A 57,671-nucleotide genomic window follows, 5' to 3' on the forward strand; every position below is an offset into this window, starting at 1 on the left:
TTACCATTTCGATGGGATCGATATTGATTGGGAATTTCCGGGCAATATCGGTATTCCATGCACCGAAGGGCGAATCTGTGACAATCCAAATGATAAGAAAAATTTTGTTCTGTTAGTCCAAACGCTGCGCCAAACACTGGTGCAAGCGTCTTTAGAAGACGGCAAGCGCTACTACATTACGATCGCGTCTGCTGCATCGCCTAAATACATTCAAGGTCAAGTTGGTAATGAGAATTGGCTCACCGCCTTGGCGCGCAGTCTTGATTGGATCAACATCATGAACTACGACTATCGCAGTCCGTTCGATGCCACCAGCGGCTTGCATTCGGGCTTATACCGCGATAAACATGATCGTATTCCGAACGCCAAGGTCAGCAATGGCGACGCAATGGTTAGCATGACGCTGCGTTACGTTCCGGCTGATAAGTTGGTCTTGGGCTTGGCGTTTTATGGCTACGGCTGGGCTTCCTGCAAACCTGGGCCAAACAATGACGGCTTATTCCAGCCGTGTAAAGGCGGTGTGAATAACACCGGATCGAACTTTAATTTCAGTGATTTAACCGGACAAGGTTATTTGCACAAAGATGAGCAGGGATTGTTCACCATCGGCGGACTAGGTTTTACGCGCTATTGGAACGAAGCCGCCCAAGCGCCGTATTTATATAGCCCGACTTCGGGCACCTTTATTAGCTACGAGGACGAACAAGCGATTCACGCTAAGACCAACTACCTACTCAAAAAAGGCTTAAAAGGCGCGATGTTTTGGGAATTAAACGCGGATAAAAATCAAACCTTGGGCAAAGTCGTGGCGAAAGATTTGTTGGGCCGGTAAAGTCAATTGCTAGCCCAGCGATAAATTTAGTCTTCGCTGTCGCTCAAGGTATAGCCAATATTTCGAACAGTGCGTACCAAGCGCAGCTTGGCATTGCCATCGATCTTTTTTCTTAGATTGCTAATGTGGACTTCTAAAAAATTGGTTTTGGGATCGAAATAATATTCCCACACATTCTCAAGCAGAATTTGCCGTGTCAGCACTTGTTTTTGGTTTAGCAGCATGAATTCCAACAACGTAAATTCACGTGGTTTGAGCACCAATTTTTTGCCAGCGCGCGTCACTTTTCTGCTCATGCGATCCAATTTTAAATCCGCAATCGACAACTCGTTGGTTCCAACCTTGGCTTCCGCTGCGCTCGGTTGCGAATAGAAGTTGAGTAAAGCTGCGGAATTTTGCTGCTCGATGACGTCATTCAAATGGAGTAACTCTTGAATTCCCATTTCAATCCTAGCGAAAATTTGGTGCACGTTGCTATCGGATTGGATTAATCGCTCAATTTTGCTGTAAATTTCCATGGAGGTCCTTTGAGCTTATCTCTCATTGGTGATCGTATTGCTGAGATCAATCGAATTGAATGAAGTAATGATTGGATTTTACACATAATTTCTACAGGACAATAAGATTTATGGGCAGAAACTTTATTGACCTAAATCCACATAAACCCGTATGATCCGCTAGCGGCTTAACAATTTTATAGACGCGCCCTCATGATTACCGGATAGAACCCAATGTCGTCAGAATCGGAAAAAATAATTTTTGCCAAGCTATCTTCCTTAGAAGCTGAATTTAAAGAGCTGCGGCAGGGCTATGTGGTGGTGACCAAGCGGTATAACGACATATTAGGTTCGCTCAAAGAACTCACCAATAACTCAATGACTGCGGCAAAAAATGCAGCCGATGCGGCCGAGTTCTCGGTGCAAGCTTGCCGCAAAGCCGCCGCAGCAGCGAAAGACGCTTCCCAGCACTCGTTTTCGATCGCAGCAGAACAAGCCGTTGAGGCCGCCACCGCCGCTGCCGCTTCCGCCTTAAATGCGGCTGCCGCCGCCGCAGCAGCAGCGGCCGCAGCAGCCTTGGCCGCGGCGCATTTAGCCGAAGAATCATCTGGTCAAGCCTCAGCCGAAGCAGCGGCTGCGACCGTACGCGCAACCGATGCCGCATCCGAGGCGGCGCGCTTGGCGCGGGAAGCCCGAATCTTCGCTGATGGCATCAAAATCGACAAGTTACCGTCATCAGAATCCTGATTTCAAAAAAACTCGCTATTGAAAAGTATTGCCAGAGCGCGAAGTAGCAAGCCACCTTTGCTTGTTGCTCGCGTTTTTGTGTTTAGCGCGAGAATTCACCGCTAAATAAATTACTCGCTTCGACCATTTCTCAATCCTCTGGCCGATAACTAGTCGGCCTGCAGTTCACTCCTCTCTTAGTAGTAAGTTCAAATTAAGCGCAATTGTCTCGGCCCACAAGTAATCCTTGGAATTGTTCCAAGCAAACGGAGCGGCAAGTTGTAATCGCCGTATTGATGCCTACTTGTTGACCTCCTCGACCAACCATCGGCTGTTATTAAAAAAATTTAATAAATTAAGTTTTGCTAAGGAGTTGTTTCTGGTTGCGATATTCGTCATCGCGCGGCCCGTTGGCCTATATCATTTGCAATCCGTTAGAGATGTGGGGTGAAGCGGTTTGCTGCAGGTAGCGATTTATTTCCGCCAATCTGATTAATTCGTTTGAAAACTATTCTGAAAGAAGTCGATGACGACAAACGAAATCCAATGGAAATGGGAATTATTGTGCGATGAATTCGATAACGCTAAACAAAATTACATCCAGCATTTTTCTCCCCTGATGGGCAATGTTAGGCTGGCACTGGAAACCGGCAACCTAACAATCAATGTCGCCGAAATCGATGCTGCGGAAGATGCGTGGAATCAGTGGGTTGACGTTCAACAAGAAATCAAACTGTTTATTGAATCGGCTAAATAGCGCGGGTTGTGCAGATTTTGCAGTTTGTGCCAAATCGGCGGGCTGACTCATCATTTCCATTCCCTCTCGCTTTGCCTTGCGACTAATTCAGTGATTGTTCTGCATGGCGGTGCGATCGAGCGCACTCCATTTGCCTTTGTTTTCTTCTCAAATCGCCACCGACGTTTTCTGCCTGCATCTAATTCGGCCGATCTCGAATTACCGTTTTTTTCAAATTCCATCAAACCTTCACACCCTCAACTCAGTTCCTCGGACTTTTATTCCTTAGGTTAAAAGTCGCATTTATTTCAAAATATCAACTTTTTGATTGTAAATTGCTGGATGTTAACTATCCTTAAGTGCCACTTGTTAGAGTAAAAGTGGACGACTAGCGATGGTTTCTTCGTCCGATTTGGCCAAACAGTAGCAGCGGCGATGTATTAGATTTTTCATTTAGACAGAACGAATTTGGAGCAAATTATGACGGAATGGGTGGAGAACGTATCAATTGCGAGGCGACTGGCCATTACTTTTATTATTACCTTGATACTTTCGATTACCGCCATTGGGGTAGGAATTTATCGGCTTAATAAAGTCGATGAATCCACCAAAACCATGATTTCGGGTTCGCTGACAACCGAGCGCTTGATTAGCGACTGGTATCGCAACGTGCATACTGGAATCCGCCGCGCTACCGCAATCGCCAAGAGTAACGATCCTTCGTTGCCAGTTTATTTTGCTGAAGAAGCCGCGGCATCGAGCAAGCAATCGGGCGAGTTGCAAAAGGCTGTGGAGCCGCGCCTTGAAACTGACGAAGAACGCGCTTTGTTTGCCGAAATAGGCGAATTACGTAAAGTCTATTTGTCGTCCCGCGATCAAATTGCCGCTCTAAAAAAACAAGGTAACAACGACGAAGCCAATCAGGTTCTAGATCAGAAATTTGCCCCAACTGCCAAAGTGTATTTGGAAAAAATGGAGAAGTTACTCGCGATTCAACGTAAAGAAATCGACGGCATTTCTAACGGCATCAGCGAAGTCAACTCCAGTAGCCGCACCTTAATGATTGTCTTGGCCGTGCTGTGTTTATTGCTAAGTGCAACATTTAGTTGGATGCTCTCGAAAACGATTACTAACCCGATTGATAAAGCGAACGATCTGGCCCATAACATTGCCAACGGCGACTTGACCGCTCACATTAGCTCTGGCGGACGCAACGAATTGGGGCAATTGCTGCGTAATCTGGACGCGATGCAGGGTAGCTTAATTCGACTTGTTACCCGCGTGCGTGATGGCTCGTCCAACGTGGCGATGGCAAGTGCTGAGATTTCCCAGGGCAATAATGATTTGTCCAGCCGAACCGAGCAGCAGGCCGCGACCATTGAGGAGACATCGTCCAACATGGAAGAACTCATTGCTAACGTCAATAAAAATTCCGAGTCCGCCAACGTGGCCAACAAGCTCGCGCAAGATGCGGCGAAGGTGGCTTTGGAAGGTGGTGAAGTGGTATCTCAAGTCGTGAGCACCATGCAGGGCATCCATACTTCGTCGAGCAAGATTTCTGAAATTATTAGCGTCATTGACGGTATTGCGTTCCAAACCAATATTTTGGCCTTGAATGCTGCGGTGGAAGCTGCCCGCGCAGGTGAGCAAGGCCGTGGCTTTGCCGTGGTCGCGTCGGAAGTGCGCTCGTTAGCGGGTCGCAGCGCGCAAGCCGCTAAAGAAATCAGTCAATTAATTAGCGACAGCGTTGAGCAAGTCGGCAAAGGCACGCGCTTGGTTGATAAAGCTGGTAGCACGATGACCAATGTCGTGGATTCGATCAATAAAGTGACCGAAATCATGGGAGAAATCAGCGCAGCCAGTGCCCAACAATCACTCGATGTCGCGCAAGTCGGCAAAGCGGTGGTGTATATGGACCAAGTCACGCAGCAGAACTCAGCCTTGGTAGAAGAAATGGCCGCTGCGGCAATGACCTTAAAAGATCAAGCTGATGAGCTTGTTGGAATTGTGGATGTGTTCAAAATCAATTCTTCCGATAACGCTATGATGCACGACGTTTTGCGTATTCGGTAATGTCTGAATTGGCGCTTTCACAGCGCGCAGGGCGAGATTTTCTTTGACCAGCATCGGCCACGACGCTAGTTAAGTGGGTGGTCGGGAGCACGCGAAAATACGGGAAATCGTATAATTTGCCTTCCGTTGAAAACTCTTCCACCCATTCGCCATTACCCAAACTAAGCTAATCAATATCTCAACGCCCGATGGCGTTTGCGATACTTTTATCGCGCATCCCGACACCGGCGCGCATCCGGCCGTTATCCTATTTATGGACGCTTTCGGTCCACGCGAATATCTGTACCAAATGGCGCAAAAGCTGGCTTCGCACGGCTATTACGTTTTGCTGCCAAATATGTTTTACCGTGTTAAATCGCCGCCAGTCATTGATATTCCATTCCCATTAAAGCCTGCCGACATGCCCGCTGCGGTTGATCAAATCATGGCGTTACTGAAAACGCTTACGCCTGAAATGGCGATGCGAGACGTTGATGCCTTCATTGATTTTTTGGCTGCGCAAGAAAATGTGCTCCAAGGGAAAATCGGCACAACCGGTTATTGCATGGGCGGCGCGCTTTCCTTGCGCACAGCCGCACGTCACCCTGAAAAAGTGGCCGCCGCCGCGAGCTTTCATGCGGGCAATTTAGCGAGCGAATCGCCCGACAGTCCGCATTTGTTGCTCAATAAGATCGCCGCGGAAATCTACATCGCCAGCGCCGATCACGATAAATCGATGCCGTCCGAACAGATTGATCGTCTTAACACCGCCTTGACCACCATCCACGCCAAGCACCAAGCCGAGTTGTACAAAGACGCAATCCATGGATTCACGATGGCGGATTTACCCGCATACAATGCGGCAGCGCTGGAGCGTCACTGGGAAAACTTATTGCCATTATTGGCGCGCAATTTAGCGCAGTAATCTGCGCTGGAGAATTCAAAATCAGGCTGGGATGATTTTCCAGCCTTTTTTTATAGCCCTCATCAGTAATACCAATTAAATACCTATTGACGCCATATTGATCTGACACTACAGTTGCACAGCTCCAATTTACTTACCTTGAGGTAATGCTGTGCCACCTGCCAATTCTCCCGTACAACGTATTCGCTCCATCGACGCCTTTCGCGGCTTGACGATTTTCATCATGATTTTTGTCAATGAATTAGCAGGCGTTAAAGGTATTCCGTACTGGATGGAACACATGCCAGCCAATGTTGATGGCATGACGTTTGTGGATGTGGTGTTTCCCGCCTTTTTGTTTATCGTTGGCATGTCCATCCCGTTTGCTATCGCTAATCGGATCGCCAAGGGCGACAATTTTTTTCAAGTGCAAAAACATATTTTGATGCGCACCTTGGGCATGCTGGTGTTGGGCGTTTTTATGGTGAATGCGGAAGAGGGCTATAACCAAGCGGCGATGCCGATGTCGATTTTTAGTTGGTCGTTGTTGTTTTATGGAGCGGCTTTTTTAGTCTGGCATGTGCGTTTGTTGAAGTCAGCGCAGGCGGATTTGGCGCTTCGTATCGCTGGCGTGCTTGTGCTGGCGTACCTCGCATTGATTTTTAGAGCCGGTGATGGAAGCGCCTATTTGACTCCGCAATGGTGGGGAATTTTAGGCTTGATTGGCTGGGCTTATTTGCTCGGTTCGGTGTGCTTTCAACTGACGAAAGGCGATGTGCGCCGATTGCTGGCGCTGTTGATTCTGTGCGTCGTTTATTACGGCTTAGCGCATTCGCATTGGGCGGTGGCTTATCCTTTGATTGCGCTAATCTGTCATTGCGATTTAACGGCGGCGCATGGTTCTATCGTGCTGTGCGGTGTTATTACTAGCCAATTATTTTTCGGCACGGCAGCGAATCGCCACAACGATTTTCAACAGCGTTGTTTGCGCGCCATTGCCTTTGCCAGCGCTTTAGCATCTGCCGCATGGGCCTTGCGCCCAGAATGGCCGATTTCAAAAATCGCTGCTAGCCCAAGTTGGTGTTTGTACAGTTCGGCAATTTGCGTGGTGATATTTATGCCGTTGAATTATTTAGTCGATGTTCAACAGCGCCAAGGCTGGATGCGTTTGTTTGAGCCAGCCGCGGCGAATCCTTTGCTGACCTATTTACTGCCTTTCATCGTGTATGCCGCGTTAGAGGCGCTGCACATTCCTATGGCCGATTGGATGCGGCAAGGCGCAACGGGCATGGCGTGGGCGTTGGGCTACGCGCTGCTGATATTGCTGTTAGTGCGCGGTTTAAATCGGTTGAATTTGCGGCTGCAACTGTGATCGGTTTTCTTCATTCCCCAAAGACCTCTGCAATTACATTGCGTAACCACTGATTGCCCTGATCTTGGTTGTAGCGCCGATGCCAAAACACGTTGGTTTGCAATGAATCTAATTTCAGCGGGTGTTTGTGGTGCACCAGCTTAAAGGGCAGGGCGGCGCTTTCGGCTAATTTCTGTGGCACGGTCACCATCAAATCACTATGACTAACGATGTAAGGCACGGCGGTAAAGTGCGGGATGCTGAATTTAACTTGTTCCAGAATACCGGCCTGATCGAGTTGCTGGTTGATTTTGTCGTAAGGACTTTCTTGCGAAGCGACCATCAATTGTCCTGAGCTAAGCATGTGTTTTAGCGTTAATTTTTTTGAAGCGCACGGATGATCGGCGCGCATCATTACCACATAATTTTGTTTGAATAGCCGCCTGTGATAGAGCGCTTCAGAGACTTCATTAAATGCGCCGATGGCGAGATCAATTTTTCCTAATCCTAGCTCCGCGGTTAAATCTAAGCCGCCGGTGCGCAAGGTGCTGATTTGAATATGCGGCGCTTGCTGCTGGCAATGTTGGATTAGCCTAGGCATGAAGTACAGTTCGGCCACGTCTGTTAGCGCAATGTTGAAATGCCTAACGCTGTTTGCCGGATTGAATTGCTCCTGCACGTTCATCGCTTCGGTCAGTCCGAGCAAAGCAAGGCGAATCGGTTCGGCCAAGCGGTCGGCAAACGGCGTGGCTTGCATGCCTTCTTTGGTGCGAACAAATAGCGCGTCGTTAAAGGTTTTACGCAATCGTGCCAAGGCATTGCTGACCGCTGGTTGCGATAGGTTTAATCGTTTAGCGACTGAGGAAATCTGCTTTTCTTGGAATATTTCATTAAACACGACTAATAGATTTAAATCGATTTCGCGTGGATCGAGCATAGTCGCCTCCTGTGTCGGGTGCCTGTGCGGTGACACCATTATTCATAAAATCAATGGTCAGTATTTTAGTATTTATATCGTAAAACTGTCCAGATTGTTTTACCCTAGCGCGATAGCTGTTTTTGAATCTCAACATAGTACGGAGACACGATCATGGAGTTGCGCTATCAAACAGGTTTTGGCAATGAATTTGCCACCGAAGCATTAGCTGGCGCGTTGCCAGTCGGACAAAATTCGCCGCAAAAAGTCGGCTATGGCCTATATGCCGAACAAATCTCCGGCACCGCCTTTACCGCGCCGCGCAGCCATAACCGCCGCACGTGGACCTATCGGATTCGCCCAGCGGCTGTACATTCCGAATTTAAGCAAATCGACAACGGTTTAATCGTTAGCGACTTTACCCAAATCCCCGCCACACCTAATCAATTGCGTTGGAATCCGCTACCGCTGCCCAGCGTTAAAACCGACTTCATCGCAGGTTGGGCCACAATGGCCGGAACTGGCTCGCCCGACGCGCAGACTGGTTGCGCGATTCACTTGTATGTCGCCAACGCGGATATGGAAGGGCGCTATTTCTATGACGCGGATGGCGAGTTATTAATCGTGCCGCAGCAAGGGCGCTTGTTGATTAAGACCGAATTAGGCCAGTTAAACGTTGAACCGCAAGAGATAGCCATTATTCCGCGTGGTATTCGCTTCCAAGTCATGCTGCCAGACGGCGTAGCGCGTGGCTATATTTGCGAAAACTTTGGCGGCGCGCTGCGCTTACCGGATCTCGGCGTTATCGGCTCCAACGGCTTAGCCAATCCGCGCGATTTTCAAGTGCCGGTTGCGACCTACGAAGACAAAGAAGGCGAGTTTGAATTATTGGCTAAATTTAGCGGTAATTTATGGCAAGCTGCCATCGGTCATTCGCCCTTGGACGTGGTGGCTTGGCACGGCAATTACGCGCCGTGTAAATACGATTTGCGCCGATTCAATACGATAGGCTCGATTAGCTACGATCATCCCGACCCGTCGATATTTTTGGTCTTGCAAGCGCAAAGCGATACGCCGGGCGTGGATACGATCGATTTTGTGATCTTCCCGCCGCGCTGGTTAGCAGCCGAAAACACGTTCCGCCCACCTTGGTTCCATCGCAATATCGCGGCCGAATTCATGGGCTTGATTCATGGCGCTTATGACGCGAAGGCAGAAGGCTTCGTGCCTGGCGGATCGAGTTTGCACAACTGCATGTCGGGTCACGGCCCAGATGAAGCCACGTTTGAAAAAGCGTCCGCCAGCGATACTTCCACGCCGCACAAAGTCGCTGATACCATGGCGTTTATGTTTGAAACGCGCACCATCCTGCGCCCAACCAGCTTTGCGATGCAAACGCCACAACGTCAAGCTAACTATGCCGATTGCTGGCAAGGTTTGGCAAAACACTTCACACCGGAACAACAATAATGAACACACTCAACGCCACCCATAACCCGCAACTCAAAAGCTGGATCGCCTCGGCCAATCTGGCCAATGCCGATTTCCCCATCCAAAACTTGCCGTTTGGCGTATTTGTCGCGCACGGTCAAACGCAAGCGCATGTCGGTGTTGCCATTGGTGACGCGATTCTCGATTTAGCGGTGGTGCATCAAGCTGGTTTGTTGAACTTAGGCGGCGACAATAACGCCGTTTTTAACTCAAGCAGTTTGAACGCATTTATCGAACTAGGAGCAGCGACTTGGAGCCAAGTGCGCGCCCAGATTAGTGCGTTGCTCAGTGCTGATAATCCGCTGCTGCGCGATAACCAATCTTTGCGCGACCAAGCAATCATTTTGCAAAGTGCGGCCAAGATGCTGTTGCCAGTTGCCATTGGCGGCTATACCGATTTCTATTCTTCCAAAGAACACGCTACCAACGTCGGTTGCATGTTCCGCGACCCGAAAAATGCCTTGCTGCCCAACTGGTTAGAAATCCCCATCGGCTACAACGGACGCGCCTCATCGGTCGTTGTGAGCGACACGCCAGTGCGTCGCCCCAATGGACAAATCAAAGCGCCAACCCAAGAGCGCCCTGAATTTACCGCCTGCAAAAAACTCGATATTGAATTAGAAACCGGCTTCATTATTGGACGCGGCAATGCCTTAGGTGAACCAATTGCCTGCGCCGATGCAGAGCAACATATTTTTGGCATGGTGTTGCTAAACGACTGGAGCGCGCGCGATATTCAAACCTGGGAATACGTCCCGCTGGGCCCATTCAATTCAAAAACTTTCGCCACCACTATTTCTCCGTGGGTCGTAACCTTAGAAGCATTAGCTCCTTTCAGAGTCGCCACCCCAACGCAAGAACCACAACCCTTAAGCTATTTACAGCACCAAGTCGGTGTAAATCACGGCGTCGATATCCATCTAGAAGTGCAATTAACACCCGAGCAAAGCCAGCAACCGAGCACAATTTGCCGCACCAATTTCAAACACATGTATTGGAGCATGGCGCAACAATTAACCCACCACACCGCATCCGGTTGCAACACTGCCGTGGGTGATTTAATGGGTTCTGGCACAATCAGCGGCCCAACCCCAGATTCGTTTGGCAGCTTGTTGGAATTAACCTGGAACGGTGCCAATCCCTTAACCTTAGCGGATGGCAGCACGCGCCAATTTATTCAAGACGGGGATGAGTTGACCTTAACCGGCTGGGCGCAGGGCGAGCATTACCGAGTCGGTTTTGGCGAATGCAGCGGAAAAATTTTACCGGCGCATCGTCTTAAATAAGTGTCGGAAATCCTCGGAACAAAAAATGCCGTTCAATCCAATGAGCGGCATTTTTTGTCTTCGTGTTTTGCACTGGGAATTGGCACTAAGGGGAGTTTGCGTGGGCGGCAAGACATCTTTATATTGAGTGAATCGAAATTCGCTACTTCGCAGAATATGTAGCGCTAAATCCTTGAAATGATATTCGTGGGAGAGCCAGCTTTGTGCCCTAAACGGTCAGATGCAATCCTCGGAAGCGGACATTCAAATCGAATAAGACCTGTAAAAATGCCCCTCATCCCGTAAATTCCTACTGACTTACGCAGGGGGGTATCTCAAATTCAATTGTTGGATTTTCCACCGACTTCTCTGCGAACGTCACGTACATACCGTCGACCTCGGAATGAGCAATAATTGCGATCCCGCTCTTGAATTTGTATTGAACCGAATTTTCATCTGGGTTTAATTCTAATTTGACTTTCGATTTGGAGATATTTAAACCAAGTGTGCTAAGAATGTCTCGGTCATCCCATCTTGGGGAAACCACTATTGGGTACAACTCACCTTTGCGTTTTCCATAAACCAACCTGCTAGCACAACCGTTATCGGCTAAATGGGAGGAATCATCGATACCCTTACGTGACACATATTCTGCTATTTGTCTAATACGTTGATCAGCCAATTCTATTTGGCATGACAAGCGCATATCACCGGCACCATTTCCTCCGGCGGCCAACGACCAAAAAAAATCACATTGCTTCAATTGATACTTTCGAAAAGTCGCGATCGAATCCAAGAACGCTTTGATCGATAGGTTTTTGTAATTCTCTTCCTCGTCCCATGCAAGCAATGATCCAACTGCGTGTTTCTCGGTTTCTTGAAGCTGATCATCGATTTTTGACTCAAGCTTTTCCAGGCACGATCTGCTCTCCGCGTGACCATACAACTTCTCGCATTCCGTCAACTCAAGGTTCTCTGCATGCAATGTTATCGATGCGAGGCAAATAAACGCGCAGCTCAGTATTTTTAAGTGTTGAGTCATAAGTATCGGGCTATCGATAACCGTAAATAAAAGTGTCGAAATTGTTTGTATGTATCGGCTACGCAGATTGATTATGCTGATGAGATCGTTCATCCCAAACAGGATAGACAGGCGGTGGTTCGTTGTGGGATTTTCGGTATGATTCGCGAAAATTTGTCATCATGCCGACCACGTCCTTTGTATCATAATCGACCCAGTAACCCCATAATCGTCCGTTAAATGCCCAACCACGATACCGGAGTAGCTCCATTTTTAGCTCAGTACGTTTTTTGTCTGAATAGCTCCAAACAATCTGTCTAGTGTAGGTGATTCGATTTTGATCTTTTATGATGTGAATATCCTCAACATCTCCCCAGCATGTAAATTTTTTGTAGGAGAATAATCTGTAAGTGAACCTTCCGGGTCCAAATCCAACCTAGCGAAGGTGCCCTTGATCATCCCAAAGATGGCCCCCATTATTCCGATCCAAGCGATAAATCTAATGTAAGCGGGGCTGTTCATCTGAAGTATGAAGTAACAACCAATTAATGCGGCAATGCAATGAATCCATAAGAAATCCAAGGTTGATTTCAAGGTCATTTTTTGGAGCGTCTCTTCATTAATCATTATTTTTTTTGTTCAATATTTCATCAAATTTGCAATCGAAAATTTCGAATCAGAGCTGTTTTTGTAAATTGATTCGACCGTCCGTAAAGTGCCGAACCCAGCCATTTCAATCCAAAACTTCGGCTAGCATTAACTGGCAAATAAGAAGCAATCAGACTTCCTAATGCGCACTTAACCCAAGAATAAACAGCAGGAATAACACCACCATCACCACAGCCACTAGCAGTAAATAGGCGGTGCGCCACAAGGTTTCCCAAGTGCTTAGTTCATAGGTTCCGCGTAATTGTCTAAACATGTGCACTGGCGGCAGGATGATGCATAGAATGCCCGCTAGTGGCCCTAATTCCAGGTCGGCCAGAATAAAAAATACGCCGAAAAATAGTGCCATAAACGATAGCGAATACAAGGTAAATACCGCATGGTCGAACATGCTGATTCCTCTGCGCCAAAAAAATACCAGCCATAAAAATGGCAGCGAAACCGGCACCAAAATTAAGGCGAATTTATAGGCGTAGCTTTTCATCTTGTACATAAATAGATCGGGATTGTCTTTTACGTGTTGGATGCTTTCTTTGATCCATTTGATTTGGTCGAATTGGATGTGGGCGCCGTTGAGATTTAGGACATTGTTCTCGGTGAGATTGCCGCTTGCATCGATGAGCGTTTCGAGTTGCTTTTGCGAGCTTTGCTCTTCTTGCAGTTGTTCGGTTAATGCGTCGGAATTCTTGCCAGCCTTTTGGGCTGCTGCAATATCGTTCTGTAACTGGGCAATTTGTTTTTTGGTTGCGTCTAATTCTTCTTTGACGCCTTTTTTAACTTCGAGGCCCACTTGTTCGGCAGTGACTTTGCCATTTTCGGTAACGTTGTGGTGATCGCTGCCAAACGACATCGCAAAAAACATAAAAAACACGCTGAACAAAAACAGCGCCAAAGGTGAAATAAAGCGCACCCGTTGGCCGTCGATGTAGCGCCGCGTTAATTCACCCGGAAAGGCAAACAACAGTGGAATCGTGCGCCAGCCTTTGGCGTCGAAATGCCACAGCCCGTGCGCCATTTCTTCAATCAGGTGCAATAAGGAGTGATGCACATGGGCCGATTGGCCGCATTCGGGGCAGAAGTTGCTAGTGATGGGCGTAGCGCAATTGCCGCAGCTGGTGTCGTGCTGTGGGCTTGAATGCTTGGGATGTTGGTTCGATGGCAGAAGGTTTCGCAGTGCGCTGGCGACAGTCATTAATTTTTCCCCTTGGAAAGTTTGCATGATTGTGCCGCAAGATTTATAGCGACTCAAGAAACAATTGAGGCGCCACGCGCAAACCAAGTGCTAATAAGCCACAAAGCATAAAAAAAGGTGACCCCAACTGGAATCACCTTTTTACTAGACCCGCAATAACTTAACGATGAAAATCGAGTGAGCTGCTCAATCCGCAGTGAACAAGACTTTTACCGATGAATCAACCGCGCTCTTTTCGATGTAGCCAATCGCGTTCAGATTCGAACCAACGAGCTTTTTTACCTCGGCGGAGCTGGCGACCTCTTTTGGAGGTGTACCTTTGCCCGAGAATACTAAGCGTGACCAAGCGGATTTCACTTGGGCTTCACTTTTGCCGGTGACTTTGTCGTAAAACGTGCCACGGATTGTGCTGCCTGAGGATTGATCTAACGGCAGGGCGGTTGCGCCGGAGGGAAACTTATCGGTTTTACCTAAAAAGATCCCTGAGATTTGATCGGCATTTAGATTAGCCACTTCACTTTTAACTCCAACCACTACCGCAACTTGGGCAAACGCGGAGTGAGTGCAAATCAGTGTGACGGCAACAAATACAAATTTGATGAGATTTTTCATGTTTTATGCTCCCATTAGAATACGAAATCAACTGCAAGACTGAATAAGTTAGTGTTTCCCACCGGTGGATGTCCGGTCACCTGATTCAAGGCACCATCGGATCCACTCGGAATAGTTAACTTTTGCACTTCAGCCTTGATGTCATAGTTCTTCCCTGCATCCCAACGCACGCCAAGTGCGCTAGTTTTCTCCGACGTATCACGTAGCAACCCATTGACGCCTGCGATTAAAACTGGGACGGTTCCTTGTACGACTGGTGGTAGCAAAGGTGAAACAGGCACTTGGGCTACCGAGGTAGCGCTCTTGATGTGGCGACCCGAAAAGCTCACATACGGGGTAAATTTATCGATGCGATAACCCAACGTGGTGTACCAAGCCGAGGCGTTAGAGACGTAAGTTGAACTGGTTCTGCGCTCTACCGCCTCCGCAGAAGCGACCCAATTACCGGAATCGAACGTGGCGCCAATGCCGGTAAAGCTCGCGAACTTACCATTAACCGACAACTGGTCGGCGATGCTGCCGAGTTGACTTAGGCCAGGTGCCGCAGAAAAAGCGTGCAGTCCACCGAGCAGAGTGTTAAACGGAATTAAGCCAGTACCATCGGTTCCTAAGTGCGATTTGTTTGAACCAATGCGTACCGTAAATGGCCCATTCTCTAGGGTTACGTTTATGCCGATAATGTTCTTCAATAGGACGATATTATCGTTTTCCCCGCTACCTCCAATCAATGTCGAGGCTTTGCCGCCCCAAACCTGACCGTTGATGGTGGTGTTACCAAATGAACCGGAATACAAAACGTCCGCGCCGTCGAACGAGCGCACTGGAACCAAACCGTAGACGTCCACTGGAGTACGCACTGTTAAATTGGTGTAGCCCACGTTACGGAAATCGCTAGTCATAAATAACGGTGCGCCGATACGACCTACGCGAACGTTAAAGGCATCGTTCACTTTTAATTTACCAAATGCCCATTCCATCGCAGGTGCATAGGAACCTTTGGCATTTTGTTTGGAGAATACTTGCAAAGTGGCCGAGAAATCGGAATTAAACTTGGCATCTACTTGCGCACCAGCTTTAGTATCTGGACCAAAATCGCTAGTCTTAGTCGCTCCGTGTCGTTGAAAGCCGGTAGTGTAGACACCATCGTCGGTATTGGTCTGAACAGCGCCCACCGTACCGAATCCTGACAATGTCAGGATGGATGGTTTTGCGTCTGGTGTTGGATCGTCAGCCAACGCGTTAGCTGACAAAGTTAAGGCCAAAAGGCCTGCGGTGCCATATGCACAATGTTTAAACATAGTTTTACCCCCACTGGTTTTATGTTTTTCGACAAATTAGAGCGTTTGCCCTATTAATTTACTTTAGGAAAGTAAAGCCGGGATTTCAAGGAGGAATGCGGGAATGTCGTATTTAGGCGGGACAACACGGGTAGGGGATGGGCAAATGTGAAGTGGGATTTTATTAATTGTTAGAAAAAGCAAAATGTTTAATTGCTACGGGCTAATTCCTCGAATTCCGTGAGAGCGACTGGGCGGCTAAACAAATATCCTTGGTAAGCGTGACAACCGGCATTGGATAAAAACTCGCGTTGCTCGACCGTTTCAACACCTTCAGCGATCACGTTTAAGCCAAGGCTTTTGCCTAAAGCGACAATTGTTTTGGCGATGGCCGCGCCGTTCGGGTCGCTGTGCACATCTTTGATAAACGACTGGTCAATTTTTAACTGATCCAGCGGCAAGCGCTTTAAGAACGAGAGCGACGAAAATCCAGTTCCGAAATCATCCAAGGAAAATCCCACGCCCAGTTCTTTGATCGACAGCATTTTGTGAATAATATCGTCCAAATTTTCAATCAACATGCTCTCGGTCAGTTCGAGTTTGAGCCGTTGAGGATTCGCGCCTGATTTGTGAATAATATTGACCACCGTTTCGATAAAATCGCTCTGCCTAAATTGCAACGCGCTGACGTTGACCGCCAACACCAATTTATTCATGCGCGGAATTTTTTCCCATGAGGCCAACAGTTTGCAGGCGGTTTCTAACACCCAATTTCCCAATGGCAGAATCAAGCCGGTTTCCTCTGCGAACGGAATAAATAGGGCAGGGGACATCATGCCTTGTACGGGGTGCTGCCAGCGCACTAAAACTTCCGCGCCAGTTAGTTTGTCGCGGCTATTAAATTGACCTTGGTAGTGCAAAACGAATTGGCCTTGATCAAGCGCTTGGCGAATATCGTCCTCTAAAGTGGCGTGTTGCTTCATGGCCGACTCAAGACTTGGATCAAAAAAGCGCACCGAATTACGGCCGGCCTTTTTCGATTTATACATCGCCAAATCAGCTTGCTTTAACAGTTGATCGCTTGAGCTTTCTTTGCCATTAAATAAGGTCACACCGATACTGGCTGAGCTGTGATGTGCGACTTCACCGAGCTGATAGGTTTGATTGAGCGACGTTAATAGCTTCAATGCCGCTGTTTTGGTTTTGCTCGCGGCGATGTCCGAATCGGTTCCTAAGTTGGATAACAGCACGATAAATTCATCACCACCAAAGCGCGCCACTGTATCGCCTTCGCGCAGATTCAACATCAAATTATCGGCCACTTGTTTGAGGATTAAATCGCCTTTTTGATGACCTAGTGTGTCGTTGATATTTTTAAAGTGATCGAGATCGATAAACAATAACGCGCCATAAACACCGCTGCGTGCTGACATGGCAATCACTTGGTTTAAGCGGTCTAACAGCAAGGTGCGGTTCGGTAATCCGGTGAGCTGATCAAAATACGCCAGTTCAAAAATTCGTTCTTCGCCTTTTTTGCGGCTGGTAATATCTTCACCGATGGCGATGTAATTAATGATGTTGCCGTTGCCTTGGCGGATAGGCGTGATGGTGGTTAGTTGGATGTATTCTTGGCCGTTTTTGGTGACATCAATCAGTTCGCCTTGCCACGTTTCACCTTGGACTAATTTGGCCCACATTTCTCTAAAAACATAAGCCGGTGTTTTTCCGGATTTTAAAATGCGCGGATTTTTGCCGATGACTTCGTCGCGGTGATAGCCGTTTTTCTTTAGGAAGGCGCTATTTACGTATTCGATTTCAGCGTCTAAATTGGTGATGATGATGCAACCGGGACTTTGCTCGACCGCTTGAAAGAGCTTAAAGCGTTCCGTTTCCATCGCGATTTTTTCGGTCAAATCACGTGCGAGTGCAATCATTCTGCCACCCGGTAATTGGCCGGTGGTAATTTCCACGCAAACGGTGCTGCGATCTTTTTTATGCAGCAACCATTCGCGCCGAGTAAAGCGCGAATACTGCGTGAGCGATAAATATTCTAATAATTCGCCCGGACGCTCTTCATAAATTAAATCGGTAAAACGCAAATGGTTCAATTCCTCTTGCGTATGTCCGGTGAGTTTAATGGCGTTGGGATTGGCATAAACGAAGTCGCCGTTGTGATTGCTAATCCAGATCGCATCGCCCGATTCGTCCAATACTGCTAATAAATCCAGCTCAGCGATTTTTTGCTCGGTAATGTCTTCACGCGCGATGATTAAACCGCTGACTTGGGCTTGCTCGTTTTTCCACGGATTGGCCAGCAAACGAATCCAGCGTTGACTGCCGCCTTCTTGTTGCCAAATTTTTTCTGAGCTTTGTAAATCGGCGCCCGATAGTGCTTGTTGCAAAATCTCGTGCACAAACTGGTTGCTGTCTTGGTCGTGCTCTTTGTAGGGCAGACCGTTCAGATCGGATAAGCCATGTCCGTTTTCCAGCAGCCATCGTTGGCTGTACGCGAGGTAATTCATTTGTTGATCGACCATAGCCAAGCCGATTGGCGCATCCTGCAATAGAGCTTGGTAATGCTGATGCTCGCGCGCTATTTTCTTTTCACGCAATTTGTCATTGCTAATTGATTCGAACAGGCCAACAAAATGATCCGGCTGGGGCGTGTAGATCGACATGCGAAACCATTCACCAAGTGTTGGCACGAACACTTCAATTTGTTCTGGTCGGCCACTGTTGGCCACACGCTGGTAAATCGCCAAACGTTCTAATTGTTTTTCGTCGGGCTTGATGAACTGACTCAGTTTTTTACCTGTGACGTTGGCCAGCCCAGTAATTTGCTCAAACGCGGGGTTGACTTTGAGGTAGATGAAATCGACCGCTTTGCCATTTTCATAGATTAACTGGCAATATTGAAAACCATTGAGCATGTGGTCAATGATTTGGTGGTAGGTCTCTTTGGTCTCGGTTTTTGCGGCCTCAACTTGCAAGCGTACGGTGCGTGATTTTTGGCCGATTCCATGCACCAAGCGCACTAATGCAGCAGCCATTGCCAATAAACCCAGTGTGGCGATGGCCACAAAGGTGAAGTTGGAGCCTAGCTGTAGGGAATCAGGAACTAGCATGTTTTCCTGGAATGTTGGACTTTAGTGAATAAAATGCACCAATGTGAAATTGGTCTGGTGACAATTCACTATAGTTTTATTGGGTGTTTATACAAGTTGTTCCTGCCCAAGCGTGGTTTGGCTATGCCGGTTGGGTGATTTCAAAACGGGATTTTCAATAAAAATAGTAAATTAATATCAATTGCTGATGATTTTTAATAATGTCAGCGGCCAATCGTGGGAAGAGGTTTATGTCCTTGCAGCATCACGGTATAATGCCGCTCTTCGTGCAACCCAGCAGTAACGGCACCTTCGTTGCTGCGTCACTACTCTCTCGCTATGTTGATTCTGCCAGGCTCTAACGCCCTGTCTTCTTTCCGTACTCAAGGTCTTTTGTCCCGCTTACAAGCACTCGATCCAGCTATTGACGCAGTGACCGGACGCTATACCCATTTCATCGATTCGAGCAGCCCCTTGTCGGCGGACGAGTTGACTCGCTTATCCGCCTTGCTAACTTACGGCGAAGCATTTGTGACCAATGCGCAGTTGGAGCAATCGGCTGATTTATTCGTCGTGATTCCACGTTTCGGCACGATTTCGCCCTGGGCGAGTAAAGCGACCGAAATCGCGCACAACTGCGGCATGACTCAAATCAAGCGTATTGAGCGCGGCATTAGCTACCGCGTACAACTCAAAAAAGGCGTAGTTGCCAGTGTCGTGTCCTCCATCACCGGACACCAAGCCGCCACACCAGAAACATTAATCGAGCAAATCGCCGACTTGTTGCACGACCGCATGACCGAAATCGTGCTGCGCGACGAAAATGCGGCCGGTGGCCTGTTCCAGGAATTAACCGCGCAACCCTTAGCCTTTGTCGATATTTTGGCGGGCGGTGCAGAGGCGTTAAATAAAGCCAATTCAGAATTAGGCTTAGCGTTGTCGGAAGATGAAATCGCCTATTTGTTTAAAGCGTTCACCGACGCCAAGCGCAATCCAACCGACGTGGAATTGATGATGTTCGCGCAAGCCAATAGCGAACATTGCCGCCATAAAATCTTCAATGCCGATTGGATTATCGACGGTCAACAGCAAGACACGTCGCTGTTCTCGATGATTAAAAATACCCACAAATTGGCTCCACGCGGAACCATTGTGGCGTATAGCGACAACTCATCGATTATCGAAGGCGCAACCGTGTCACGCTTTTATGCACGCGGCGCGGCGCAGGGCAATGAATACAAGGCCAGTGATGAATTAACGCACACCTTGATGAAGGTTGAAACGCATAATCACCCAACGGCAATTTCACCATTCCCAGGCGCATCCACGGGCGCTGGCGGTGAAATCCGCGACGAAGGCGCAACGGGTCGTGGTGCCAAACCAAAAGCAGGTTTAACTGGTTTCACCGTATCCAACTTACGTTTGCCGGGTCACATTCAATCGTGGGAAAACGATGCTGACGTAACCAGTAAAAAATCGGACGCAGCCGCGCAGTATTACGGCAAACCAGATCGCATCGCAAGCCCATTGCAAATCATGTTGGATGGTCCTATCGGTGGCGCATCGTTTAACAACGAATTCGGTCGTCCAATTTTGGGTGGTTATTTCCGTACTTATGAGCAAAATGTCGCAGGGCAGGTTGCTGGCTACCACAAGCCAATCATGATCGCTGGCGGTATGGGCAGCATTTCGGATTTGCACACCTCCAAACACGCTTTGCCGGTTGGTAGCCTACTGATTCAATTAGGCGGACCTGGCATGCGCATTGGTATGGGCGGCAGCGCAGCATCCTCGATGGCGACTGGCGCGAATACGGCAGATTTGGATTTTGATTCAGTCCAACGCGGCAACCCAGAAATGGAGCGTCGCGCGCAAGAAGTCATTAATGCGTGTTGGGCGATGGGACCAGACAATATTATTTTGTCTATCCATGATGTGGGCGCGGGTGGTTTGTCGAATGCCTTCCCAGAAATCACCAATGACGCCAAGCGCGGTGCGATTTTCGATTTACGTCAAATTCCGCTGGAAGAATCCGGCATGGCGCCGAAGGAAATCTGGAGTAACGAATCGCAAGAGCGTTATGTATTAGCGATTGCGCCAGAAAATCTGCCGCTGTTCCAATATTACTGCGAGCGTGAGCGCTGCCTGTTTGCGGTGGTCGGCACAGCCACCGAAGAGCGTCAATTAAAAGTGATTGATCCGCTGCACAACAATGCGCCGGTCGATATGCCGATGGATGTGTTACTCGGCAAACCGCCAAAAATGCTGCGCGACGTCAACACGGTTGCGAACAATTTCCCCGCAATCGACTTAACCGGTGTGGCTTTAGCTGACGTGGCGCACAAAGTGTTGAGCTTGCCAACGGTGGGCGATAAATCGTTCTTGATCACCATTGGTGACCGCAGCGTGGGCGCAATGTCGGTGCGCGATCAGATGGTCGGCCCTTGGCAAGTGCCGGTTGCCGATTGTGCGGTAACAGCGATGAGCTTTGAAGGTAATTTGGGTGAAGCCATGGCAATGGGTGAGCGTACCCCGTTAGCCGTGGTGAACGCCGCGGCATCCGGTCGCATGGCTGTTGGTGAAACGATTACCAATATGGCGGCCGCTGCCATCAACGATATTTCTGACATTAAATTGTCGGCCAACTGGATGGCCGCTTGCGGTCAACCGGGCCAAGACGCGGCGCTATTCGCCACCGTTAAAGCCGTTGGTTTGGAATTGTGCCCAGCGTTGGGATTATCGATTCCGGTCGGTAAAGATTCTTTGTCGATGCGCACGACTTGGAGCGATGAAGGCCAAGCAAAATCGGTCACGTCGCCAGTATCGTTAATCGTTTCTGGCTTCGCACCAGTTACCGATATTCGCGCCAGCTTAACGCCGCAACTCAAAAATAATGCAGGCGACACGGTGTTGATCTTGATCGATTTAGGTCGTGGCAAACACCGCTTGGCAGCCTCGGCTTGCGCGCAAGTGTTGCAGCAATTGGGTAACGATGTGCCGGATGTGGATAGCGCGGAAGATTTAAAAGGCCTGTTTAACGCGATTCAGCAATTGAACCGCGACAAGCAGATTTTGGCTTATCACGATCGCTCCGATGGCGGCTTGTTCACCACCTTGTGCGAAATGGCTTTTGCTAGCCGCATGGGCTTGGATATCAATGTCGATATTTTGGCGCTCGATGCAGGCGATGCAGCCGATAGCGGCGATGCTAAAAACTGGGCCGCACAAATTGCCGAACGACGCAACGAGCGTACGATTCGCGCTTTGTTCAATGAAGAATTAGGCGCAGTCATCCAGGTGCGCGCCGATCAAAAATCGGTGGTCATGGATGTGTTGCGCCGCTTTAATTTGGGCGCATGCAGCCACATTATCGGTAAGCCAAATAATGGCGCTGATATCGCCATTACACGCGACGCGAAAGAAATCTTCAAACAATCGCGTTCTGAATTACACCAAATTTGGAGCCGCACAAGCTGGCAGATGGCGCGCTTGCGTGACAATCCAGCGTGCGCTGATTCCGAATATGCACGCATCACTGATGCATCCGATTTGGGCATGCAGCCTAAATTGACCTTTGATCCGCAAGACGATATCGCCGCTCCATTCATCGCAACCGGCGTGCGCCCGCGGGTGGCGATTTTGCGTGAGCAGGGTGTTAATTCTCATGTTGAAACAGCGTATGTGATGCATCAATCGGGATTTACTGCGGTGGATGTGCACATGAGCGATTTGATTTCGGGTCGCGCTAAGTTGAGTGATTTTGCTGGCATTATCGCCGTGGGTGGATTCTCCTACGGTGACGTCTTGGGTGCTGGTGAAGGTTGGGCTAAAACGATTTTGTTTAACGCGCAATTGGCCGATCAATTCTCAACCTTCTTCCAACGCAAAGACACCTTCGGCTTAGGTATTTGCAACGGTTGCCAAATGCTGTCGAACTTGAAGTCAATCATCCCTGGCGCGCACGCTTGGCCTAAGTTCACACGGAACAAGTCTGAGCAATTTGAAGGTCGCTTTGTGATGGCAGAAGTCACCGCAAGTCCATCGATCTTTATGCAAGACATGGCAGGCACACAAACTCCAATCGTGGTTTCACACGGTGAAGGTTTTGCTGATTTTTCCACTACCGGTAATTTGTCGGAAGCCTTAGTTGGCCTGCGTTTTGTCGATCATCAAGGACGTGCAACCGAAACTTATCCGTACAATCCTAACGGTTCTCCACAAGGTATTGCTGCCGTGACGACGTTGGATGGACGTTTCACCGCCATGATGCCGCATCCTGAGCGCGTGTTCCGCACAGCAATTCATTCGTGGAGCCCAGAAGGTTGGGGCGAATATTCCCCTTGGATGCGCATGTTCCGCAATGCGCGTAAGTGGGTGGGATAAGCACTTAGCTTGTAATTGAAAAAGCGCATCAGTTATATCTGATGCGCTTTTTTTATGGCTGATTTAGAACTGCAGTTAGATCGATTTTTGATTGACCCGTTTTGATAATTCTTGCGCTGTTTCTTTACGCTCGCTGTAACGTGACACCAAATAGGGCGCAACATCGCGCGTCATCAGCGTGAATTTCATCAATTCTTCCATCACATCGACGACGCGATCGTAATAAGCCGACGGCTTCATTCGACCTGCTTCGTCGAATTCCAAAAAGGCTTTGGCAACCGACGATTGATTTGGAATCGTAATCATCCGCATCCAACGTCCCAAGATACGCAGTTGATTGACTGCGTTAAACGATTGCGATCCGCCCGAGACTTCCATTACCGCCAAGGTTTTGCCCTGAGTTGGTCGCACTGCGCCAACGGATAAAGGAATCCAATCAATTTGCGCTTTCATAATGCCTGTCATCGCGCCATGACGCTCTGGTGAACACCACACCATTCCTTCGGCCCATTGCGCCAGTTCGCGCAATTCTTTTACTTTTGGATGTGACTCTGGCGCGCCATCTGGCAAGGGTAAATCTTGCGGATCAAAAATACGTACTTCACCGCCCATAGCAACCAATAATCGTGCCGCTTCGAGCGTTAATAATTTACTGTAGGAGCGTTCCCGCAACGAGCCGTATAACAGTAAAAACCGCGGCGGATGCAGCGCTGCTGATGTTGGAGTGAGCTTGGATAAATCCGGTTGCTCAAATAAATCGCTCTGCACATTAGGCAGGCTGAGATCGCTCAAAGGCACAGGTTTCTCGCTTATCTGGTTGATGTCGCTTGGGTTAATTACGGCTTGCACTCGTACCAATTTTTGCTGGAGTTGACCACTTTAACCACCAACAACATCACCGGCACTTCAATCAACACACCAACGACTGTCGCTAAGGCGGCACCAGAATGAAAGCCAAATAAGCCAATGGCGGCAGCAACGGCTAATTCAAAAAAATTGGACGCGCTAATCAAGGCTGACGGACAGGCTACATTATGCTTTTCGCCGAGTGCCCGATTGAGCCAGTAGGCTAGCGCCGAGTTAAAAAATACTTGGATCAGAATAGGCGCCGCCAATAATGCAATGACCAACGGTTGCTCCATGATGGCGGCACCTTGGAATGCAAACAGCAAAACCAATGTCGTCAATAACGCACCAATCGACCATGGGCCTATTCTTTGCATCGCTAGATCAAATGCCAAATGACCTTTAACGAGCAATGCTTTACGCCAAACTTGCGCCAAGATGACCGGAACGATGATGTATAAAACGACCGAAGTAATTAAGGTTTCCCAAGGTACGGTAATCGCTGAAATTCCTAATAAGAACGCGACTAACGGGGCGAAGGCGAAGATCATGATCGTATCGTTGAGCGCTACTTGCGATAAGGTAAACAGCGGGTCGCCATTGGTCAGTTTGCTCCATACAAAAACCATCGCGGTGCACGGCGCAGCGGCTAATAAAATGAGGCCAGCAATATAGCTGTCGAGTTGATCGGCGGGTAAATACGCGGCAAATAAATGACGGATAAAAAGCCAGCCGAGTAGGGCCATTGAAAAAGGTTTTACCAACCAATTTACGAATAACGTTACGCCTATGCCTTTGACATGCTGTTTGACTTCGTGCAATGCGCCAAAATCGACTTTAACTAGCATCGGAATAATCATCACCCAAATCAAAATTCCAACGGGAATATTGACGTGCGCGAGCTCCAATCTGCCTAACACTTGAAACGCGCCGGGAAATAGTTGACCGAGTGCGATTCCGATCACAATGCACAAAAATACCCACGCGGTTAAATAGCGCTCAAAAATAGTCACAGATTTTCCTTGATTGATTTAAATGTGAGCTAACTTTTTAAGCTCTTGTTGGATGCTTAATGCGTCCAGTTTTTCGATTGGTAATGCCGATAGCAGCTCAATGCGCTTTTTTAAACCATACATCACGTCTCTAAATGCGCGCCGCTTCTCTTCGTCGCTGCCTTGGACTTGTGAAGGGTCAGGAAATCCCCAATGGGCTGTGGCTGGCTTACCGGGCCAGAATGGGCAAACTTCGCCAGCAGCGTTATCGCACACTGTGATGATGAAATCCATTTTTGGTGCATCGGGTAAGCCGTATTCATCCCAGCTTTTGGAGCGCAGTTTATCTTCGGGATAGCCCATTTCCTTAGCTAGTTCGGCTGCGAACGGATTGACTTTGGTCCCCGGTGTAGAGCCCGCCGAATAGCCAACGAATTTGCCATTGGTTTGTGTGGAGGCAATCGCTTCGGCTAGGACCGAGCGGGCCGAATTATGGGTACACAAAAAAAGAATGTTATAGGGTTTCATCGTGGCTTTTCCATAAATGTAATAGGCATGCAAGATTTCCCACCGCAGCAGTTATCCATTAAAAAGCTCATTAATGCATCAACCGTGGAGGCGTTGGGGCGATAAATTAAATTGCGGCTTTGTCGCTCAACCGAGATCAGATCGGCGTTGAGTAATTCCTTCAAATGAAAGCTGAGCGTGGCATTGGGAATGCCCAGCAGTTCATTAATTTGGGTCGGAGTTAGCCCGACATCGCCTTTTTGGACAATTAGGCGAAATACATTCAGTCGGGATTCTTGTCCTAACGCGACAAAGGCTTGGACGGCATCGGTAGTTTTCATATTTCTATTATAATCGAAATATAGTTAATGGGCAGAAATTAATTTGGATCACGTTGAGCTTGTTGCTATAACCAGAAAAACAAAACGCGCACTAAATTGAATTAGTGCGCGTTGCTGTGTGGTGCCAATAAAACTAAGTTAGGTCGGCTTCATCGATACTGATTAATGCGCGCCACTAGCGTCTGCGCCAGCACCACCGGCTAATTTAATCGGCCGCGCTAACCACACTACGCCAAGCAAAATAAAGAACACCATGGACGAGGCGAAGAAAATATCATTCGCCGACATCATGTACGCCTGCTGATCAATAGTGCGATTAATCACCGCCAGCGCTTGCTCTGAGCTTAAACCACCAGCCTGCAAATTTGACATGGTTTGCATGGTTGGAATGCTGGCAAGATTCATCTTTTCGGTCAAATGCGCATGATGCATCGCCGCGCGGTTTTCCCACAAAGTGGTGGCAATCGAGGTTCCGAACGCACCGGCAGTAATTCGAGCAAAATTTGATAAACCCGACGCGGCTGGAATTTTGTCCGGAGACAGACCAGACAAGGTGAGCGAAACCAAGGGAATAAAGAAGAACGCCATCGCCACGCCTTGCACCACGGTCGGAATCAGAATCGTCGTCAAATCGGCATTGGTATTGAATCGTGAGCGCATCCACAGCACTAGCGCGAAGACGACGAAAGAAATTGTCGACAAGATACGCGGATCAACTTTACCTATGCTTTTGCCCACCAAGGGCGACAAGATAATCGCCATCACGCCTACCGGAGCTAAGACAATCCCCGCTTGGGTCGCTGTGTAGCCCATATATTGTTGCAGCCACAACGGCAACAATACGACGTTGCCAAAAAACACGCCGTAAGCCAATGACAAGGAAACTGTTCCAGTCCAAAAATTGCGACTTGTGAATAAATGCAAATCAACCACTGGATGTTCATCGGTCAATTCCCACGCGATAAAGAAGGCAAAACCCACCACGGCTACAACGGCCAAGGTAATAATTTGCGTAGATTCAAACCAATCCAATTCTTTACCTTTATCCATCATAATTTGCATCGCTCCTACCCATACAACCAGCAAGAACAAGCCAACTTTATCAATCGGCAATTTACGAATTGCAGAATCACGTTCTTTATAAATACTCCATGTCACCGCCGCAGCAAATGCGCCCACTGGAATATTGATGTAGAAAATCCATGACCACGAAATATGATCGGTAATCCACCCGCCTAACAATGGCCCCATCACCGGAGCAACCAAGGTCGTCATCGCCCACAAAGCCAATGCCATTCCAGCTTTGGCTTTAGGGTAGCTTGATAGCAGCAATGCTTGCGATAGCGGAATAATCGGCCCAGTAACCGCACCTTGCAGCACGCGGAAAGCGATTAATGATTCGATGTTCGGTGCAAAACCGCACAACCACGACGCCACGACGAACAGAAAAATACTGATCACAAATAAGCGCACCTGCCCGAAGCGCATCACTAGCCAGCCGGTCAGCGGAATCGAAATCGCGTTCGCCACGGCGAACGAAGTAATAACCCAAGTACCTTGTGCCGGGCTTACGCCCAAGTCACCAGAAATGGCTGGAATCGACACGTTCGCAATCGACGAATCCAGCACGATCATGAACGTGGCTAAGGCCAGCGCTAATGTTCCCCATATCAGGGTTGAGCCTGTCAGTGGAGGATGTTCAACATGCTTCATCGGAGCTGGTTTGCTCCGATCGTCAGCATTACTAGTTGCGGAAGTTGCCATGATTAATGTGCTTTATCTTCTTTGCTTGCTTTGCTAGCCTTAGTTGCTTTAGTCGATTTTTCACCGATGTTACTCGCGATGATTTTTTTGATTTCAGCATCGGCGGCAGCGCTATCGGTTGGAATCACTTCAGCATTTTTCGCTGAATTTTCGGTATTGGCTAAGGCTTTGCCCGATTGATCAACCACATCGACGTCCACCTCCATCGACAAGCCGATACGTAGTGGATGCTCGGCTAGTTCTTTCGGATCTAATTTGATGCGAACTGGAACACGTTGCACAACTTTAATCCAGTTACCGGTTGCGTTTTGAGCTGGCAACAAGGCGAATGCCGCGCCAGTACCAACACCTAAACCTTCAACGGTTCCGTGGAATACCACGTTTTTGCCGTACATATCCGCCACTAAATGAACTGGCTGACCGATACGCATCTTGCGTAATTGCACTTCTTTAAAGTTGGCATCAACCCACAATTGATCCATCGGAATCACCGCCATTAATGGTGTGCCAGCTTGAATGCGTTGACCCAACTGAACGCTGCGACGCGCAACATAGCCAGTCACGGGAGAGAGTAGGTTGGTACGTTGCGCGTTGATATACGCTTCGCGGAATTTAGCCGCGGCGCGCAACACATTGGGATGCTGCTCCACGTGTACGCCTTCGGTCAATGTCTTGTTTGAAGCCAATTGTTCGTTGGCCGACAACACGCCAGCCTGCGCCGCGGCGTAAGCACTTTGTGCGGCGACCAAGTTGGATTTTGCGTGTTGCAATTCTTCGTTAGATACGGCGCCGATGCTAGCAACCGATTGACGACGTGCTAAATCTTCTTTAGCGCGCGCTAATTCGCTGGCTGTGCGGGTGATTTCGGCTTCGCGCAATGTCACGTTCGCTTCATAAGTCGCGTTGTTAGCGTACAGTGTGCGGACTTCACGCACGGTTTGTGCTAATTGAGCACGCGCTTGATCCAGAGCTACTTGGGCATCAGCGCCGTCTAATTTCACCAGCGTTTGTCCCGCTTTAACGAAGTCAGTATCTTGGGCTTCGATGGCGTTGACCGTGCCAGCGATTTGCGGCGTGATTTGTACTATGTTGCCTGAAACGTAGGCGTTATCGGTGTCTTCGTGCTTGCCGTTATTGATGAACCAATACACGCCGTAAGCGATGGCGGCCACGCCAAAAATGCCGGACAGTGCCAACAACGCGGTTTTGCGCTTTGCTTGGCCTGGAATTGTTTGTTCTGATGAGTTATCCATGTGATTTCCTATGTGCTTTACTCGTTAGTTTTTGCTAAGAGAGATATGTATATTGATGAATTTGGTAAAGAATTATTTAAAACTGCTGACCGTTGTTTGATCATTAAAGCCGCCGCCTAATGCGCGCACTAAATTAATCGTTAAATCAACTGCTCGGGTCTTCAATTCGATTTCGGCGCTTTGTTGACTGAGCAAGGCGCTTTGGGCGTTAAGCACGGTTATGCGGCTAACTAAACCCGCTTTTTCACGTTGCTGAGCTAAATCAAAAACCGCTTGCGCGCTGGCTTGCTGTTCGGCTTGTTGCTTTTGTAGTTTCGCAATCGAGCGCAAGGAGCTAATTTGGTCGGCGACATCGTGTACCGCTTCGATCAAGGTTTGGTTGTAGCTTTCAACTGCCATATCGTATTCCGCCGTTTTGCTGCTTAAATCGGCGCGCAATCGGCCACCATCAAAAATCGGCAAACTGATCGCTGGGCCAACCGCGTAATCGCGGCTTGAGCCATCGAGCCAATGACCGAAACCCAAACTGCTAAATCCAGCAAACGCGGTCAAGTTGATGTTGGGATAGAACTCAGTTTTGGTGACATCAATTTGTTTGCTGGCTGCTAAAGCGCGATCACGAGCAGCCGAAATATCAGCGCGCCGGCCGATCAATTCGGCAGGAATCGCATCCGGTACATTCATGTTGACCTTGCTGGGCAGCGTGGCAACGATGTTTTGCGTGGCTTCAGGGCCTTTGCCAATTAATGCCGCCAACGCGTTGCGAGACAAGCTCATTTGCTCTTCTTGCTTAATAATTTCGGCGCGAATCGCTGGAACGCTGCCGCGCGAGATTTGCACATCTTGCTCGGTATCGAGTCCAGCATTTAAACGCTGATGTGCGACATTCAATAATTCTTCGCGCTGTGCTAACGTGGCTTCCAAGATTTTTTTCTGTTCAATCGCGCGGGCTAGGGAGAAATAACTTTTTGCCACGCTAGCTTCGATCAACAAACGTGCTGATTGAATCTCTGCACGGGCGGCACGTTCATTACTTAAGGCCGCGTCCAAGGCAGCGCGATTTTTACCCCAAAAATCAAACTCGTATTTGGCATTCAACATCAACAAATTGGTGGAATACACCGAGCCAGCAAATGGAGGCGGGTAAATATAGTTTTCAGTGAAATGCTCAGGCGTTACGCTGGCAGCTACACCCACGGTTGGCAGTTTACTGGCGTCAGTCGCGCGTGCAATGGCGGCGACTTTATCCAAGCGCGCCTTGGCTAATTTAATGGTCGGATTTTTTTCTAGCGCCTGTTCCATTAAGCTCGTCAGCACTGGGTCGTTGAGGGTTTCCCATGAAGCAGCGCCCGGCCATTGAATCGCTGCTGAGCTGAGTTTTAAATCGTCAGTGGAGGTAATAACTGCTTGCGGACTGATGCCCGAGTAATTGACGCAGCCAGCCAAGGCAAGCGATATCAATAAGATTGAACTACGTTTTAAGTGGTGTTTTTTCATAGCAAGTCCGTATCGATCTGCATTGCAATAGTGGTTGAATAGTTAATAAGTTGACGGGTACCACTCGACGATTCGCAAAGCGAGTGAATAAATAATAGGGAGTTCATTGTTGGTTGAAATGGAGGGGGAATTGGTTAAGGACGTTGGTCAGAGTAATCAGAGTAGTCGAGATTGTAATCAATAGTTAAAAATTACGTATTCATGCCGTTAGCTAACATTCGTCCCAGAAAATCTTTTAACAGATCATGTTCTTGCTGCGAAAAACCTCTCAAATGATGATTGGCGACTTTGCACAAGTCCGCTGGAATCTTTTCGCAGACTTTTTTACCTTCTTCGGTCAGCGCTAAATGCACCACACGCCGATCTTGTTCAGAACGATTTCGGATCAACAGCCCTTTATTCTGTAATCGGTCCAGCATCCGAGTGGTTGCACCCGTATCCATATCGGTCTCTTTGGCTAGCGCTGCCGCCGTGTCTACTTTGCCGATATAAATAAAGAGCAAAGGACGCCATTGCATTGCAGTCAAATCGTGCTTTTGCATTTCAATGTCGATCATTTTTAGCAATGAAATGTGCACGTTACGCAGCATGTAACCTACGGTTGTGACCGGCGTGTAGTCCAGCGGCTGGTAAAACTCAATATCCTTGGTCTGCTCGCCCGATGTTGAGGTAGAGGAAGTGGAGTTCATGCGGAACAAATTAGTCGATAAAAATCTAAAGCGAAAATATAGCTGCCTATGCAGCCATTGTCAAGGCAGTTTATTTTCGAGGCGGCTACTTTGTCCCGCTATTTTTGCAGAATATGAATTTTTTATTAAGCTTATTGAGGGCTAAGTGATTCAGCTCGTAAGGAAATTGCGACCTCAGTTAAAATGCAGCACTATTTCGCCAACTAAGGAACAACATGATTAAGCACATTGTGATGTGGAAGTTAAAAGAACACGCCGAAGGTTCAGATAAGGCCGCCAATCTGAGCAAAATGAAAATGCTATTGGAAAGTTGCGCAAATATAGTTCCTGGCATGACCGCGCTAGAAGTAGCGATTGCCGTGCCGGAATTGGAAGCGACCTACGATATTATTTTGTACACCGAATTTACTGACAAAGCGGCCTTAGACGCATACCAAGTGCACCCAACTCATCAAGCAATCAAACCATTTATCGGTGCGGTGCGGGAAGAACGTCAATGCATGGATTACCAAGTTTAAGATGAGTGAGGAACACCGTTTGCCTGCTCAAACCTATCAACGCATCGTTTTAGCTGCCCGACCACGCGGGCAAGTTGCTCCGGAAAACTTTCGGCTGGAAACTGCAACGTTACCGACAATTGACGATTTGAAGATTAACGAGGTCGTGATCAAAAATCACTATTTGTCGCTCGACCCGTATATGCGCGGGCGCATGTCCAAAGCCAAAAGCTATGCCGAACCGCAAGCGCTAGATCAGACCATGATAGGCGCGACAGCGGGGCAGGTCGTTGCGTCGCGACATGCTGATTTTTTGCCTGGTGATTACGTCTCGGGCATGTTGGGTTGGACAGAAATGGCCATTGAAGATGGCGCTGCCTTGCGAAAAGTTGATGCGGTGATTTTGCCTTTGTCGGTCTATTTAAGCGTGCTCGGCATGCCGGGCGTCACGGCGTGGTATGGAATTCATCGGATTCTGCAAGCCAAAGCCGGGCAAACCTTGGTCGTGTCGGCTGCCGGTGGCGCAGTGGGCAGCGTAGTCGGTCAATTGGCTAAACTAATCGGCTGTCGGGTCGTTGGCATTGCCGGTGGCGAGCAGAAATGTGCTTACATAGTTGATGAGTTAGGTTTTGATTCCTGTGTCGATTACAAAAAGTTTGCCAGCGAAGAAGAATTAACGGACAGCTTGGCTGCTGCGACGCCCGATGGAATTGATTTGCTGTTTGAAAATGTCGGCGGCCGCATCTTTGATGCTAGCTTGGCGCGCCTAAATCCCTACGCTAAGATCGCTTTGTGCGGCATGATTGCCGGTTACAGCGCCAATAGCGATAATGCGCAAGCACTTAAAAACAGCGGTAAATTATTAACCATGCGCGCCACCTTGCAGGGTTTTATCGTCACCGAACACATGGATGTGTGGCCTCAAGCCTTGGCTGAACTAACCGAATTGATGGTGGCAAAAAAACTGCATTATAAAGAAATGATAGCGCAAGGATTAGCCGCTGCACCGAATGCGTTTATTGGATTGTTGAGCGGGAAAAATTTAGGTAAGCAGTTAGTTCGTTTTTAATGTTATCGGCGTTTTTTCGCTTAAATTTACAGTCAACAATTTCGTCTTATCTCCGAGTAAAGTCTAGCTAAATAGGAAATCGAAAAATGTCCATTACCATCGTATTAGATAACTGGTCAGTTCATAAAGAAGCCGCGCGCGCGATTCGAATGCAGGTATTTGTGATCGAACAAAATGTACCGATTGAATTAGAGTGGGATGATATGGACGAGGTTTGCGTGCATGCGATTGCGAGCGACGAAAACGGTCAAGCGGTGGGGACGGGCCGCTTACTACCGGACGGTCATATCGGACGAATGGCCGTCATGGCAAGTGCACGTGGGACTGGTGTGGGCAGCCAAATTTTGACTAGCTTAATGGCAGCGGCAAAGCAGCGCGGCGATAAACGTGTTGTGCTAAGCGCCCAGCGTCAAGCCGAAGGATTTTACGCAGCACATGGATTTCGTGTGCTGGGCGATGAGTATTTGGAAGCGGGAATTCTACATATTACGATGGAACATTTTTTTAATTGATCGAACCCAAAAAATGTTCCTCGTGAACCGTGATTAGCAGGCAGCGGACTATTCAATGAGTTGATTTTTAATAGCGTAGTGCGTCAACTCGGCATTATTTTTTAACTTCATTTTGATTAAAACACGGGCGCGATATTCGCTAATGGTTTTGACCGACAGCGACAATTCTTTGGCGATGTCGCTTACCGCTTTGCCCGAGGCAATCAACGTCATGGTTTGGTATTCACGATCGGACAGTGTTTCGTGTAAGTTGACGGAATGCTCGTCGTCAATATGATTGGCTAGTTGCTGCGCCACGGACGCATTAATGTATTTCAATCCAACGGCAACTTGGCGAATAGCGGTGACCAATTCTTTTGGCGCGCTTTGCTTATTCAGATAGCCCGATGCACCGGCTTTTAAGGCGCGGATGGCATATTGTTCTTCCGGGTGCATGGTGAGCATCACAACGGCGATAGCGGGATGTTCTTTTTTGATCTGCTTTAGCACTTCAATACCGCTTTTATCGGGTAGGGAAATATCGAGCAGTAGCACGTTAAATTCATGTTCCCGACAAAGCTTGATGGTGCTGTTACCAGTTTCTGCTTCGCCTTTTACAACGATGTCTTTGGTGTCAGCCAGAATCTGTTTTAAGCCCTCTCGAACGATGGCGTGGTCGTCGGCAATAATGACTTCGATGATGGTATGTTCTTTCAACTTGTGTCCTTGATGTGCGTGATAGGGTTGTTGTTAACAACGCATGTTTATAACAGCGATAACTGATCGCTCATCGGCTCTTCAGCGGGGAATACAAAATTCTTGGGTTGTATCATCAGCGGAATTTTTATCGCGATCACACAGCCGTTATTGGGCTGTGAATCGACGATGATAGAGCCGCCAATTTCTTTGCAGCGCTCTGACATTCCTAATAGTCCGAATGAATTTGGTTTGCGCTCATCGTTATTCTCTAAACCACAGCCATTGTCTGCAATCGTCAAGCTAATGCTGGTGCGAGTGTACACAATCGCCAAACTGGCGTAAGTGGCGTTGGCGTGTTTGGCGATGTTGGTGAGGGCTTCTTGCACCATCCTAAAGATCGCAGTAGCGTTTTCAGCGGATAAGGAAATGTCGTATTTGTTGGTGGTAAATGAGCAGCGAATGTTGTACTGCTTCTCGAATTCTTTGACCTGCCAATCCAGCGCCGGAATAATCCCCAAATCTAATACGGAAGGGCGTAAATCGCGCGCGATGCGATGACCGGCTTCAATAGTGCGATCGATCAGAGTATCCACGTATTGGGTTTTTTCGGCTAACCAAGGTTGGTCTTTAGGCAGTCGGTTTTCTAGCGTATGCAAAATCATTTTAACGGCGACCAAATTGCCGCCCATGTCGTCGTGAATTTCCCGCGCGATATTCATTCGCTCTTGTTCTTTGATGCGCTCGATATGGGCCGACAATTCGGCCAGACGTTGACGATAAAGATGATTTTCAACCGAGATAAGTTTGCGCTCGGTGATGTCAGTAATAATGCCTTCCAAGATTACATTTTCTTCGGAGAGCTTGCGCGGCATGGCGCGGATGTGTATCCACTTAATATCGCTCCATTGAGCGATCCAAACACGGCCTTCCCAGTTCCATGGATTTTGCGAATAGGCCGATTCCTGCATGCTGCTGTGATAGGAGGCTAAATCTTCGGGCAGGATTAAATCGGTAAACTTGGACGAATTAAGGTATAAATTATCGGGCGTGACGCCGAGCGTGCTTTCGCAGTTTTGGCTTAAAAACAAATATTTGATCAGGCCACTTTTACTCAATAAGCTTTGAAAAACCAAGCCCGGCAAATTGGCAATAATCCCAGCACAACGCGCTTCGCTTTCTGAGGCGGCTTCAATCGCATTTTGTTGAATGCTAATATCCGTGCCGATAACAAGTAATGTTTCTTCGTCGTCGATCTTGTGCCGTAAAATGTGCAGCACCACTGGATAGCGCGATCCGTTTTTACAGGTATGCAGCGTTTTGAATTCGACTTTTTGTTGGCGACCCGAGAGTAACGGTTCTAATTGGTTTTGCCATTCAGTTTGGGTAAACTCACGGGCGATTTGCCACGGTCGCATTTGCTGCAGTTCTTCGAACGAATAGCCCAAGCCGGTTAAGGCGGTTTGATTGACTTGTTGATAGGTGCACGTTGCTGCATCAATCAAATAAATTTCATTGAAACAGCCTTCAATCAATTTGTTGAGTAAACCTTGAGTATCCATAAATATCTACTCTCGCTTTCTATATTAGCCAGAAATGATACTGTTATTGGACTAATGGGGGAAACAGACTTTGTGGCGAAATTATACTGAATATGTTGGTAGTGCTAGCAACGGCGCATCTCGCTTTCTATCGTAACAACAAGTTACCATAGCATCAATATTTTTGTGGATTTAAAGCAATATTTGTGGTGCGGCAACAAAACGCTAGTTTGAACTATAAAGGTAATAAAAAGCAATGAGTGAAAACATAAATCTGGATGACGATGACGAGCAAACCAGCGCCTTATTAAAAATACCTCCTGGTGCAAAAAATTACATCACCATGCCCGGCTACGTCGCCATGAAAGATGAATTGCTGCAATTGATCGACGTTGAGCGCCCAGAAGTTGTCAAGATCGTACATTGGGCCGCATCAAACGGCGATCGCTCAGAAAACGGCGATTACATTTACGGCAAGCGCCGCCTGCGCGAGATTGATCGGCGGATTCGGTTCTTAACTAAACGATTAGATTTGGCCGAAGTGGTCGATCCAACGATTCATCATGGAAGCGATCAGATTTTCTTCGGTGCGACGGTCAAATACGAGACGCAAAACGGAACCGAACACGAAATCACGATAGTGGGTGTGGATGAGTTCGATCCCTTACGCGGAAAAATCAGTTGGGTCTCGCCAGTCGCGCGAGCGCTCAACAAAGCGCACGAAGGCGATTCGATTTCGCTACAAACTCCCGCAGGGATTGAGGAAATCGTTATCCTCGAAGTGAGCTATCCCGCGCCAGCGCATTAAATTGGGCTGTATTGATCGGTTCTGCTGGCGTCAATTTTTAAATCCATTCAATGCTCTGTCATTCATTGACTTAGCTCAACCCCTGCGAAAACAGCACGATTAGGATGAAGGAGTTGTGACGGCTGCATCGTCACGACTTAGCCGCTTCCATCGCTAGATGGCCATGGAATGCCAAAAAATATGTCTAACTGTTTTTTGTGGGAGTTTGCCGTGGCATACAAAACCATCTTGGTCTATGTGGATGATTCACCGCATTTGGTCAATCGTGTCAATTTTTCCGCCAAAGTTGCGCAGAGCGAAATGGCGCATTTGATTGGCGTTGCGGTAACTGGTATTTCGCGCTTGTTACAGCTTCCCACGATCAACGTCGATCCGCAGTTTGCTGCCAATGGTAATCCCTATAAGCCCGAATACATCGACCAATTGCGGCATAACGCGCAATCGGCGCTGACTAAGTTTAAAGAAATCGTAAAGCCCTTTAATTTGCCATCGATTGAAACCAAACTCATTGATGATGACGCCTCAGACGCAATTAGTTCGCAGGGCGTGTATGCCGATTTGATCGTATTAGGCCAAAACGATAACGATAATCCCTCGTTAATTGCCAAGGTGGATTTTCCTGAATACGTCGCGCTGCATTCGTCTTGCCCAGTATTGATTATTCCTTGTGCGCCGCGCACCGAAACCATTGGTGATTCTGTGTTAATTGCGTGGAATGGCAGCATGGCGGCTTCACGCGCGGTGCGTAACGCAATGCCATTTCTGCAACGTGCCAAGAATGTTCGCATCGCCATCTTTGAGTCGGCCAACACTGACAAAGCCAAGCAACAAGAATCATGTGAAGAAATTGTGGCATTTCTTGAGCGTCACCATATCCAAGTTGAATTAGTTCGACGCACTGTGGTGGATAACATTGGTCAGGCCATGCTGGAACTAGCAATAGAAAAGCAGGTCGATTTAATGGTAATGGGCTGCGTCGCACACCAGCGCTGGCGCGGAGTTTTATTGGGCGGATCGACGAGGGTAATTTTGGAAAATGCGACGATACCAGTTTTAATGTCGCATTAGATTTAGCGCCGCATAGTTGGATAGCCGCTCGATTAGAAAATAGTCAGAAACTAGGAGGTTTGAACATGGAGCGAATCGAATGGACACCGGATTTATCCTTGGGACTGCCTGATGTTGATGCAGCTCATAAATTATTTCTGGATCAACTTGTGAGTCTGGCCGATGCGCCCGATAGCGAGCTGGTTAATTTGTTGCCGCCCTTGATTGCCGGTATGGAGAGCGACTTTTATCAGGAAGAAGCCTTGATGGAAAAAGTCAATTACCCTGAAATCAAAGTCCACCGCGAGCAACACGCCCGAGTTTTAAGTGCTTTGCATAACGCCATGCCAGATGTTTTACGCAATGATTTTGCCTTGGCCAGAAAAGCGCTTGAGCTGTTACCGCAATGGTCGGTGATGCACATTATCACGGTCGATAAAGCATTGGCGCTTTACCTAAAAGAAATCAAGGCGTTAACGAACGAAAAAAGTTAGTAGCAATTCTTCACCTTCCCACGCAAGCTGACTAACTCAGCAATCACCGGTTGCAGGATATACTACGGAGCCAAACAAATTTGAATTGGCTTTTCTCTTGCAACCGAGTGCATTATGTTCATCGATACCCATTGTCATTTAGATGCCGCTGAATTTAACGGCCAAGGAGCAGCCGCTGCGGAGCGTGCGGCGGCCAATGGCGTGCACCGTGTCATCATTCCCGCAGTCTCCGTGGATAACTTTTCTAGTGTCGCCGCGCTTGGTCGCTTTGGCGGTTATGCGCTGGGAATCCATCCCTTATTTGTCCCTGATGCCGCAGAAAAAGACTTAGAGGTTTTGCGTCAGAGCGTTAATCAAGCGCTCGCTGACCCGCATTTTGTCGCCGTCGGTGAAATAGGTTTGGATTTTTTTGTGCCTGAGTTGACCACGCCAGAAATGCGCGAAAAGCAGACCTATTTCTACCGCGAACAATGCAAGATCGCACGCGATGCCGGTTTGCCGGTTTTGCTGCATGTGCGTCGTTCGGTCGATCCGATTTTAAAAACATTACGCCAGATCACGCCAAAAGGCGGCATCGCGCATGCCTTCAATGGTAGTGATCAGCAGGCCGAGATTTTTATTCAGCTTGGTTTTAAATTAGGTTTTGGCGGTGCATTAACTTATACGCGCGCGCTGCAAATTCGACGTTTAGCGACCAATCTTCCCTTGAGCGCCATCGTATTGGAAACCGACTCGCCCGATATTTCACCCAACTGGCTAGCAGCCGGACAAAACTCGCCCGAACAGTTGCCCAGAATCGCGCAGGTGTTAGCTGAGCTGCGCGGGATCTCAATTGAGCAACTTGCCCAGCAGACGACACGCAATGCCTACGATGTATTGCCGCGCTTGATTCGGAACGATAGCGCATAAGCCTAATCTGAGACGCGTTAGCTTAGCGAGGTTTCAAAAAAGCAGATGCGTATCTTTATTGGCGGTTTTGTCGTCGGTATTTTGTGGTTGCAGCAGCAAGCACAATTGTGGAATTGGTTGGCAATATCCATGTTGGCCGCTGCTATTTTGGTAGCGCTAATTTTTTCTCCGAAAATCAAACAGCAGCAATTGCGCGCCGGCGTAAGTTTTTTTATCGGCGCTGCGCTTGGTTGGGTGTGGGCCACCGTCATGGCGCTCGCTGCTCTGGCTACGCAATTATCGCCTTCTATCGAAGAGCAAGAAATCACGGTAATTGGCACCATTACGAGCTTGCCGAGTTTTATAGAATACGGTCAGCGTTTTGAGTTTAGGCTTGAGCAAAGTCTGTCTCCTAGTATTAAGATTGATGCGCTACCCAGCAAGGTATTGTTGAGCTGGAATCGCGCTAACTATGTCCCACGTTCTAAGCTCCAAGCTGTTAACGCTAGCGAACAAATTACTCTCAATCCCGGTGAACGTTGGCAACTCACTATTCGTCTGCGTCGGCCTCATGGACTTGCTAATCCGCACGGATTTGATTATGAGGCGTGGTTGCTGGAGCAAGGGATAGGCGCAACAGGTTCGGTGCGTAACGATAAAGATCGGGATGTGTCGGACGCGAATAAGTCGCGCAATCGACGCATCGATTCGTTTGTTTTTAGCCCAAATAACCTCGTTCAATTGGCCCGCGCGAAGTTGCGCGATCGTATCTTAACTAGCTTGCCCAATCAAACATACGCGCCGATCTTGGTCGCGCTGGTGATAGGTGAACAGAATGCGATCTCGGCACAGGATTGGACTATGTTTGCTCGAACCGGTGTGAGTCATTTGATCTCGATCTCTGGTTTGCACGTAACCATGTTGTCCGGGATGGCGGCTCAATTGATGTTTTACTTGTGGCGACATTCGTTTTTCACGCAATCGCAATTGCCGCTGATTATTCCGGCGCAAAAAGTGGCCGCGCTAACTGGCGCAGTAATTGCGTTGATCTATGTGGCGTTAGCCGGTTTTGGTGTGCCGGCCCAGCGCACCCTAATTATGCTCAGTGTTGTTGCTCTGGCGGTGTGGTTTGATCGTATCAGCAATCCCTCTCATGTCCTTGGTGTGGCGCTCGCTTTGGTTTTGTTGATTGATCCGTGGGCAGTTTTATGGCCGGGATTTTGGTTGTCCTTTGGCGCGGTGGGCTTGATTTTTTTTGCGGGCGCTGGGCGCGCTTTGATCCGAACTCTGCCGTGCATTCCAGCGCAACCAGACCCGAGACAGGCTGAGCCAGTATGGCGCACCAAGCTGCGTGCTCAATGGAATGAAGCTACCACAACGCAGTATGTAGTAACCCTGGGCTTGGTGCCGCTGACAATGCTGTTGTTTAACCAAATCTCTTTAGTTAGTCCATTGGCTAACGCGGTGGCCATTCCCTTAGTCAGTTTGGTGATTACGCCATTTGCGTTAATCGGTTGCGTCTTGCCCGCGCCGCTAGGTGGTTGGATTTTGGTGGCAGCGAACGCTTTGTTAAGTTACTTGATTGTCTTTTTGCATTGGCTTAATCAGTTTTCATGGGCGGTTTGGTTCGCACCGCGTCCGTCAGTTTGGATGTTTGGTTTGGCGATGGTGGGAACGATATGGTGTTTGGCACCGAAAGGCTGGCCGCTGCGCTGGGCTGGACTTTTGGCTTGGTTGCCGCTTTGCCTACAGCAATCCGACTATCCAAAGCAGGGTGAGTTTAAGGTAACGGCCTTAGACGTTGGGCAGGGCATGGCGCTGTTAATTGAAACTGAAAAACACCGATTGTTATACGATACCGGTCCGTCCTATTCGGTTGATTCGGATGCTGGCAGTCGGGTGATTTATCCGTATTTAAAAATGCGTGGAATTAGTTATCTCGATGGTTTGATGATTAGTCACAACGACAGCGATCACTCGGGCGGTGCGCTGTCCTTGATGCGCCAAATTAATATGAATTGGGTCAGTAGTTCTTTATCGGAGGACAGTACGATAGTTCAAACCGCGCAACGTCAATTCCTGCATAAGACATGTTTGGCGGGCGAATCGTGGAATTGGGACGGCGTGCAGTTTGAAATTTTGCATCCTGCGGCGGTGATCTATACCAGCAATAAATGGAAATCCAATGCCAAGTCGTGCACCCTAAAAATTACCCAAGGTCAGTTTTCTATTCTGCTCCCCGGCGATATTGAGGCTATCCAAGAAGATCAACTGATCAACAGCATTCCCGATAAGTTAGCCGCTACCGTTTTGCTAGCGCCGCATCACGGCAGTGGCACGTCATCAACGTTGCCCTTCCTACAGGCGGTCAATCCGCGCATCGCCATCTTTCAACTCGGTTATCACAACCGTTACCGCCACCCCAAAGCCGCGGTGTGGCAGCGTTATGCGGATTTGGGTATCGATCGGTATCGCAATGATTACTCTGGTGCAATTTCGCTGACCTTTGGTGATGACGTTCGGGTCGAGGAATATCGCCGGACAGAAGCGCGTTATTGGTATTCAAAATCCGATTTAGTCGATTAAACCTCGCTTGATGGGCGGAATGCTCGAGTTTGTTATCTGGTTAAATGCAGTGTGAGAACAAGTGAGCGAGTTTTTCGATGACTTCCGAAACCAGCCTTATCCCCGAATTAACTAAGTCCGATGAAATCAGCCTGCTGGAAGCGCGCCTGCTCGCTGCGCCTTTCGATATTGGCTTGCATCAGTTGTTGGCAGATAAAAAACATGCGGTCGCGGATGAATTGGGCGCGCTAGCGCACATGATCGCAATTAAGGCTATCGAAGCCCGTCATTCGCATGGTGATAAGCAAAGCGCGGAACAGCTTTATATGGTGGCGACTGGCTATTTTATGAAAGGTGACTACGCCGTCGCCGAACGTTGGTATCAGCTTGTATTGCAATTGGATGCCGAGTTGGCGGCGGTGTATCAAAATTTGGTCGTAATTCATTTGCACTTTGGACGTAATGCGCAAGCCGAGCAATGCCGCGCGCGTGCCTATGCCTTGCAGCGGGTGTTTATTGATCCGATTATCAGCCCGATTCGGCAATTATTGATTCTGTGTGTAGGGCGCACCAAGGGCAACATTCCTTATGAAGTTTTACTGTCAGGCGAAAAAAGCCAGCGCATCAAATACATTATCGACTACGCCCAACTAGAAGAAGATAGCCAACTACCGTACTACGATTTAGTTTTTAACGCCATCGGCGAGGCCGATGTTGCGACGCTCTTAACCCAGCGCTTGCAGCAATTTGTTCAGAAATGCCAACGACCGATTCTTAATCCGCCCGATAAAGTTGCGCGGACTCAGCGCCATTTGTTGGCTGGGCTAATGTCCGGCATCCAAAGCGTGGCAACCGCGCCGTGTTGCTTAATTGATTCAACCCAAGCTCGCACCGAGACACTCGCAGGGCATTTGGCCAATCACAGCATCGCGCTGCCAGTTTTACTGCGTCCTTTGGAAAGCCACGGCGGTCAAGGTTTGATGTTGTGTCATCACTTAGCCGAGCTAGCTCATCAGTTAGCCAACTCGAGCGCAGCGCATTATGTAACTTCATTTGTTGACTTCAAAAGCTCGGATGGCTTTTATCGCAAATACCGCGTTATTTTTGTCGATAAAAAGCCGTATCCCTATCATCTGGCGATTTCTCCTCATTGGATGGTGCATTATGTTTCGGCTGAAATGGAAAGTAATCCGTGGAAAATTGCAGAGGAAGCCAAATTCTTGCAACATCCCGAGCAAGTGTTGGGTGATCTTGCATGGAATGCGTTAAACCAGATAGCCCAGCGTCTTGGCTTGGATTACGCGGGGATTGATTTCACCCTGTTAGAAAATGGCCAGCTTTTCATATTCGAAGCCAATGCCACCATGCTAGTGCACCGCGTCAACGCCAGCGGGGTGCTCGCGCATAAAAACGTCTTCGTTCAGCGGATTGCTGATGCATTTGAGGCGCTGCAAGTTCGTGTTATGGGGTAAAGCACTGAGACTAAATTTCGAAGAGTTAGTCTAAAAATAAATATTGCTCGGCAAATTCCTTTAATTTCAGCAATACTGTCGCCTTTACGGTATGGCAAGGTTTTGCTCCTATGCACGATTCAACGACTCCATTTTGGTTGCAATCAAACGAAAACAATATCAACGATAGCCAGCTCCCGCTGCTGCATTTTGTGCACGGTAATAGTTTTCCGACGGGCACTTACAGCGCATTTCTTTCCCACCTCAAAAGCAGCTACCGCATTCGCGCCTTGGAAATGCACGGACATAATCCAGCCTATCCAGTGAGCGATAGTTGGCCGGAATTATGCAAGGAATTGATTGCTAGTCTTGAGACCAATCAAGGCCAGCCAGCGATTTTATTAGGACACTCGCTCGGCGGTATGCTGAGTATGATGGTGGCTACAATGCGGCCTGATTTAGTTCGCTGCGTGCTGATGCTGGATTCACCGGTGGTCGCGGGTTGGCGCGCAAAACTGTTATTTATCGGCAAAAAACTGGGCCTGACGATGTTTGTCCCACCAGCGAAGTTCGCTAAAAAAAGACGTCAAAGTTGGCCCGATAAAGAAGCCGCATTTCAACATTTTGCCGCTAAAGAGATGTTCGCCATTTGGCCCGAGCAAGTCTTGCGCGATTACATCGACTATGGCACTGAGCCGTATCCCCGGGGCGTGACTTTGCGCTTTAAACGCAGTATAGAAACAGCGATCTACTGCACGCTGCCCCACGGTAATAAACGCTTGCGCCGCTTGCCTTTTCCTGTTCCGATTGGCTTTATTTGCGGAACGACTTCGGTCGAATGCCGCCAAGCAGGGATTTATCACACTCAGCAATTGGTGCAAGATAATTTTGAGTGGATCGAGGGAGGGCACTTGTATCCGCTGGAGTCACCAAAGGTGGCGGCAGATAAAGCGCATGCGATGATTCAGCAGTTGTTGCTGCAAATTCCAATTAATAGCTAGTCCAAAGTTGCTGAAATGTATGGCGTAAAAAAAGGGCGATGTTAAATCGCCCTTTTTATTTCAAGCTGCTTGGGGCAGCTCGATGGTATTACCAAATAATGACGCGATTTTCTGGCGCGACATACATTTTATCGCCGGCTTTTACGTTAAACGCCTTGTAGAAATCAGGTTGATTTTGCACAGTACCATTGCCACGGAATTCGGCAGGGGAGTGTGGATCAGTTTTGATTTGAACCAAGGTAGTCGCATCGCGGCTCTTGCTTTGCCATACTTGACCAAATCCCATGTAGAAGCGCTGCTCGCCAGTGAAGCCACCAATGATCGGCGCTTTTTTGCCATTCAACGAAATTTTGTAGGCTTTGAAGGCAATCGCCAAACCGGAGTTATCGGCGATGTTTTCACCCAAGGTTAATTCACCGTTGACGAAATAACCTGGCAATGGGCTGAAAGCATTGTATTGCTTGACCAAAGCCGCTGTTTTAGCCGCAAATTTCTCATGGTCTTGTGCTGTCCACCAGTCACGCAAATTACCGTTTTGATCGTACTGACTGCCTTGATCGTCAAAGCCGTGGCTGATTTCGTGGCCGATTACCGCGCCAATTGCGCCATAGTTCACGGCGTCATCGGCTTTGGCGTTAAAGAACGGAGGTTGCAAAATCGCCGCTGGGAACACAATCTCGTTCAACTCTGGGTTGTAATACGCATTGATGGTTTGCGGTGTCATGCCCCACTCGGTGCGGTCGATTGGTTGGCCTAATTTATCGATTTGGAATTGGTTCGCAAATTCAACTGCGCGCATGCTGTTGCCGACTAAATCGTCTTTCTTAATTATCAGGGCAGAGTAGTCGCGCCATTTGCTTGGATAACCAATTTTTGGCATGAAGGTTGCCAATTTTGCTTGGGCTTCTTTCTTAGTTTCTGGGCTCATCCAGTCTAATTTATCGATGCTTTGCTTGTAAGCGGCCAATAAATTGGCGACTAATTTTTCCATGCGAACTTTGTATTCAGCTGGGAAATATTTGGCTACATACAGCTTACCTAATGCTTCGCCCATTTCGCCATCGGCCATACGAACGGCACGTTTCCAACGCACTTCTTGCTGTGGTACGCCGCGCAATGTGGTGCTGTAAAACGCGAAGTGTTCATCAGCAAATTTAGCTGGCAATAATGATGAGTTGGACGACAAAGCGTGCCATTTGAAATAGGTTTTCCAGGTTTCAATCGGCGTGTCTTGAATGATTTGCGCTAAACCAGCGAAATAGCTTGGTTGCGAAACGATGACGTAGGTAATTTTGCCATCAACGCCAACCGCTTTTAAATAGGATGAGAAATCGTGTTTTGGGGTCAACTCGTTGAGCTTGGCCAGATCAAACTTGTTGTAGCTCTTGACTGGGTCGCGCTGCTCAACTTTGCTCCATTGGATTTGCGCAATGGCGGTTTCTAATTTCAAAATTGCTGCTGCGCTGTCAGCTGCTTTCGCGTCGCCGGCCATTGTCAGCATTGTTTCGATATGTTTTTGGTAGGCGTCGCGTGCGGCTTTGAGCTTCGCATCGTCGTCTTTTAAATAGTAATCGCGGTCAGGCAAACCCAAGCCACTTTGACCGAGGTCAACAATGTACTTGGTCGAATCTTTAGCATCTTGGTGAACGCCAAAATCGTATGGTGAGGTAACGCCAATCCGATTGAAGTGCGCGATCAGCGCTGGTAATTGTGCCTTATCGGTCAATGCATCGATCTGAGCAAATGTCGCATCCAGTGGCTTTAAACCAAGTGCTTCAATGGTGGCGGTGTCCATGTAACTGGCGTAGATGTCGCTGATTTTTTGTGCGTCGCTACCTGGGACATTGCCCGCGCCCTTGGATTGCGCATCAATAATGTCGCGCAATTGCGGCAAAATCGCGTCAGCCAAAATATTGAATGAACCCCAGCGTGATTTGTCGGCGGGGATTTCGGTATTTTTTAACCAAGTGCCGTTTACGTGACGATAAAAATCGTCCTGCACGCGCACAGCATTGTCAATGTTTGCTTTATCGATGCCAGAAGCTTGAGTGGTTGCTGCGAATGCCGAGGCGCTGGATAAGGCCAGTACAATCGCGCTAAGTGCAAAGCGCTTGGTGAGTTGCTTCATGAATTTGCTCCAGAGGGATTTTAGGAATTGTTTTTAAATAAATGCGACTTGAATCAATTACATGTATGGATAATTTGTTGCTGTAATGAAAAAGTCAGTGTCAGAGACATGTGGATTCTGAAATAGTTCTTTCGTCATTGCAATAAATTTTTATTGTTTTAAGTTTAATTGGTCAAATCCGTGTTCTCGACAGATTGAACGGCATTTAAATTGAATAAATCTCCATAAAAACCGATTAATGGTTAAATTCATAGCCCATAATTTGAAGAAGTAGCTAGATGGGAGGTCTGTTTTGCTCTATAATAGGAGGGTTTATCTAACTTAATTCCCGCCGCATAGCGCATACCAACATCCATATCGACTAAGCCAGTTACAATCAGCCCAGTTTTTGGGCTTTTGTTGTACTCAGCTCTAGCGGAACGGTCGCATCGGCGGTAACAACTCAGGAGTTACCCTTGCTGCCATTTCCGCAGTCCTTACGCCCAGGCTTGGAATCTCCAGCCATTCTCGCACTCACCGACGGCACCTTGTTTCATGGTTACTCAATTGGAGCAACTGGACACACCGTAGGCGAAGTTGTTTTCAATACAGCCATGACTGGCTACCAAGAAATTCTGACTGATCCAAGCTACTGCCAACAAATTGTCACCTTGACGTATCCGCATATCGGTAATGTCGGTATCAACTCAGAAGACAATGAATCCGGTAAGTGCCAAGTCGCTGGTCTGATTATCAAAGATTTACCGTTATTGGTATCGAACTTCCGCTCCGAGCAAAATCTGTCGGATTACCTCAAATCACAAAACATCGTCGCCATCGCTGGTATCGATACACGGAAATTAACGCGTATCTTGCGCGAAAAAGGCGCGCAATGCGGCGCGATCTTGGTGGGTGACGATGCGCAAAAAGCGATTCAATTAGCGCAATCCTTTAAAGGCTTAGCCGGTATGGATTTGGCCAAAGTCGTGACAACAGATCATGCGTATGAGTGGGTTGAAACAGAATGGGTTTTGGGTTCCGGTTACGGTACACAAACCACGCCGCAATATCATGTGGTGGCATTCGACTTTGGAGTAAAGCGCAATATTTTGCGTATGTTGGCGCAACGTGGTTGCCGAGTCACCGTTTTGCCGGCTGAGTCCAGTGCTGCAGACGTGTTGGCCTACAACCCAGATGGCGTATTTTTGTCCAACGGTCCTGGCGACCCAGAACCGTGTACTTACGCCATTGACGCGGCCAAAGAATTGATCGAGCGCGGCATTCCAACGTTTGGTATTTGCCTTGGTCATCAAATCATGGCGCTGGCGTCTGGTGCCAAAACATTGAAAATGAAATTCGGTCATCACGGCGCCAATCATCCGGTACAAGATGTGGTGACTAAAGAAGTATTTATTACTTCGCAAAATCATGGCTTTGCAGTCGATGAAGCGACCTTGCCAGCGAACTGCAAAGTGACACACGTTTCGTTGTTTGATGGTTCGTTGCAAGGTTTTGAACGTACCGATAAACCAGCGTTTTGCTTCCAAGGTCACCCAGAAGCATCGCCAGGCCCACATGAAATCGCACCATTGTTTGACCGCTTCATTACGTTGATGGAAGCTGCAAAAAATAAGTCGGAGAAAAACTAATATGCCTAAACGTAGTGATATAAAAAGTATTTTAATTATCGGCGCTGGTCCCATCATTATTGGTCAGGCGTGCGAGTTCGATTACTCTGGCGCGCAAGCGTGTAAAGCGTTGCGCGAAGAAGGCTACAAAGTCATTTTGGTCAACAGCAATCCAGCTACCATCATGACCGACCCGGACATGGCTGACGTTACGTACATCGAACCAATCACTTGGCAAGTCGTTGAGCGCATTATCGAAAAAGAACGCCCAGACGCGATTCTCCCGACCATGGGCGGCCAAACTGCGTTGAATTGCGCGTTGGATTTGCATCGTCACGGCGTTTTAACCAAATACAAGTGCGAGTTGATCGGCGCGTCACCGGAAGCCATCGATAAAGCAGAAGATCGCTCCAAGTTTAAAGAAGCTATGACCAAAATCGGTCTAGGTTCAGCGCGTTCTGACGTGGCGCACACGATGGAAGAATCGTGGGCGGTACAAAAGACCTTGGGTTTCCCAGTCATTATTCGTCCGTCATTTACGATGGGTGGAACAGGCGGCGGGATTGCTTACAACGAAGAAGAATTTGAAACTATCTGCAAACGCGGTTTAGAAGCCTCTCCAACCTCCGAATTATTGATCGAAGAATCCTTGATCGGCTGGAAAGAGTTTGAGATGGAAGTGGTGCGTGATTCTGCGGATAACTGCATCATCGTCTGCTCGATTGAAAACCTCGATCCAATGGGCGTGCATACTGGCGACTCCATTACCGTCGCACCAGCACAAACCTTGACCGACAAAGAATACCAAATCATGCGTAACGCCTCGATTGCGGTGTTACGTGAAATCGGCGTTGACACCGGTGGCTCCAACGTGCAATACGCGATTAATCCAGTTGACGGTCGCATGATTGTTATCGAGATGAATCCCCGCGTTTCGCGCTCGTCTGCTTTGGCATCGAAAGCGACTGGTTTCCCAATTGCGAAAATCGCGGCCAAGTTAGCTGTTGGTTTCACTTTGAACGAATTGCGTAACGATATTACTGGTAGCGCGACACCGGCGTCATTCGAGCCAACTATTGATTACGTGGTCACCAAAATCCCTCGTTTCACGTTCGAAAAATTCCCACAAGCAGATCATCACTTAACCACTCAAATGAAGTCGGTTGGTGAAGTCATGGCGATTGGTCGCACCTTCCAAGAATCTTTCCAAAAAGCGCTGCGCGGTTTGGAAGTTGGCGTGGATGGTTTGAATGAAAAAACACGCGACCGCGAAACAATCGAAGAAGAGCTAGGCGAGCCAGGCCCAGAGCGGATTTGGTATGTGGGTGACGCATTCGCGCAAGGCTTTAGTTTGGAAGAAGTGCATCAATTAACACGTATCGATCCTTGGTTCCTAGCGCAAATCAAAGATATCGTGGATATCGAATTGTGGCTGGAAACTCAGCAATTAGATCAGTTGAGCACAGACACATTATTCCGCTTAAAGCAAAAAGGTTTTGCGGATCGTCGTTTAGCGAAACTGTTGCATACGACCGATAAAGCCGTGCGTGAGACTCGCCATGCGCTCAACATTCATCCGGTGTACAAACGCGTTGATACTTGCGCCGCCGAGTTCGCGACGAAAACAGCGTACATGTATTCCACGTACGAAGAAGAATGCGAATCACTGCCAACCAACAATAAAAAAATCATGGTGTTGGGTGGTGGTCCAAACCGCATCGGTCAAGGTATTGAATTTGATTATTGCTGCGTGCATGCCGCCTTGGCGATGCGTGAAGATGGTTACGAAACGATTATGGTCAACTGTAATCCAGAAACTGTTTCCACCGACTACGACACCTCCGATCGCCTGTATTTTGAGCCAGTGACTTTGGAAGATGTATTAGAAATCGTTGCTAAAGAAAAACCCGTTGGCGTCATTGTTCAATACGGCGGTCAAACACCGTTAAAACTTGCGTTGGATTTGGAAGCTAACGGCGTACCAATTATTGGTACAACGCCAGACATGATCGATGCGGCTGAAGATCGTGAGCGCTTCCAAAAATTACTGCAAGATTTAAATCTGCGCCAACCGCCAAATCGCACCGCGCGCACCGAAGAAGATGCGCTGCGCTTAGCGGCAGAAATTGGCTACCCGTTAGTGGTACGTCCTTCGTATGTATTGGGCGGACGTGCGATGGAAATTGTGCATGAACAGCGCGATTTGGAGCGTTACATGCGTGAAGCGGTTAAGGTTTCGCACGATTCTCCAGTGTTGTTGGATCGCTTCTTGAATTCAGCCATTGAAGTCGATGTGGATTGCTTGTCTGATGGCAAACGCACCTTTATCGGCGGTGTAATGGAGCATATCGAACAAGCTGGTGTACATTCGGGCGATTCAGCCTGCTCGTTGCCGCCATACTCGTTGGCTTCTGGCACGATTGATGAATTAAAGCGCCAAACTTCGCTGATGGCAAAAGGATTGAATGTGGTCGGTTTGATGAACGTGCAATTCGCGATTCAGCAAAGCGAAGGTAAAGATGTCGTGTTCGTGTTGGAAGTCAATCCGCGCGCATCACGCACCGTGCCGTTCGTATCCAAGGTCACTGGTTTGCAATTGGCCAAAATCGCAGCGCGTTGCATGGCTGGACAATCACTCGACGATCAAGGTATTTTCAATGAAGTGACACCGTCTTATTACAGCGTCAAAGAAGCGGTGTTCCCATTCGTGAAATTCCCCGGCGTGGACACGATCTTAGGGCCAGAGATGAAATCAACGGGCGAAGTCATGGGCGTTGGTAAAACGTTCGGCGAAGCTTTCGTAAAATCGCAATTGGGTGCCAGTGTTAATTTGCCGCGTTCCGGCAAAGTGTTCCTGAGTGTGAAAAACAACGACAAAGCTCGCGCTGTAAAAGTTGCGGCTAACCTCGTGAAGATGGGCTTCACGATTTTGGCAACCAAAGGTACGGCAGCAGAAATTAACGCCGCTGGTGTTCCGGTAACTGCCGTTAATAAAAAGAGTGAAGGGCGCCCACACATCGTCGATATGATCAAAAACCGTGAAATCGCGCTAGTGGTCAACACGGTCGAAGAGAAGCGTTCAGCCATCCAAGACAGCGGTGCGATTCGCGTTTCTTCCCTGGCAGCGCGGGTGACAACGTTCACGACAATCGCCGGTGCAGAGGCCGCTGTGGAAGGTATGCGTCATTTGGATGAATTGCATGTCTACGATTTACAAGGATTGCATAAATCTTTACACTAAGCACTTCCATGCGGTTTAGGATGATTATTACGAATTGATCGTCCTAGTTTTAACTACTACAACCACAGAGCTTATTTATTTAGCACTTTGTTTCGGTGCTTTGTAAATAAGCTCTGTGGTTTTCACTTGAAGAAATACCATGAGCACAGTACCACTAACCAAATTCGGCGCCGAGTTATTAAAACAAGAATTGCACCGTCTAAAAACACGTGACCGCCACGATGTAATTGCCGCGATTGCCGAAGCGCGCTCGCATGGTGATTTGTCGGAAAATGCCGAATACGATGCCGCTAAAGAGCGCCAGAGTTTTATCGAAGGCCGCATTGCGGATTTAGAAGGCAAACTGAGTTCAGCGCAAATCATCGACCCAGCAACGTTGGACGCCGATGGACGCATCGTGTTTGCTTCCACCGTCGATTTGGATGATTTAGAAACTGGCGAGAAAGTCACCTACCAAATCGTAGGCGAAGATGAAGCCGATCTGAAAGAGAAAAAAGTCTCGATCACGTCTCCTATCGCACGCGCCATGATTGGCAAATACGCAGGCGATATCGTCGCTGTCCAAGCTCCCGCCGGTGTGCGCGAATACGAAGTTATCGAAGTGCGCTATATTTAATGCTTTTGGTGGTGCCGCGAAAAGAGTCAATGTATGTATTGCGGCCTATCAGCCTAACCCAAGTTTTTGATTGAATCCCGAATGAGCACAGTTTGGTCTAGAGCCCAGTTATTAATCACCACCGCTTGGGTTGGCAGCTTATGGACTATCGGCTACCTCGTTGCGCCAACCTTGTTCAAAACCTTGGCCGATCAAGCACTTGCCGGCACAATTGCTGGACAACTGTTCTTCGTCGAGGCATGCCTATCACTAGTTTGTGGAATCGCTTTGCTTACTATCTGGTTTGCTCAACACCGCAGAATCCATCGCAAAATAGTTGGAATGGTGTTGTGTACCGTCGTTGGATTTTTTGCGCTACATCCATTTATGGCCGATCTGCGCGCTGCTGGATTGTCCGACCCGGACGTGCGCTGGAAATTCGGAGCCTTGCACGGACTATCAAGTGGGTTTTATCTGATGCAAAGTATTATTGGTGCTATGCTGATTTTGGAGCTGTTAGACAATAAACCCGACGCAAAGACGAAAAAAGAGGCGGTTAATTAATAACCACCTCTTCAATACTACTTACGCTCAAAGCGCAAAGGCGCTAGATCAAGAACCTTTCAACGCTGATTTTTTAGCGCTGGCTTGGCGAGGTTTAGCGCGTTTGATGTTTCCACCAGCGGTCACGCGTTCATTTCCTTTTAACATGACTTTGGAAACGGTAGGGCGTTTGGTGCCACTTGGGCTTGGCTTGACGATGGTAACTTCGCGCAATCCACCGCCAGTTTTACGTAAAACTTTTTGTGTTTTTTCTTCTTGTTTTGGTCGGAAAATAACTAACAGTTTGCCGATATGTTGAATTGGGGCGGCTTTTAAGGTCTCACAAATTGATTCATACATCGCAATGCGCGCTTCACGATCATCGCCAAATACGCGTACTTTAATTAATCCATGCACATTTAATCCAAGATCAATTTCTTTCATAACGCCTTCGGTCAGGCCAGCTTCACCGATCAACACGATAGGATTTAAGGCATGAGCCTCGGCGCGTAAGGCGCTACGTTCAATCGCAGTAAGTTTTAACATATTTACACTCTTCACTATATTCTTCTAAAGGTAGTATTTTACGCGAATGGCTAAGAATAAATTCAACCAAAACTGGTTACACGATCATATAAATGATCCTTTTGTGAAATTAGCACAACGGGAAGGCTATCGCGCGCGGGCAGTTTATAAATTAAAAGAGATCGATGAAGCCGAAAAGCTCATCAAACCGGGTCAAATCATCGTCGATTTGGGCGCAACGCCGGGAAGTTGGTCACAATATGTACGAAATAAGTTGTCGGGGCAGGTCGGTGGTGGAATTTCTGGAGAAATATTCGCTTTGGATATGTTGCCGATGGAGCCAATCGCTGATGTGAAGTTTTTGCTGGGAGATTTTCGTGAGCAGGAAATATTGGATTTGCTGGAATCGAGCTTGCTAGGTCGTAAAGTCGATTTGGTGTTGTCCGATATGGCGCCGAACTTGTCTGGCATCCCCACGGCGGATGCGGCGAGGATTGAAGACATTATTGAACTGGCGATTGAATTTTCTAGGGCACATTTAAAACCAAGTGGTTCTTTGTTGGTAAAATGCTTTCATGGCCCGGCTTACAACACGGTTTGGGCGCGTTTTAAAAGCGAATTCAACCAGGTTTCCTCCAAAAAGCCAAAAGCTAGTCGCGACAAGTCCTCAGAAATATTTATTCTGGGGCGTGGCTTAAAATAAGTTGATAAAGTAAAAATTTGTTGAATTTAACCAACTTATACTTGATAAACATTAAGCCGGCACTATATGCTGAACAATCAAGTTGGCTAATTCCGAGTAAAATATTTTAAAACCCGGCAATTTTCCGGGCGCATTGTTTTTTGTGGTTGCAAAAGACGCAATGAGTGTCTAAGGAGTTTTTGTGAATAATATGTTTTCTAAAGCAGCAATTTATGTCGTTATCGCGATGGTGCTGTTCATGGTGTTTAAGCAGTTTGACGGCAAAGGATTAAATTCCGGCGGATCGACAGTTGCTTATTCTGACTTCTTAGAGCAAATCAAAGCTAAGCAATTACGTGAAGTGACGATCGAAGATCGAAATATCACTGCAGTTACCGTTGAGGGTAACAAGATTAAAACTACCGGTACTTACTTAGATCGTGGCTTGATCGGTGATTTAGTCGCTAACGGCATCAAGTTCGACGTCAAGCAAGCCGAAGAGCCATCTTTATTAGTCCAATTATTGATGTCTTGGGGGCCAATGTTGCTCCTGATCGGTGTTTGGGTATTCTTCATGCGCCAAATGCAAGGCGGCGGCAAGGGTGGGGCGTTTTCCTTCGGAAAGTCCAAAGCCCGGATGCTTGATGACACAAATAATAATGTTAGTTTCGCTGATGTCGCTGGTTGCGATGAGGCTAAAGAAGAAGTCCAAGAAATCGTCGAATTTTTGCGCGACCCAACTAAATTCCAAAAATTAGGCGGACGTATTCCTCGTGGTGTTTTGATGGTTGGCCCTCCAGGTACGGGTAAAACACTGTTGGCGCGTGCAATTGCTGGCGAAGCTAAGGTGCCTTTCTTCACAATTTCCGGTTCTGACTTTGTCGAAATGTTCGTTGGCGTTGGTGCATCGCGGGTTCGCGACATGTTTGAGAACGCTAAAAAACATGCACCATGTATTATTTTTATCGACGAGATTGACGCTGTCGGTCGTCATCGCGGTGCCGGTATGGGTGGCGGAAACGACGAACGCGAACAAACGTTGAATCAAATGTTGGTTGAGATGGATGGCTTTGAAGCCAATTCAGGCGTCATCGTCATTGCGGCAACCAACCGCGCCGACGTGTTAGACAAAGCCTTGTTGCGCCCAGGTCGTTTTGACCGTCAAGTTACCGTTGGATTGCCAGACATTCGTGGTCGTGAGCAGATTTTGAATGTTCATATGCGCAAAGTGCCGATTGCGCCCGATGTTAAAGCCGATATTTTGGCTCGTGGCACGCCGGGTTTCTCAGGTGCGGATTTGGCCAATTTGGTAAATGAATCTGCTTTATTCGCAGCGCGCCGTAACAAGCGCTTGGTCGAAATGCAGGATTTTGAAGACGCCAAAGATAAGATTTACATGGGTCCGGAACGGAAATCGATGGTTATGCGTGAAGACGAGCGTCGTAACACCGCGTACCATGAATCCGGCCATGCCGTTGTAGCAAGCTTGTTGCCGAAGGCTGATCCGGTGCATAAAGTGACAATCATGCCGCGCGGTCAAGCATTAGGTTTAACTTGGCAACTTCCAGAGCACGATCAAATTAGTGGCTACAAAGATAAAATGCTCGGTGAAATCACCATTTTATTTGGTGGTCGAATTGCGGAAGAAATTTTTGTCGGTCAAATGTCAACTGGCGCGTCGAACGATTTCGCTCGTGCCACCAAGTTAGCACGCGCAATGGTGACGCGTTTCGGGATGTCCGAAAAATTGGGTGTGATGGTGTACGAAGACAGTCAACAAGAAGGCTATTTTGGCGGCGCCTCTAAGACAATTTCTGAGGCAACTCAACAAACCGTCGACGCTGAAATTCGCCGTATTTTAGACACCCAATATGCTCAGTCCCGTCAATTGCTGGAAGAAAATCGGGATAAGGTCGAAGCGATGACCAAAGCGTTGCTGGACTGGGAAACAATCGATGCCGATCAAATTGGTGACATTATGCAAGGGTTGGAACCACGTCCACCAAAGATCAGTGGATCGATCAGAAAACCAAGTTCTGGCGATGGGATTGCTCCAAGCGTGACCGCAACCGTCTAGTCTCGGTTTTTCGGGTGGCTAGCACGGGCAGAAAATCAGACATAAATTGGTTGAAAAGGCGGGGTTTATTCCTCGCCTTTTTTTTAATCTAAAAATAATTAAGCAATATGAATAAATATCTACAATGCGGGCGCTTTCGCTTGCCAATTACTGGTGAAAATGCCCGACCTTTAGTTATGGGAATTCTCAACGTAACGCCCGATTCGTTTTCCGATGGTTCTGATCACAATCAATTAAATTTTTTGTTGGATCGAGCTGAAGCGATGATTAATGCGGGAGTTGACATCATTGATATTGGCGGCGAATCCACGCGACCTGGCGCTCAGCCAGTTAGCCTAGAGACTGAATTACAGCGCGTCATGCCAATCATTTACGCTTTGCAAGATTGCGGCATTCCACTCTCCATTGACACTTATAAACCCGAAGTCATGCGCGAGGCGCAAATCGCTGGTGTGGACATGATTAATGATGTGCATGGATTTAGAGCAAAAGGCGCCTTAGACGTCGTGGCTCAAGGTGATTGCGCGCTGTGTATTATGCACATGCAAAACACGCCGCAGACGATGCAAGATCAGCCTCTTTATGACGATGTGTTGACCGAGGTCAGTGATTTTTTTGCTGAGCGAATTAATCAAATTCAGTTGCACAATATCGCCAAAAACCGACTGTTGCTCGACGTTGGATTTGGATTTGGTAAAAGTTTGCCGCATAATCTGACGCTTCTGCAAAATCAAAAGTTGTTTTCAGAGCGATTCAGTTTGCCCGTCTTAGCTGGCCTTTCCCGAAAATCAATGTTGGGTGCAATTACTGGGAAGCCTGTTGAGCTCAGAATGGCAGCGAGCATCGGAGCTGCGCTCACGGCAGTTGTAAATGGCGCGCATATTGTACGGGTGCATGATGTGGCAGAGACTATTGATGCACTGAAAATTTGGACGGCTTCAAACAATAAATCAGACTCAGCTTTGGCTGAATAAGGACAATAATGACGAGAAAATATTTTGGTACGGATGGCATTCGCGGAAAAGTCGGGAAAGCGCCAATTACTCCAGATTTTGTGATGCGCTTGGGGTATGCCGCGGGACAGGTACTAGCAAAAGTGAAGCATCAAGAGTCCAACCGACCAACAGTATTGATCGGAAAAGATACGCGAATTTCTGGTTATATGTTGGAAGCTGCTCTGCAAGCCGGTTTTGCCGCGGCTGGAGTCGATGTTGTACTGGCTGGCCCGGTGCCAACGCCGGCGATTGCTTATTTAACGCGCGCATTACGTTTAAATGCGGGTGTTGTGATTTCGGCGTCGCATAATCCATTCGATGACAACGGTATTAAATTTTTCTCTGCCCAAGGAACCAAGTTGCCGGACGATGTAGAGCTAGAAATTGAAGCGGGCTTAGAGCGCGAAATGGGTTGCGTGCCATCGGAAAAACTCGGTAAAGCACGCCGCCTTGATGACGCGCAAGGGCGTTACATTGAATTTTGTAAAAGCAGCTTCCCTAACGAGCTTGATTTGCGCGGCTTAAAAATCGTTGTCGATTGCGCGCACGGAGCCGCTTACCACATTGCTCCGCATGTGCTGCATGAATTGGGCGCTGAAGTTATTGCCATTGGCAATCAACCAAACGGACTCAACATCAACGATAAAGTCGGCGCAACTGATACAGCCGCATTAGCGCAAGCAGTTGTCCACCATCATGCTGATCTTGGTATTGCGCTGGATGGCGATGCAGATCGATTGATGATGACGGACTCTACTGGGCGAGTCTATAACGGCGATGAATTGTTATACCTCATGGCGCAAGATAGGCTGCAGCAAGGTCAGTTGTCCGGCGTGGTCGGTACGTTGATGACCAACATGGCGCTGGAAGTTGCCTTTGCTGAGTTAGGTGTGCCGTTTGCCCGAGCTAAAGTTGGTGATCGATATGTGCTCGAATTAATGCGTGAACACGGCTGGATATTAGGTGGTGAAGGATCGGGGCATCTACTTTGTTTAGATAAACATAGCACTGGGGATGGCATCATCTCGGCACTGCAAGTGTTATCAGCGCTGCGTCGCCATAACAAAACCTTGCCAGAATTTTTCGCTGGCATTTCCATGTTCCCGCAGGCCTTAGTTAATGTGCGCGTGCCAGTTGGAACGGATTGGCAAAAAAATGCGGCGATGGTGGCAGACAAAGCTGAGGTTGAAGCCGAATTAGGGAAAAACGGACGCGTACTGATCCGCGCCTCTGGCACCGAGCCATTAATTCGAGTCATGGTTGAAGCGCGTGAGGAAGCGATTGCGAAACAAATGGCCCAACGATTGGCGGCCTTTTTAGCTTAGCAATATCAAGGATGAGTGGTGGAAGAAAGCAATACTTCTCTGTTGCCACTCGTTGATTAGTTGACTGGCCTTTATCGCTTAATTCGTCCCTAAAAGTCTGGTTTGGTTAATTAATTTGAATAAATTCAATAGCTTATTTGGTGCTCATTAATTTGTTTAAGTGTTGAATTTTATGCGGCATCACGTTAAATCACCGTACTGCTGTCAGTTTTAAATTCGGTGAAAACGAGTTTAAGCAAAGAAAAATCGGTAAATTTTACAATCAGTCGAGCCGCTATGCTCTGTCTGCACGACAACTATGGCATAATCTAAGGCTCGAATAAATATGCCCACTAGGTTGCAAGCATTATGTTGAAAACGCTTTACGATAAATTATGGGAATCGCACGCGATTCACACCGAGCCGGACGGAACCACGATCTTGTACATCGATCGTCATTTGTTGCACGAAGTCACCAGTCCACAGGCTTTTGACGGTTTGCGTTTGGCAAA

Annotated in this window: 47 protein-coding genes (2 of these 47 running past the window's edge); 28 read left to right on the forward strand and 19 right to left on the reverse strand. The window is 48.0% G+C overall.

Annotated elements, in window-relative coordinates:
• A protein-coding gene (locus tag E2I14_RS03160) for a glycoside hydrolase family 18 protein (RefSeq protein ID WP_133325309.1) crosses the window boundary here: on the forward strand, positions 1–832 show its 3' portion. It extends 500 nt beyond the left edge of the window; 832 of the gene's 1,332 nt are visible here — the last part of the coding sequence; its start codon lies beyond the left edge, outside the window; its stop codon occupies positions 830–832.
• Positions 833–858: 26 nt separating this feature from the next.
• Here the strand turns inward: E2I14_RS03160 and E2I14_RS03165 are convergent, their stop codons facing one another.
• Positions 859–1,350, reverse strand: a complete 492-nt coding sequence (locus E2I14_RS03165) for a winged helix-turn-helix domain-containing protein (RefSeq protein WP_133325311.1) — start codon at positions 1,348–1,350, stop codon at positions 859–861.
• A 213-nt stretch (positions 1,351–1,563) separates the two neighbouring features.
• On the opposite strand from E2I14_RS03165, the gene E2I14_RS03170 reads away from it, so the two are divergent.
• From E2I14_RS03170 to E2I14_RS03190, 5 genes are all read left to right on the forward strand, one after another.
• On the forward strand, positions 1,564–2,076 hold the full coding sequence (locus E2I14_RS03170; protein ID WP_133325313.1) for a hypothetical protein: 513 nt from the start codon (positions 1,564–1,566) through the stop codon (positions 2,074–2,076).
• Between the two features lie 505 nt (positions 2,077–2,581).
• Positions 2,582–2,812, forward strand: coding sequence for a hypothetical protein (locus E2I14_RS03175; protein ID WP_133325315.1), 231 nt, complete (start codon positions 2,582–2,584; stop codon positions 2,810–2,812).
• 459 nt (positions 2,813–3,271) lie between these two features.
• The gene (locus E2I14_RS03180) at positions 3,272–4,864 is read left to right on the forward strand and encodes a methyl-accepting chemotaxis protein (protein WP_133325317.1); all 1,593 of its coding nucleotides are present in this window, start codon (positions 3,272–3,274) and stop codon (positions 4,862–4,864) included.
• A gap of 208 nt (positions 4,865–5,072) precedes the next feature.
• Positions 5,073–5,768, forward strand: coding sequence for a dienelactone hydrolase family protein (locus E2I14_RS03185; protein ID WP_227544582.1), 696 nt, complete (start codon positions 5,073–5,075; stop codon positions 5,766–5,768).
• A gap of 151 nt (positions 5,769–5,919) precedes the next feature.
• Positions 5,920–7,119 carry a DUF5009 domain-containing protein gene (locus E2I14_RS03190; RefSeq protein ID WP_133325321.1) on the forward strand — a complete coding sequence of 400 codons (1,200 nt, stop codon included), beginning with the start codon at positions 5,920–5,922 and terminating at the stop codon, positions 7,117–7,119.
• A 10-nt stretch (positions 7,120–7,129) separates the two neighbouring features.
• Here E2I14_RS03190 and E2I14_RS03195 read toward each other — a convergent pair whose 3' ends face one another.
• Positions 7,130–8,035: a LysR family transcriptional regulator gene (locus E2I14_RS03195; protein ID WP_133325323.1), complete on the reverse strand. Its 906-nt coding sequence runs from the start codon at positions 8,033–8,035 to the stop codon at positions 7,130–7,132.
• A 153-nt stretch (positions 8,036–8,188) separates the two neighbouring features.
• Here E2I14_RS03195 and hmgA point away from each other — a divergent pair, with 153 nt between their 5' ends.
• Together hmgA and fahA are read left to right on the forward strand one after the other, a co-directional pair.
• A complete protein-coding gene (gene hmgA / locus E2I14_RS03200) occupies positions 8,189–9,484 on the forward strand; it encodes a homogentisate 1,2-dioxygenase (RefSeq protein ID WP_133325325.1) in 1,296 nt (431 codons plus the stop codon).
• Positions 9,484–10,791 (forward strand): fumarylacetoacetase, encoded by a 1,308-nt coding sequence (fahA, locus tag E2I14_RS03205; protein ID WP_133325326.1) that lies wholly within the window; start codon positions 9,484–9,486, stop codon positions 10,789–10,791. Before hmgA ends, fahA begins: the two co-directional genes overlap by 1 nt.
• A 289-nt stretch (positions 10,792–11,080) precedes the next feature.
• Here fahA and E2I14_RS03210 read toward each other — a convergent pair whose 3' ends face one another.
• From E2I14_RS03210 to E2I14_RS03230, 5 genes are all read right to left on the reverse strand, one after another.
• Entirely contained in the window at positions 11,081–11,905 is an 825-nt protein-coding gene (locus E2I14_RS03210) for a lysozyme inhibitor LprI family protein (protein WP_133325328.1), read from the reverse strand.
• 673 nt (positions 11,906–12,578) lie between these two features.
• Positions 12,579–13,676: a DUF3667 domain-containing protein gene (locus tag E2I14_RS03215; RefSeq protein ID WP_133325330.1), complete on the reverse strand. Its 1,098-nt coding sequence runs from the start codon at positions 13,674–13,676 to the stop codon at positions 12,579–12,581.
• A gap of 159 nt (positions 13,677–13,835) precedes the next feature.
• Positions 13,836–14,261: a type 2 periplasmic-binding domain-containing protein gene (locus E2I14_RS03220; protein ID WP_133325332.1), complete on the reverse strand. Its 426-nt coding sequence runs from the start codon at positions 14,259–14,261 to the stop codon at positions 13,836–13,838.
• A 14-nt stretch (positions 14,262–14,275) separates the two neighbouring features.
• Positions 14,276–15,559, reverse strand: a complete 1,284-nt coding sequence (locus E2I14_RS03225) for a hypothetical protein (RefSeq protein ID WP_133325334.1) — start codon at positions 15,557–15,559, stop codon at positions 14,276–14,278.
• A 188-nt stretch (positions 15,560–15,747) separates the two neighbouring features.
• Positions 15,748–18,663, reverse strand: a complete 2,916-nt coding sequence (locus E2I14_RS03230) for a bifunctional diguanylate cyclase/phosphodiesterase (RefSeq protein WP_133325336.1) — start codon at positions 18,661–18,663, stop codon at positions 15,748–15,750.
• A 318-nt stretch (positions 18,664–18,981) separates the two neighbouring features.
• Between E2I14_RS03230 and purL the strand changes: the two genes are divergently transcribed.
• The gene (purL, locus tag E2I14_RS03235) at positions 18,982–23,025 is read left to right on the forward strand and encodes a phosphoribosylformylglycinamidine synthase (protein WP_133325338.1); all 4,044 of its coding nucleotides are present in this window, start codon (positions 18,982–18,984) and stop codon (positions 23,023–23,025) included.
• Between the two features lie 75 nt (positions 23,026–23,100).
• On the opposite strand, the gene arsH is transcribed toward purL, so the two are convergent.
• From arsH to E2I14_RS03275, 8 genes are all read right to left on the reverse strand, one after another.
• Entirely contained in the window at positions 23,101–23,817 is a 717-nt protein-coding gene (gene arsH / locus E2I14_RS03240; RefSeq protein ID WP_264757049.1) for an arsenical resistance protein ArsH, read from the reverse strand.
• Between the two features lie 44 nt (positions 23,818–23,861).
• The gene (gene arsB, locus E2I14_RS03245; protein WP_206105575.1) at positions 23,862–24,902 is read right to left on the reverse strand and encodes an ACR3 family arsenite efflux transporter; all 1,041 of its coding nucleotides are present in this window, start codon (positions 24,900–24,902) and stop codon (positions 23,862–23,864) included.
• Positions 24,903–25,391, reverse strand: a complete 489-nt coding sequence (locus E2I14_RS03250; protein ID WP_133325342.1) for an arsenate reductase ArsC — start codon at positions 25,389–25,391, stop codon at positions 24,903–24,905. It abuts the gene before it with no gap.
• The gene (locus E2I14_RS03255; protein WP_133325344.1) at positions 25,388–25,711 is read right to left on the reverse strand and encodes an ArsR/SmtB family transcription factor; all 324 of its coding nucleotides are present in this window, start codon (positions 25,709–25,711) and stop codon (positions 25,388–25,390) included. The genes E2I14_RS03250 and E2I14_RS03255 overlap by 4 nt, the downstream gene beginning before the upstream one ends.
• A gap of 162 nt (positions 25,712–25,873) precedes the next feature.
• The gene (locus E2I14_RS03260) at positions 25,874–27,475 is read right to left on the reverse strand and encodes a DHA2 family efflux MFS transporter permease subunit (RefSeq protein WP_133325345.1); all 1,602 of its coding nucleotides are present in this window, start codon (positions 27,473–27,475) and stop codon (positions 25,874–25,876) included.
• Between the two features lie 2 nt (positions 27,476–27,477).
• On the reverse strand, positions 27,478–28,728 hold the full coding sequence (locus tag E2I14_RS03265) for an HlyD family secretion protein (protein WP_133325347.1): 1,251 nt from the start codon (positions 28,726–28,728) through the stop codon (positions 27,478–27,480).
• Positions 28,729–28,800: 72 nt separating this feature from the next.
• A complete protein-coding gene (locus E2I14_RS03270; protein ID WP_133325349.1) occupies positions 28,801–30,225 on the reverse strand; it encodes an efflux transporter outer membrane subunit in 1,425 nt (474 codons plus the stop codon).
• Between the two features lie 191 nt (positions 30,226–30,416).
• Complete coding sequence (locus E2I14_RS03275) at positions 30,417–30,914, reverse strand: MarR family winged helix-turn-helix transcriptional regulator (RefSeq protein ID WP_133325351.1); 498 nt, start codon at positions 30,912–30,914, stop codon at positions 30,417–30,419.
• A 215-nt stretch (positions 30,915–31,129) separates the two neighbouring features.
• Between E2I14_RS03275 and E2I14_RS03280 the strand changes: the two genes are divergently transcribed.
• The 3 genes from E2I14_RS03280 (at position 31,130) to E2I14_RS03290 (ending at position 32,992) form a co-directional block, all read left to right on the forward strand.
• Complete coding sequence (locus tag E2I14_RS03280) at positions 31,130–31,432, forward strand: Dabb family protein (RefSeq protein ID WP_133325352.1); 303 nt, start codon at positions 31,130–31,132, stop codon at positions 31,430–31,432.
• Position 31,433: 1 nt separating this feature from the next.
• Complete coding sequence (locus tag E2I14_RS03285) at positions 31,434–32,480, forward strand: NADP-dependent oxidoreductase (RefSeq protein ID WP_133325354.1); 1,047 nt, start codon at positions 31,434–31,436, stop codon at positions 32,478–32,480.
• An 86-nt stretch (positions 32,481–32,566) separates the two neighbouring features.
• Complete coding sequence (locus E2I14_RS03290) at positions 32,567–32,992, forward strand: GNAT family N-acetyltransferase (RefSeq protein WP_206105566.1); 426 nt, start codon at positions 32,567–32,569, stop codon at positions 32,990–32,992.
• A gap of 48 nt (positions 32,993–33,040) precedes the next feature.
• Here E2I14_RS03290 and E2I14_RS03295 read toward each other — a convergent pair whose 3' ends face one another.
• Together E2I14_RS03295 and E2I14_RS03300 are read right to left on the reverse strand one after the other, a co-directional pair.
• Complete coding sequence (locus E2I14_RS03295) at positions 33,041–33,688, reverse strand: response regulator (RefSeq protein WP_133325356.1); 648 nt, start codon at positions 33,686–33,688, stop codon at positions 33,041–33,043.
• 47 nt (positions 33,689–33,735) lie between these two features.
• Positions 33,736–35,229 (reverse strand): PAS domain-containing sensor histidine kinase, encoded by a 1,494-nt coding sequence (locus E2I14_RS03300; RefSeq protein ID WP_133325358.1) that lies wholly within the window; start codon positions 35,227–35,229, stop codon positions 33,736–33,738.
• A 235-nt stretch (positions 35,230–35,464) separates the two neighbouring features.
• Between E2I14_RS03300 and greB the strand changes: the two genes are divergently transcribed.
• The 7 genes from greB (at position 35,465) to E2I14_RS03335 (ending at position 43,462) form a co-directional block, all read left to right on the forward strand.
• On the forward strand, positions 35,465–36,016 hold the full coding sequence (greB, locus tag E2I14_RS03305) for a transcription elongation factor GreB (RefSeq protein ID WP_133325360.1): 552 nt from the start codon (positions 35,465–35,467) through the stop codon (positions 36,014–36,016).
• A 210-nt stretch (positions 36,017–36,226) separates the two neighbouring features.
• Positions 36,227–37,084, forward strand: coding sequence for a universal stress protein (locus E2I14_RS03310; protein ID WP_165967736.1), 858 nt, complete (start codon positions 36,227–36,229; stop codon positions 37,082–37,084).
• A gap of 65 nt (positions 37,085–37,149) precedes the next feature.
• On the forward strand, positions 37,150–37,557 hold the full coding sequence (locus E2I14_RS03315; protein WP_133325364.1) for a bacteriohemerythrin: 408 nt from the start codon (positions 37,150–37,152) through the stop codon (positions 37,555–37,557).
• Positions 37,558–37,671: 114 nt separating this feature from the next.
• Positions 37,672–38,466 carry a TatD family hydrolase gene (locus E2I14_RS03320; protein ID WP_133325366.1) on the forward strand — a complete coding sequence of 265 codons (795 nt, stop codon included), beginning with the start codon at positions 37,672–37,674 and terminating at the stop codon, positions 38,464–38,466.
• Positions 38,467–38,511: 45 nt separating this feature from the next.
• Positions 38,512–41,031: a DNA internalization-related competence protein ComEC/Rec2 gene (locus E2I14_RS03325; protein WP_133325368.1), complete on the forward strand. Its 2,520-nt coding sequence runs from the start codon at positions 38,512–38,514 to the stop codon at positions 41,029–41,031.
• Positions 41,032–41,108: 77 nt separating this feature from the next.
• Positions 41,109–42,482 (forward strand): ATP-grasp domain-containing protein, encoded by a 1,374-nt coding sequence (locus E2I14_RS03330; protein ID WP_133325370.1) that lies wholly within the window; start codon positions 41,109–41,111, stop codon positions 42,480–42,482.
• Positions 42,483–42,592: 110 nt separating this feature from the next.
• The gene (locus E2I14_RS03335; RefSeq protein WP_133325372.1) at positions 42,593–43,462 is read left to right on the forward strand and encodes an alpha/beta fold hydrolase; all 870 of its coding nucleotides are present in this window, start codon (positions 42,593–42,595) and stop codon (positions 43,460–43,462) included.
• A gap of 88 nt (positions 43,463–43,550) precedes the next feature.
• Here E2I14_RS03335 and E2I14_RS03340 read toward each other — a convergent pair whose 3' ends face one another.
• Complete coding sequence (locus E2I14_RS03340; protein WP_133325374.1) at positions 43,551–45,590, reverse strand: M13 family metallopeptidase; 2,040 nt, start codon at positions 45,588–45,590, stop codon at positions 43,551–43,553.
• A 458-nt stretch (positions 45,591–46,048) separates the two neighbouring features.
• Between E2I14_RS03340 and carA the strand changes: the two genes are divergently transcribed.
• From carA to E2I14_RS03360, 4 genes are all read left to right on the forward strand, one after another.
• Positions 46,049–47,218 (forward strand): glutamine-hydrolyzing carbamoyl-phosphate synthase small subunit, encoded by a 1,170-nt coding sequence (carA, locus tag E2I14_RS03345; RefSeq protein ID WP_227544583.1) that lies wholly within the window; start codon positions 46,049–46,051, stop codon positions 47,216–47,218.
• 1 nt (position 47,219) lies between these two features.
• Entirely contained in the window at positions 47,220–50,438 is a 3,219-nt protein-coding gene (gene carB / locus E2I14_RS03350; protein WP_133325376.1) for a carbamoyl-phosphate synthase large subunit, read from the forward strand.
• Between the two features lie 139 nt (positions 50,439–50,577).
• Positions 50,578–51,054 (forward strand): transcription elongation factor GreA, encoded by a 477-nt coding sequence (greA, locus tag E2I14_RS03355; protein WP_133325378.1) that lies wholly within the window; start codon positions 50,578–50,580, stop codon positions 51,052–51,054.
• An 81-nt stretch (positions 51,055–51,135) separates the two neighbouring features.
• The gene (locus E2I14_RS03360) at positions 51,136–51,597 is read left to right on the forward strand and encodes a DUF4149 domain-containing protein (RefSeq protein WP_133325380.1); all 462 of its coding nucleotides are present in this window, start codon (positions 51,136–51,138) and stop codon (positions 51,595–51,597) included.
• Positions 51,598–51,645: 48 nt separating this feature from the next.
• Here E2I14_RS03360 and yhbY read toward each other — a convergent pair whose 3' ends face one another.
• Positions 51,646–52,122 (reverse strand): ribosome assembly RNA-binding protein YhbY, encoded by a 477-nt coding sequence (gene yhbY / locus E2I14_RS03365; protein ID WP_133325382.1) that lies wholly within the window; start codon positions 52,120–52,122, stop codon positions 51,646–51,648.
• A gap of 46 nt (positions 52,123–52,168) precedes the next feature.
• Between yhbY and E2I14_RS03370 the strand changes: the two genes are divergently transcribed.
• The 5 genes from E2I14_RS03370 to leuC all read left to right on the forward strand — a co-directional run.
• The gene (locus E2I14_RS03370) at positions 52,169–52,804 is read left to right on the forward strand and encodes an RlmE family RNA methyltransferase (RefSeq protein WP_133325384.1); all 636 of its coding nucleotides are present in this window, start codon (positions 52,169–52,171) and stop codon (positions 52,802–52,804) included.
• A gap of 181 nt (positions 52,805–52,985) precedes the next feature.
• Positions 52,986–54,860, forward strand: a complete 1,875-nt coding sequence (ftsH, locus tag E2I14_RS03375) for an ATP-dependent zinc metalloprotease FtsH (protein ID WP_133325386.1) — start codon at positions 52,986–52,988, stop codon at positions 54,858–54,860.
• Positions 54,861–54,967: 107 nt separating this feature from the next.
• The gene (folP, locus tag E2I14_RS03380; protein ID WP_133325388.1) at positions 54,968–55,834 is read left to right on the forward strand and encodes a dihydropteroate synthase; all 867 of its coding nucleotides are present in this window, start codon (positions 54,968–54,970) and stop codon (positions 55,832–55,834) included.
• A gap of 8 nt (positions 55,835–55,842) precedes the next feature.
• Positions 55,843–57,180, forward strand: coding sequence for a phosphoglucosamine mutase (gene glmM, locus E2I14_RS03385; RefSeq protein ID WP_133325390.1), 1,338 nt, complete (start codon positions 55,843–55,845; stop codon positions 57,178–57,180).
• Between the two features lie 348 nt (positions 57,181–57,528).
• Positions 57,529–57,671: the 5' end (the start) of a 3-isopropylmalate dehydratase large subunit gene (gene leuC / locus E2I14_RS03390; RefSeq protein ID WP_133325392.1), read on the forward strand. 1,258 nt of this gene lie beyond the right edge of the window; only the first 143 of its 1,401 coding nucleotides appear in the window; it begins with the start codon at positions 57,529–57,531; the stop codon falls past the right edge of the window.

The organism is Sapientia aquatica, assembly GCF_004358105.1.
Lineage (GTDB): Bacteria > Pseudomonadota > Gammaproteobacteria > Burkholderiales > Burkholderiaceae_D > Solimicrobium > Solimicrobium aquaticum.

What these genes read in the sequence shown, in the direction of transcription:
- E2I14_RS03280 (WP_133325352.1), top strand. Translation starts at nt 31,130, where the DNA reads ATGATTAAGCACATTGTGATGTGGAAGTTAAAAGAACACGCCGAAGGT.
- greB (WP_133325360.1), top strand. Translation starts at nt 35,465, where the DNA reads ATGAGTGAAAACATAAATCTGGATGACGATGACGAGCAAACCAGCGCC.
- E2I14_RS03250 (WP_133325342.1), bottom strand. Translation starts at nt 25,391, where the DNA reads ATGAAACCCTATAACATTCTTTTTTTGTGTACCCATAATTCGGCCCGC.
- E2I14_RS03370 (WP_133325384.1), top strand. Translation starts at nt 52,169, where the DNA reads ATGGCTAAGAATAAATTCAACCAAAACTGGTTACACGATCATATAAAT.
- E2I14_RS03290 (WP_206105566.1), top strand. Translation starts at nt 32,567, where the DNA reads ATGTCCATTACCATCGTATTAGATAACTGGTCAGTTCATAAAGAAGCC.
- folP (WP_133325388.1), top strand. Translation starts at nt 54,968, where the DNA reads ATGAATAAATATCTACAATGCGGGCGCTTTCGCTTGCCAATTACTGGT.
- E2I14_RS03315 (WP_133325364.1), top strand. Translation starts at nt 37,150, where the DNA reads ATGGAGCGAATCGAATGGACACCGGATTTATCCTTGGGACTGCCTGAT.
- E2I14_RS03210 (WP_133325328.1), bottom strand. Translation starts at nt 11,905, where the DNA reads ATGAACGATCTCATCAGCATAATCAATCTGCGTAGCCGATACATACAA.
- E2I14_RS03225 (WP_133325334.1), bottom strand. Translation starts at nt 15,559, where the DNA reads ATGTTTAAACATTGTGCATATGGCACCGCAGGCCTTTTGGCCTTAACT.
- E2I14_RS03260 (WP_133325345.1), bottom strand. Translation starts at nt 27,475, where the DNA reads ATGGCAACTTCCGCAACTAGTAATGCTGACGATCGGAGCAAACCAGCT.
- E2I14_RS03170 (WP_133325313.1), top strand. Translation starts at nt 1,564, where the DNA reads ATGTCGTCAGAATCGGAAAAAATAATTTTTGCCAAGCTATCTTCCTTA.
- yhbY (WP_133325382.1), bottom strand. Translation starts at nt 52,122, where the DNA reads ATGTTAAAACTTACTGCGATTGAACGTAGCGCCTTACGCGCCGAGGCT.
- greA (WP_133325378.1), top strand. Translation starts at nt 50,578, where the DNA reads ATGAGCACAGTACCACTAACCAAATTCGGCGCCGAGTTATTAAAACAA.
- E2I14_RS03195 (WP_133325323.1), bottom strand. Translation starts at nt 8,035, where the DNA reads ATGCTCGATCCACGCGAAATCGATTTAAATCTATTAGTCGTGTTTAAT.
- glmM (WP_133325390.1), top strand. Translation starts at nt 55,843, where the DNA reads ATGACGAGAAAATATTTTGGTACGGATGGCATTCGCGGAAAAGTCGGG.
- E2I14_RS03270 (WP_133325349.1), bottom strand. Translation starts at nt 30,225, where the DNA reads ATGAAAAAACACCACTTAAAACGTAGTTCAATCTTATTGATATCGCTT.
- E2I14_RS03220 (WP_133325332.1), bottom strand. Translation starts at nt 14,261, where the DNA reads ATGAAAAATCTCATCAAATTTGTATTTGTTGCCGTCACACTGATTTGC.
- hmgA (WP_133325325.1), top strand. Translation starts at nt 8,189, where the DNA reads ATGGAGTTGCGCTATCAAACAGGTTTTGGCAATGAATTTGCCACCGAA.
- E2I14_RS03180 (WP_133325317.1), top strand. Translation starts at nt 3,272, where the DNA reads ATGACGGAATGGGTGGAGAACGTATCAATTGCGAGGCGACTGGCCATT.
- E2I14_RS03255 (WP_133325344.1), bottom strand. Translation starts at nt 25,711, where the DNA reads ATGAAAACTACCGATGCCGTCCAAGCCTTTGTCGCGTTAGGACAAGAA.
- E2I14_RS03340 (WP_133325374.1), bottom strand. Translation starts at nt 45,590, where the DNA reads ATGAAGCAACTCACCAAGCGCTTTGCACTTAGCGCGATTGTACTGGCC.
- E2I14_RS03275 (WP_133325351.1), bottom strand. Translation starts at nt 30,914, where the DNA reads ATGAACTCCACTTCCTCTACCTCAACATCGGGCGAGCAGACCAAGGAT.
- E2I14_RS03215 (WP_133325330.1), bottom strand. Translation starts at nt 13,676, where the DNA reads ATGCAAACTTTCCAAGGGGAAAAATTAATGACTGTCGCCAGCGCACTG.
- E2I14_RS03335 (WP_133325372.1), top strand. Translation starts at nt 42,593, where the DNA reads ATGCACGATTCAACGACTCCATTTTGGTTGCAATCAAACGAAAACAAT.
- E2I14_RS03330 (WP_133325370.1), top strand. Translation starts at nt 41,109, where the DNA reads ATGACTTCCGAAACCAGCCTTATCCCCGAATTAACTAAGTCCGATGAA.
- E2I14_RS03165 (WP_133325311.1), bottom strand. Translation starts at nt 1,350, where the DNA reads ATGGAAATTTACAGCAAAATTGAGCGATTAATCCAATCCGATAGCAAC.
- E2I14_RS03325 (WP_133325368.1), top strand. Translation starts at nt 38,512, where the DNA reads ATGCGTATCTTTATTGGCGGTTTTGTCGTCGGTATTTTGTGGTTGCAG.
- E2I14_RS03300 (WP_133325358.1), bottom strand. Translation starts at nt 35,229, where the DNA reads ATGGATACTCAAGGTTTACTCAACAAATTGATTGAAGGCTGTTTCAAT.
- carB (WP_133325376.1), top strand. Translation starts at nt 47,220, where the DNA reads ATGCCTAAACGTAGTGATATAAAAAGTATTTTAATTATCGGCGCTGGT.
- E2I14_RS03320 (WP_133325366.1), top strand. Translation starts at nt 37,672, where the DNA reads ATGTTCATCGATACCCATTGTCATTTAGATGCCGCTGAATTTAACGGC.
- E2I14_RS03285 (WP_133325354.1), top strand. Translation starts at nt 31,434, where the DNA reads ATGAGTGAGGAACACCGTTTGCCTGCTCAAACCTATCAACGCATCGTT.
- E2I14_RS03360 (WP_133325380.1), top strand. Translation starts at nt 51,136, where the DNA reads ATGAGCACAGTTTGGTCTAGAGCCCAGTTATTAATCACCACCGCTTGG.
- E2I14_RS03175 (WP_133325315.1), top strand. Translation starts at nt 2,582, where the DNA reads ATGACGACAAACGAAATCCAATGGAAATGGGAATTATTGTGCGATGAA.
- fahA (WP_133325326.1), top strand. Translation starts at nt 9,484, where the DNA reads ATGAACACACTCAACGCCACCCATAACCCGCAACTCAAAAGCTGGATC.
- purL (WP_133325338.1), top strand. Translation starts at nt 18,982, where the DNA reads ATGTTGATTCTGCCAGGCTCTAACGCCCTGTCTTCTTTCCGTACTCAA.
- E2I14_RS03230 (WP_133325336.1), bottom strand. Translation starts at nt 18,663, where the DNA reads ATGCTAGTTCCTGATTCCCTACAGCTAGGCTCCAACTTCACCTTTGTG.
- E2I14_RS03265 (WP_133325347.1), bottom strand. Translation starts at nt 28,728, where the DNA reads ATGGATAACTCATCAGAACAAACAATTCCAGGCCAAGCAAAGCGCAAA.